The following is a 57671-nucleotide window of genomic DNA, read 5'->3' on the forward strand; positions in this document are numbered from 1 at the left end:
GCAATGGATGATAGCTGCGTGGAGGCGAGGCCTGCGCAACGATGCGCGGCCGGCGCCTGAACCGGCATCGTCCCGATGCCGCCGTCCCGAACTTCGAGGAGCAACGCATCATGAGCCAACTGTTCACCCCGGCCCGCGTGGGCCAACTGTTTACCCCGGCCCGCGTGGGCCGCTACACACTGCAAAACCGCCTCGTCATGGCGCCGATGACGCGCAGCCGCGCGGCCGTCGACGGCACGCCCGGCCAATGGGCCGCCGAATACTACGCGCAGCGCGCGAGCCTGGGCCTGATCGTCACCGAAGGCACGCAGCCTTCCGACGACGGGCAGGGCTATCTCACCACGCCCGGCATCTATACCGACGCGCACGTCGCCGGCTGGAAGACCATCAGCGACGCCGTGCATGCGCGCGGCAGCCGGCTGTTCATCCAGCTGATGCACGTCGGGCGCATGTCGCACCCCGACAATACGCCGCATCACCGGCAGGGTGTCGCGCCCTCAGCGATCGCACCGGGCGTGCAGATTTTCACGGTAAAGGGCATGCAGGACGTCCCCGTGCCGCGCGCGTTGACGACCGAGGAAGTGCGCGCGACCGTCGAGGACTTCCGCATCGCGGCGCGCCGCGCGATCGAGGCCGGCGCCGACGGCGTCGAGATCCACGGTGCGAACGGGTATCTCGTCCAGCAGTTCTTCGCGCCGAATACGAACACGCGCACCGACGCGTATGGCGGCTCGATCGAGAACCGCGCCCGCTTCGCGATCGAGGTCGCGACGGCGATCGCCGACGAGATCGGCGCCGACCGCACCGCGATCCGCCTGTCGCCCGGCGCCAAGCTCGGCGGCGTGGACGAAGGCGAGCAAGGGCCGGACCTGAACCGCTATCTGGCGACCGAACTCGACCGTCTCGGCCTCGCTTACCTGCACGTGATGTATCACGGCAATGAAGCGCTGCTGGCCGACCTGCGCAAGCGCTGGAGCGGCATGCTGATCCTGAACCGGCCGGGCCGCCCGCGCGACGCGATCGGCGACGACCTGAAGTCGGGCCTTGCCGATCTCGAAGCGTACGGCCAGATGGTGCTCGCGAATCCGGATTTCGTGACGCGGCTGAAGACGGGCGCGCCGATGAACGATGCGCGGCACGAGACGTTCTTCGGCGGCGATGCGCGCGGGTATCTGGACTATCCGACGCTGGATGGGGCGGCTGCGGCTTGACGCGACCGATCGGGGCGATCGCTGCGACACGCTGGAACGGGTGCCGCGGCGATCGCCCGCGGAACGCTCGACGTCAAAGCAGCGCGGTGTTCACCTTGGGCACCATCGGCGCGATGCGCAGGCGATGAACCATCAGGCACCCTCTCGCGACACGGTCGGATCGGGCGGCTCGGCCAATTCATGCAGCGCCTTGCGCGCCACGGGCACTTCGCGTTTCGGCACGACGAGCACATTAAGCCCCAGGCCGTCGAGCACCTTGAACAGTTTGTCGACGCCCACTGCCCGGCCGTTTTCGAGACGCGACAGCACGTCCTTGGAGACGCCGAGCATATCGGCCGCGTCATCGATCCGCATCTGGTTCTGCGCCCGCCGGTTGCGGACGAGCGCCCCCAACGCCGCAAGATCCTGTGCAAGCGGATCGGGGGATGCAATCGGGCGGGGCAAGGTACGAGCCATAATTCCGGGATACCAGGAACAAAACGCTGCCAAATACGCACCGGCAGCATTGTTACGGAAATATCGGAGTTATAGGTCAGAACGCCGGAGGCAATCAATTGTTCGCATATCTCAGGAACAAAGATTGTCGTGCTCCCCTTGGATGCATAGTTCGCATATTTCAGGAACTATGCAAACGCGTGAGCCCACCCCCGCGGGCCGACCTCCATCATCCCCGCCAACCGCCTCTTTCCGCATCAAAACTGCCCCGCCGCGCCCGTCCACCTCAAATAATCCCCGCGCGTCCAGTCGAGCGACACGCCGACGCGTTTGGTGCCGGGCCGGATCTTCGGCTTGTACACCGACAGCGTCAGCGACTCGAGCGCCGGCCACTCGCGGAACGACAGCACCGCGAGATCGGCGACGAGCGTCTCGAGCAATCGCGTATGCGGCTTGTGCGACAGGAACGCGGCAACACGCGTGCAATAGCCGTCGTAATCGATCCACTCGCCCTGCTCGCTCGGCTCGCACCGATAGCCGAGCCTTGCATCGATCACGATCGGCTGCGGCGCTTCATGCTCGTGCGCATGAATGCCGATCCGCGCGGGCACCTTCAGTTCGTCGACGAACACGCTCCAGCCGCGCCCGCGCAGGCGCGGCGCGTCGATCGCCACGAACGGTTCGTCGAACGGCTTCATGATGCCAGCGGCGCGGCCGCGTCGAGCATGATGCGCACGAAGTAGTCGGCGAAGCTGCGGCGCAGGACGATCTCGAACGCATCGTCACCGGTCGGGATCAGCACGATCGACGACTTGAAGTAGTGCGACTGCGCGCACTGGCCCGGCTTGAACGCACGCGGATGGAGATCGAGCGGGCAGCCGCGTGCGAGCACGTCGCGCACGCATTCGCCGCTGATCTCGACAACCGTATAGCCGCTACCGACGTCGACGGCCGCCGCATACGAACCCTGCACGGCCTCCGCGAGCTTCGCTTCGAGCACACCGGCCGGCACGGGCCCGTGCGAGCGCACGAGCCACTCGTCGGGGCCGAGCCACAGCACGTCGTACTCGGCGCCGCGCGCAACCGTGTTCGGCGCCGCGGGCGGCCGGCAGCCGACTACGCGCTCGAACGCGCTCACGAACGCCGGATCGCTCAACTCGCCGCGCACGTTGACGAGATCGAGGAACGGCCGCTCGCGCAGCGTGAACTTCTTCGAGGCGCGCGCCTGGTGCGGCTTCAGCACGTCGGCCGCGCCGACGAGCGGCGATTCAAGCGCCACGCCGCCCGCGCCCGCCACCTGCGTCTGGTTTCTGGTTTCATTCCACATGCTGGCGCACCCCTTCGGTATCGTAGAAAACCGGGCTCGAGATCTTCGCGGTGATGCGCTTGCCGTTGGCCAGCGGAATCACGACGCTCTCGCCCATCTTGTTCAGGCCGCCCTTCACGACCGCGAGCGCGATCGAGCGCTTCAGGATCGGGCTGTAGTAGCTCGACGTCACGTGGCCGATCATCGGCGTCGGATCGACCGCCGACACCTGCGTGTCCTTCGCGACGATCTGCGCGCCTTCCGGCAGCACGAACTGTTCGTCCTCGGTCAGCAGGCCGACGAACTGCTTGCGGCCTTCCTTCGCGGTGTCCGAACGCGCGAGCGAACGCTTGCCGAGGAAATCCTTCGACTTCGCGACGAGCCCGCCCATCCCGAGGTCGTACGGCGTGACCGAGCCGTCGGTATCCTGGCCGACGATGATGTAGCCCTTCTCCGCGCGCAGCACGTGCATCGTCTCGGTGCCGTACGGCGTGATGTCGAACTCGGCGCCGGCCGCCATCAACGCTTCCCATACCGCGCGGCCCGCGTTCGCCGGCACGTTCACTTCATAGGCGAGCTCGCCCGAGAAGCTGATCCGCATCACGCGCGCCTTCGCACCCGCGACGGTGCCGTTCCGGTAGCTCATGAACGGGAACGCCTCGTTGCCGAAGTCGATGTCCTGGCACACCTTCTGCACGACCTTGCGGCTCTTCGGGCCGACCACCGCGAACGTTGCCCAGTGATCGGTAACCGACGACAGCCGCACCTTCATGTCGGGCCATTCGGTCTGCAACCAGCGCTCGAGCCACGTCAGCACGCGCGCCGCGCCGCCCGTCGTGGTCGTCATCATGAAATGCTGGTCGGCGAGGCGCACCGTCACGCCGTCGTCGAACACCATCCCGTTCTCGTCGAGCATGAGCCCGTAGCGGCACTTGCCCACTTCGAGCTTGTTCCACGGATTCGTGTACATCCAGTTCAGCAGCTTCACTGCGTCCGGGCCCTGGATGTCGATCTTGCCGAGCGTCGACGCGTCGAGGATGCCGACGCTGTTGCGCACCGCGAGGCATTCGCGCTTCACGGCCGCATGGAGATCCTCGCCGTTCTTCGGGAAGTACCACGGCCGCTTCCAGTTGCCGACGTCCTCGAACAGCGCGCCGTGCTCGACGTGCCACTCGTGCACGCAGGTCTTGCGGATCGGATCGAGGAAATCGCCGAGCTCGCGGCCCGCGAACGTGCCGAATGACACCGGCGTGTAGTTCGGGCGGAACGTCGTCGTGCCCGTTTCCGGAATCGTCTTGCCGAGCGCCCCCGCGAGGATCGCCATCCCGTTGATGTTGCCGAGCTTGCCCTGGTCGGTGCCGAAGCCCATCGCCGTGTAGCGCTTCACGTGCTCGACCGACTCGAAGCCTTCGCGCGCGGCCAGCAGGATGTCCGCGGCCGACACGTCGTTCTGGAAGTCGACGAACTGCTTCGGGCCGCGCGCCGCGGCTTCGCGGCTGCCGACGAGCCACAGCGGCTGCAGAGCGCCTTCGACGGTTTCCGCGACCTGCGGCGCAACCGCGCGCTGCGCAGCCGTAAAGCCCGCCGCCTTCGCGGCTTCCACGCCCGCATCGACCGCGAGCCGCAGCGCACGCGCCAGGCCGAATTCGCCGGCCGCCGCGCCGATGCTCGCCTCCGCCTGCACGGGCTTGCCCGGCAGGAAGCACGCCTTCTCGTCGCTCCAGCAGGCCTTGCCGCCCGATTGCGCGAACAGGTGCAGCACCGGGCTGAAGCCGCCCGACATCGCGACGAGGTCGCACGGCAGCGTCTGCAGCTTGCCGCCCACCTGGCCGTTCGAGAGCGACGCGACGTCGACCGACGAGACGCGCCACTTGCCCGATGCGCTCGTCACGACCGCGCCGCTCATCACCGTCACGCCCTGCCGCTTCGCGGCGGCCGGCAGCGCGCCGTTCGACGATGCGCGCGAATCGACGACCGTCACCTTCGCGCCGCACGCCTTCAGGTCGAGCGCGGCCTGGTAAGCACGATCGTTGTTCGTGAACACGACCGCGTTGCGGCCCGGCAGCACGCCGAAGCGATGCACGTAGGTGGACACCGCGCCGGCGAGCATCACGCCGGGCAGGTCGTTGTTGCCGAACACGATCGGACGCTCGTGCGCGCCGGTCGCGAGGATCACGCGCTTCGCGCGGACCTTCCACAGCAGCTCGCGCGTCCCCTTGCGCATCGATACCGGCAGATGATCGGTCAAACGCTGCGTAACCGTCACGAGGTTGTGGTCCTGGTAGCCGAACGCGGTGCTGCGTGACAGGATCGTCACGTCGGGCAGCTTGCGCAGCTCGGCCTCGATCTTCTCGACCCACTGCAGCGCGGGCTTCGCGTCGATCTCCGCACGGCACGACAGCAGGCTGCCGCCGAGCTCGCGCTGGTCGTCGACGAGAATCACGCGCGCGCCGGCCGTGGCCGCCGCATGCGCGGCCGCGAGGCCCGACGGGCCGCCGCCGACCACGAGTACGTCGCAGTGCGCGTAGCACTTGTCGTAGCGATCGGCGTCGAGCGCTTCCGGCGCCTTGCCGAGGCCGGCTGCTTCGCGGATCTTCTCTTCGTACTTCGGCCACATCTTGCGCGGCCACATGAACGTCTTGTAGTAGAAGCCGGCCGGCAGGAAGCGCGAGAGCTTCTGGTTGATCGCGTACTTGTCGTTCTCGAGCGTCGGCTCGGCGTTCACGCTGGACGCGACGAGCCCCTGGTACAGCTCGATCTCGGTCGCGCGTGCGTTCGGCACCGTGTACGGGCCCGATTCGAGCTGCACGACGGCGTTCGGTTCCGCGACGTCGGCCGTCACGATCCCGCGCGGACGGTGGTACTTGAAGCTGCGCGCGACGAAGTGCACGCCGTTCGCGAGCAGCGCGGACGCGAGCGTGTCGCCCTGGAAGCCCTGATACGTGCGGCCGTTGAACGTGAACGTCAACGGGATCGCGCGATTGATGCGGCCACCGGTGCCGAGGCGGTCTTTCTGGCTCATTTGCTCGTGCCCTCTTCGTGTGCGTTGGCGGCAGCTTCACCGCCGAACTTTTCGTAGCCCTTGATATCGTAGGTCACCGTGTCGCGCGTGGCCTTGAACCAGCGGCGGCAGCCCTGCGCATGCAGCCATTGCTCCTTGTGCAGCCCGCGCTTGTTCTCGCGCATGAACACGTACTCGCCCCATTCGCGGTCGGTCATGTTCTCGTTGTTCACCGGGCGCACGATGTCGGCTTCACCGCCGCACGAGAACTCGGATTCGGCGCGCGGCCCGCACCACGGACATTCGATCAGCAACATGTTTTTCTCCTCGTTCAGTGCGCGACGGCGGCAGCGCCGTGCTCGTCGATCAGGTGGCCCGTGTAGAAACGGTCGAGCGCGAACGGCGCGTTCAGCGGATGCGGTTCGTCGCGGGCGATCGTGTGCGCGAACACCCAGCCCGAGCCGGGCGTCGCCTTGAAGCCGCCGGTGCCCCAGCCGCAGTTGAAGTAGAGGCCCTTCACGTCGGTCTTGGTGATGATCGGGCACGCGTCCGGCGACACGTCGACGATGCCGCCCCACTGGCGGTTCATCCGCACGCGCGAGAACACCGGGAACATCTCGACGATCGCCTGCAGCGTGCTTTCGATGATGTGGAAGCTGCCGCGCTGGCCGAAGCCCGTGTACTGGTCGATGCCTGCGCCGATCACGAGGTCGCCCTTGTCGGACTGGCTGATGTACGCGTGCACCGCGTTCGACATGATCACCGAGTTGACCACCGGCTTGATCGGCTCGGACACCAGCGCCTGCAGCGGGTGGCTTTCGATCGGCAGGCGCACGCCGGCCATGTCGGCGAGCGTCGTCGTGTTGCCGGCTGCCACTACCGCGACCTTCTTCGCCTTGATGAAACCCTTCACCGTATCGACGCCGACCACCGCGCCGCCTTCGCGGCGAATGCCCGTGACCTGGCAGTTCTGGATGATGTCGACACCCGCGCGGTCCGCGCCGCGCGCGAAGCCCCAGGCCACCGCGTCGTGGCGTGCAACGCCCGCGCGGCGCTGGATCGATGCGCCGAGCACCGGGTAGCGGCTGTTCAGGTTGATGGTCGGCTCGATTTCCTTGATCTGCGCGGGCGTCAGGAATTCGGCGTCGACGCCGTTGAGCCGGTTCGCGTTCACGCGGCGCTCGGTGTCACGCACGTCCTGAAGCGTATGGGCCAGGTTCATCACGCCGCGCTGGCTGAACATCACGTTGTAGTTCAGGTCCTGCGACAGCCCTTCCCACAGCTTCATCGCCTTCTCGTACAGCGCGGCCGATTCGTCCCACAGATAGTTCGAGCGCACGATCGTCGTGTTGCGCGCGGTGTTGCCGCCGCCGATCCAGCCCTTCTCGAGGATCGCGACGTTCGTGATCCCGTGCTCCTTCGCGAGGTAGTACGCGGTCGCGAGGCCGTGGCCGCCGCCGCCGACGATCACGACGTCGTATTCCTTCTTCGGTTCCGGGCTCTTCCACTGCTTTTCCCAGTTCTCGTGATACGAGAGGCCGTTGCGGAACAGGCTGAATATCGAGTAGCGGCTCATGTTGGTGATCCTTCGTTTAGCATTCGATGACGTTCACGGCCAGTCCGCCGCGCGACGTTTCCTTGTATTTCGTCTTCATGTCGGCGCCCGTCTCGCGCATCGTCTTGATGACCGAATCGAGCGACACGTAGTGCTGGCCGTTGCCCTTGAGCGCCATGCGCGATGCGTTCAGCGCCTTGATCGCGCCCATCGCGTTGCGCTCGATGCACGGGATCTGCACGAGCCCGCCGACCGGGTCGCAGGTCATCCCGAGGTTGTGCTCCATGCCGATCTCGGCCGCGTTCTCGACCTGGTCGGGCGTGCCGCCCATCACCGCGGCAAGCGCGGCGGCGGCCATCGAGCACGCGACGCCCACTTCGCCCTGGCAACCGACTTCCGCACCGGAGATCGACGCGGTTTCCTTGTAGATGATCCCGATCGCCGCGGCCGTCATCAGGAATTCGACGATGCCGGCTTCGTTCGAGCCCGGTACGAACTTCACGTAGTAGTGCAGCACCGCGGGAATCACGCCGGCCGCGCCGTTGGTCGGCGCAGTGACGACACGGCCGCCCGCCGCGTTCTCCTCGTTGACGGCCATCGCGTACAGGTTGACCCAGTCGAGCATCGACAGCGGGTCGCGCAACGACTCTTCCGAGCGCGCACGCAGGCGGGCATTCAGCTCGGCCGCGCGGCGCTTCACGCGCATCGGGCCCGGCAGGTCGCCCTCGACCTTGCAGCCGCGCTCGACGCACGCCGCCATCGTGCGCCAGATCGCAAGCAGCCCGGCGCGCACTTCGTCGGCGGGGCGCAGTGCGGATTCGTTGCGCATCATCAGCTCGGCGATCGACAGCCCGTGTTCGCGGCACTGGCGCATCAGGTCGTCGCCGGTGCGGAACGGATACGGCACCTCGACCGCCGCGCGCACGCCGTTCACGCGATCGCCGTCGCGGTTCACGACGAAGCCGCCGCCGACCGAGTAATACTCTTTCTCGACGAGCAACTGGCCGTGCTCGTCGAAGGCCTGGAAGCGCATGCCGTTCGGGTGCACGATGCTCGTGCCGCTCATCAGCTTGCGATAGAAGCCGATGTGCTCCTTTTCCTCGAAGCGGACGGTCTGCTTGCCGAGCAGCGACAGCGATTTCTCCGCGCGGATCGCGGCGAGCCGCGGCTCGATCAGGTCGGGATCGATCGTGTCGGGCAGGTGGCCCTCGAGACCGAGCAGCACGGCCTTGTCGGTGCCGTGGCCCTTGCCGGTCGCGCCGAGCGAGCCGTACAGCTCGACGCGCACGCGGCGCACGAAGCCGAGCAGGTTCGCGTCCTCCACGTGCGACGCGAAGCGACACGCGGCGATCATCGGGCCGACCGTATGCGAACTGGACGGGCCGATGCCGATCTTGAACAGGTCGAACGCGCTGACGTTCATCTGGCTTCCTCTGGGTGGGACACACGTGAAATGACGTTGGCGCCAGTACATCAAAGCGTAAAATCGGCCGATAGAACAAAAACGGCATCGGCGTGGGATACCGCCGCCAAGCGCCGCTTCGGCGGCCCCGAAAATGCGTTTTGGCGATGGTTCGCGACGGAAAACCACAAGTCCGGCCGAAGCCGATCGGCGACGCTGGCTACATCCGCGCCGCCCCGGCAGCCGTACCCGCAACCCGAGTGAAACGAGTGAGACCGCCTGCCCGGCGTGACGAGATTGGCCGCGATGACACCCGACGTACCCGCTTCCCCCCTCGCAGAACCCGCGCCGCGGCGCATCCGCTTCGGCATCGTGCTGCTGCCGAACTTCACGTTGACGGCCTTCTCGGGCTTCGTCGACATGCTGCGGCTGTCGGCCGACGACGGCGACTACAGCAAGCCCGTGCGCTGCGCGTGGAGCGTGATCGGCGAGACCCTCGCGCCGGTGCGCGCGAGTTGCGGGATCCAGATCACGCCGTGGGAGACGTTCGACGCGGCCGAGCCGTTCGACTACGTGGTGGTGGTCGGCGGGCTGCTGCATTCGGGGCCGCAAGCCGGCCCCGAAACGCTCGACTTCATCCGCCGCACGGCGACGGGCGGCGCGACGGTCGTCGGGATCTGCACCGGCGTGTTTACGCTGATGCGCGCCGGCGTGCTCGACGGCTACCGCACCTGCGTGAGCTGGTTCCACTACTGGGATTTCATCGAACGCTTTCCGAACGCCGATCCCGACCTCCTGATCGCCGACCGGCTGTTCGTGATCGACCGCCGCCGGATTACCTGTTCGGGCGGCCGCGCGTCGATCGACGTCGCTGCCGCGATCCTGCTGCGCCATTTCGATCATGCAACCGTGCAGAAGGCGCTGCGCATCCTGCTGGTCGGCGAGATGCAGAAGGGCAACGCGCCGCAGCCGCATCCGCCGGGGCTCGAGCCGGCGACGCATCCGAAGGTCAAGCGCGCGATTCTCCTGATGGAACAGCATGTCGGGCGTGCGCTGTCGCTCGACGAGCTCGCGAGCAAGCTCGACCTGTCGACGCGGCAGCTCGAGCGGCTATTCAAGGCGGAAACGGGCAAGAGCCCGCAGGTGTTCGCGAAGCAGGTACGACTGCGCACCGCCGCGTGGCTGCTGACGAGTTCGGACCGCACGGTGGCCGATATCGCGTCGAGCTGCGGGTTCGCCGATGCGTCGCACCTCGGGCGCGAGTTCCGCAAGCAGTTCGGCGTGCCGCCGGCGACTTATCGGGAACGTGGGGGTGAGGTGGCGGAGGCCGCCGGGGCGCCGGATGCGGCGGTCGACCCCGTCGAGGACATCGCCGATTGACGGCCGAAGGCACCCGCACTTCACTTTCCAAGCCAGCCGACAAACTGCAAAGCGACACCCGCTCGCGGCGGTTTCAATCCGATTGGAACCGGTTTCAGTCAACTTGACCGACGTTGAACGACATTGATCGAGGGTTATCCCGGATGCTGCGTTTCACTCAAATTTGTATGATGACCACATAACCTGACAAACCAGAGCACCATGTTCGAGAAAGTTCCCGCCCGCGCGATGAGCGACCATGTCGCGCAGCAACTGCTCAAGCAGATCGAAGCCGGCAGTTTCTCCGCCACCGGCAAGCTGCCGACGGAGGCCGTGCTCGCGCAGGAATTCGGCGTGAGCCGTACCGTGATTCGCGAGGCGATCTCGCGGCTGAAGAACGAAGGCGTGGTCGAGCCGCGCCAGGGCAGCGGCGTGTTCGTGAACCAGCACGGCGCGATCCGGCCGCTGCGGATCGACTACGCGGAGGCAGTCGAAGCCACCTCGCTGCCGCACCTGCTCGCGGTGCGCCGCGCGATCGAGGCCGAGGTCGCGGCCGAAGCCGCGTTGAATCACACCGATGAAGACATGGCCGACATCGACGATGCGCTGCGCAAGATCGACGATGCGGTGGCCGAAGGGCGCGACGGCGTCGCGGAAGACGTCGCGTTCCACCGCACGATCGCGGCCGTCACCGGCAACCCGTATTTCCTGAAGACGCTGCAGTTCCTGAACCAGTACCTCGAAGCCGGCGTGAAGGTCACGCGGCGCAACGAAGCGACGCGCGAGGACTTTTCGCGCCAGGTACGCGAGGAACACGCGGCGATCGCCGACGCGATCCGCGCGCGCGACCCGATGGCCGCACGCAACGCGGCGCGCACGCACATGTACAACGCCGCCCGCCGTCTCGCGGAAGCCGGCATCTGCTGAAGCCGGCGGCGCCTGCCGCCGTCGTTGTCCCGAACCTCTCCCGAATCGATCAAGGTTGACCATGTCACGAAATGTTGGAGTCATCGGCCTCGGCGCGATGGGCCTCGGCGTCGCCCGCTCGCTGCTGCGCGCCGGCCTGCGCGTGCACGCCTGCGACGTGCGCGACACCGTGCTGCAGGCATTCGCGGCCGAAGGCGGCATTGCCTGCGCGACGCCGGCCGAACTCGGCGCGCAGTGCGACGTCGTCGTCACGCTCGTCGTCAATGCCGCGCAGACCGAAACGGTGCTGTTCGGCGAGCACGGCGCGGTCGCGGCGATGAAGCCCGGCAGCGTCGTGATCGCGAGCGCGACCGTCGCACCCGAATTCGCGGTCGCGCTCGGCGCGCGCATCGAGGCCGCCGGCCTGCAAATGCTCGATGCGCCCGTGTCGGGTGGCGCCGCGCGCGCGGCCTCCGGCGAGATGACGATGATGACGTCGGGCCCGGCCGCCGCGTACGCGGGCTGCGAGGACGTGCTCGCGGCGATCGCCGGCAAGGTCTACCGCCTCGGCGACGCGCACGGCATCGGCTCGAAAGTGAAGATCATCAACCAGTTGCTGGCCGGCGTGCACATCGCGGCAGCGGCCGAGGCGATGGCGCTCGGCCTGCGCGAAGGCGTCGATGCCGATGCGCTGTACGACGTGATCACGCACAGCGCCGGCAATTCATGGATGTTCGAGAACCGCGTGCCGCACATCCTGAACGGCGACTACACGCCGCTGTCGGCGGTCGACATCTTCGTGAAGGATCTCGGCCTCGTGCTCGATACCGCACGCCGCAGCAAGTTCCCGCTGCCGCTGTCGGCCACCGCGCACCAGATGTTCATGAGCGCGTCGAGCGCCGGCCACGGCGGCGAGGACGATTCCGCCGTGATCAAGACGTTCCCCGGCATCACGCTGCCGCCCGCCCGCTGATTCGTACGACACCCCTGCCATGACTGCTTCCGCTTCCCGTCCCCTGCTCGGCTGCATCGCCGACGATTTCACCGGCGCGACCGATCTCGCGAACATGCTCGTCAAGAGCGGCATGCGCACCGTGCAGACGATCGGCGTGCCTGCCGACGGCACCGCAGACACCACGCTCGACGCCGACGCGATCGTCGTCGCGCTGAAGTCGCGCACGATCCCCGCGGCCGACGCCGTCGCGCAATCGCTCGCCGCGTACGCATGGCTGCGCGCACAAGGCTGCCGGCAGTTCTTCTTCAAGTACTGCTCGACCTTCGACTCGACCGACGCGGGCAACATCGGGCCCGTCGCCGATGCGCTGCTCGACGCGACCGGCGGCGGCTTCACGATCGCATGCCCGGCGTTCCCCGAGAACGGCCGCACGATCTATCGCGGCCACCTGTTCGTCGGCGACGCGCTGCTGAACGAATCGGGGATGGAAAACCATCCGCTCACGCCGATGAAGGACGCGAACCTCGTGCGCGTGCTGCAGCGGCAGACGAACTCGCCGGTCGGCCTGATCCGCTACGACACGATCGCGCTGGGCGCGGCCGCCGTGCGCACGCGGATCGAGCAACTGCGCGCGGAAGGCGTGCGCTTCGCAATCGCCGATGCGCTGTCCGACCGCGACCTGTACGTGCTCGGCGAAGCATGCGCGGGCCTGCCGCTCGTCACCGGCGGCTCGGGCATCGCGCTCGGCCTGCCCGCGAATTTTCGTCGCGCGGAGCAACTGCCCGAGCGCGACAACGCGGCGTCGCTGCCGCGCATCGACGGGCTGTCGGCCGTGCTCGCCGGCAGTGCATCAAAAGCAACCAACGCGCAGGTCGCCGCGTGGCGCGCGACGCGGCCGAGCTTCCGCGTCGATCCGCTCGCGGCTTCGCGCGGCGAGCCTGTCGTCGAAGAAGCGCTCGCCTTCGCGCGTGCACACCTGCCACAGCCGGTGCTGATCTACGCGACCGCGACGCCCGACGAAGTGAAGGCCGTGCAGCAGGCGCTCGGCGTCGACGCGGCCGGCCAGCTCGTCGAAGCCACGCTCGCGGCGATCGCGCGCGGCCTGCGTGATCTCGGCGTGCGCAAGTTCGTCGTCGCCGGTGGCGAAACGTCCGGCGCGGTCGTGCAGGCGCTCGGCGTGAAATCGCTGCAGATCGGCGCGCAGATCGATCCGGGCGTGCCGGCGACAGCCACCATCGACGCGCAGCCGCTTGGCCTCGCGCTGAAGTCCGGCAACTTCGGCGCCACGGACTTTTTCGACAAGGCGCTGCGCGCGCTGGACGGAGCCGCATGATGAGCGATGAAGCGAAACTGCGCGAAGAGATCTGCGTCGTCGGCGCGAGCCTCTACGCACGCGGCCACGCGGTCGGCAGCGCCGGCAACATCAGCGCGCGCCTGCCCGACGGCTGGCTGATCACGCCGACCGATGCGTGCCTCGGCCGGCTCGACCCGAACGACATCGCGAAAGTGGGCCTCGACGGCCAGCCCGTATCGGGCGGCAAGCCGTCGAAGACGCTCGCGCTGCATCGCGGCATCTACGCGCGCAATGCCGAAGCGAACGGCGTCGTCCACACGCATTCGACGCACCTCGTCGCGCTGACGCTCGCGGGCGTGTGGCGCGACACCGACGTGCTGCCGCCGATCACGCCGTACTACGTGATGAAGGTAGGCCACATTCCGCTGATCCGTTACCGCCGCCCCGGCGATCCGGCCGTCGCGGCCGAAGTCGCGGCGCTCGCCGACCAGGTGCGCGGCGTGTTGCTCGACCGGCTCGGCCCGGTGATGTGGGGGCCGTCGGTGTCGCACGCGTCGTATGCGCTCGAAGAGCTCGAGGAAACCGCGCGGCTGTGGCTGATGACGCACCCGAAGCCCGAGCCGCTTTCCGACGCGGCACTCGACGAACTGCGCGAGACCTTCGGCGCACGCTGGTAACGCGGCGCGTCACGTACCGATTCCCCTGCCCGCCGTGTGCGCGGGCCTTCCGTCAGCACACACAAACGATCCGGCGGCGGTCGCGTTGCCGGCACACGATATAGGAGACGACGATGACTGCTCTCGACGCGGCCGCTGGCCGCTCGCCCGCCGCGCCCGCCCATGCCGCGGAACTCGACCGCACCTACAGGAAAGTGTTCTGGCGCATCGTGCCGTTCCTGATGCTCTGCTACGTGGTCGCATATCTCGACCGCGTGAACGTCGGCTTTGCGAAGCTGCAGATGTCGCAGGATCTCGCGTTCAGCGAAACCGTGTTCGGGCTCGGCGCCGGCATTTTCTTTCTTGGCTATTTTCTGTTCGAACTGCCAAGCAACCTGCTGATGCACCGCATCGGCGCGCGAATCTGGATCGCGCGGATCATGATCACGTGGGGCCTGCTGTCCGCGCTGTTCGCGTTCGTGCAGACGCCGACGCAGTTCTACGTGCTGCGCTTCCTGCTCGGCCTCGCGGAAGCCGGCTTCTATCCCGGCGTGATCCTGTACCTCACCTACTGGTTCCCGTCGCATCGCCGCGCGAAGATCATCGCGGTGTTCATGTCCGCGATTCCCGTGTCGGGCATCTTCGGCAACCCGCTGTCGGGCTGGATCATGGAGCGCTTCCACGGCGGCTCGGGCTTTCACGGGTGGCAATGGATGTTCATGATCGAAGCCGTGCCGGCCGTGCTCGTCGGCATCGCGACGATCCTGTATCTCGACAACGGCATCCGCGGCGCGAAGTGGCTCGACGAGCGCGAGAAGCAGTTGCTGGAGGACGAGATCGCCGCGCAGCCGCAGGAACGGCAGCAGCACGGCCATTCGCTGAAGGCCGTGTTCTCGGACCCGCGCATGTGGTGGATGTCGCTGATCTACTTCGCGTTCGTCACGGGCCAGTACGGCCTCACGTTCTGGATGCCGACGCTCGTCAAATCGACCGGCATCACCGATACGCTGCAGATCGGCCTGCTGTCGGCGATTCCGTTCCTCGTCGCGATCGTCGTGATGAACCTGTTCGGCCACAGCTCGGACAAGCGCCGCGAACGCCGCTGGCACCTGATCGTGCCGGCGCTGATGGGCGCGCTCGGGTTTGCGGTCGCCGCGTCGTACTCGCACAATACGGCGGTGTCGATCATGTTCCTGTCGCTCGCGGCCGGCGGCGTGCTGACCTGCGCACCGCTGTTCTGGTCGCTGCCGACCGCGTTCCTCGCGGGCTCCGCGGCCGCGGCCGGGATCGCGATCATCAACTCGGTCGGCAACCTCGCCGGTTTCGCGAGCCCGTACGTGATCGGTTACCTGAAGGACGTCACGCACAGCACGGCGTCCGGCATGTACGTGCTGGCGGCCATGCTCGTGCTCGGTGCGATCGCCGTGTGGCTCACGCCCGCGAAACTCGTGAACCGCTGAGCCGCCAAAGGAACGACCCGGCCGCCATTCGACGCGGGGCGCCGCATGCCCCGCCCCATTCATTCACAGGACCCGCTGCCATGCCACGCTTCGCCGCCAACCTCTCGATGATGTATACCGAGCACGCGTTCCTCGAACGCTTCGCCGCTGCCGCCTACGACGGCTTCAAGGCCGTCGAGTACCTGTTCCCGTACGACTTCGCCGCCGAGGATATCCGCGCGCGCCTCGACACGCACAACCTCGAACAGGCGCTGTTCAACGCGCCGCCGGGAGACTGGGCCGCGGGCGAACGCGGCATCGCGTCGCTGCCGGGCCGCGAGGACGAGTTCCGGCGCGGTGTCGACCAGGCGCTCGACTATGCGCGCGTGCTCGGCAACACGAAGCTGCACGTGATGGCCGGCATGGTCGCGCCGGGCGCCGACCGCGCGCGCCATCGCGACACCTACCTGGCGAACCTGCGGCATGCGACGCAAGCCGCCGCCGCACGCGGCGTCACGATCCTGATCGAGCCGATCAACCAGCGCGACATGCCGGGCTATTTCCTGAGCCGCCAGGACGACGCGCAGGCGATCTGCGCGGAACTCGGCGCGCCGAACCTGAAGGTGCAGTTCGACTGCTACCACTGCCAGATCGTCGAAGGCGATCTGGCGATGAAGCTCAAGCGCGATTTCGCGGGCATCGGCCATATCCAGATCGCGGGCGTGCCCGAGCGCCACGAGCCGGATATCGGCGAACTCAACTACCCGTACCTGTTCGAGCTGATCGACGCGCTCGGCTACGACGGCTGGATCGGCTGCGAATACCGCCCGAAGGCCGGCACGTCGGCCGGCCTCGGCTGGCTCAAGCCGTACCTGTGATTCCTGCATTCCCACGAGGATAAAGAACATGAAAGTACTGATCACCGGCGGCGCCGGCTTTCTCGGCCAGCGTCTCGCGCGCAAGCTGCTCGAGCGCGGCGAACTGGCCGGCCCCGACGGCCGCCGCGAGAAGATCGACGAGCTGGTGCTGCTCGACGTCGTCGCAGGCAGCGATTTCCGCGACGCACGCGTGACGTCGATCGTCGGCGACATCGCCGACCGCGCGGTGCTCGAAAGCGCGATCGACACGCACACCGGCGCGATCTTCCACCTCGCGGCGATCGTCAGCGGGCAGGCCGAAGCCGATTTCGATCTCGGCATGCGGATCAACCTCGACGCGTCGCGCACGCTGCTCGAAGTGTGCCGCGCGCGCGGCCACCAGCCGCGCGTCGTGTTCACGAGCTCCGTCGCGGTCTATGGCGGCACGCTGCCGGACATCGTGCAGGACGACACCGCGCTGAACCCGCAATCGTCGTACGGCGCCGAGAAGGCGATCGCCGAACTGCTGCTGTGCGACTACGCGCGGCGCGGCTTCGTCGATGGCCGCGTGCTGCGGTTGCCGACGATCAGCGTGCGGCCGGGCCGCCCGAACGCGGCTGCGTCGTCGTTCGCGAGCGGCATCATCCGCGAGCCGCTGAACGGTGAGGAAAGCGTGTGCCCGGTGCCGGGTTCGACGCGGCTGTGGCTGCTGTCGCCGCGCGGCGCGATCGAGGCGCTCGTCGCGGGCTGCGAGATCGACGGCGCGAAGCTCGGCAACAAACGCGTGATCAACCTGCCCGGCCTGTCGGTATCGGTCGACGAAATGATCGCGGCCCTGCGCGAAGTCGCGGGCGACGAAGTCGTGAAGCTGATCCGCCATGTGCCGGACGAGCGCGTCGAGAAGATCGTCGGCAGCTGGCCGGGCCGCTGGGATACGTCGCGTGCGGAAGCGCTCGGGCTGACGGGCGATACGTCGTTCGCGGACGTGATCCGCAGCCATCTCGCCGACGAACGGCGCTGATGCCCGCGCCGCCGGCCGCGCGGGCACCGGCGCCCCGGTCGCATCAACGCGGCCGGGCGGATTCCCCGATGGGCAACGGCGCGTGTTGCGTTCCGCCCGACCGGTTCGCCGAACCGGCCGCCCACTGCCACGCCAGCAGGCCCGGCAGATAAAACAGCAGGTCGCGCACGCGGCGGGCGCCGGCCAGCGCGAGACAGGTCGGCGGGTCGAACCCGAGCAGCCCGCCTATCAGCACGAACCCGCCCTCCTGCACGCCGAGGCCGCCCGGCATCAGGAACGCGATGCTGCTCACGAGCTGGATCAGCGCCTCGATCGCGAGCGCCTGCGCAAAGGTCGGCTGCGCGCCGAGGAAATACAGTGCCAGCCAGATTTCCAGCGCGTAGCCCACGAACTGCAGCGTCTGCCAGATCGCGAGATAGCGCACGACGATGCCGGTCCTTCTCCAGATCATCCGGATCGACTGATCGGTGCGCGCCGATTCCCCGACCAGCGCCACCACCTTGCCGCTCGTGACGCGGTTGAGCACGCGCATCGCGCGTTCGAACGGCCGCGCATGCTGCACCAGCGCGAACAGCAGCAGCACCGGCACCAGCGCGGCCATGCCGATCGCGAGATTCGCGGCCACCCGCGCCGCGTCGGACGACACATGCTCGAGCACGTAGCCGATCGCGACCAGCGCGAACACCAGCTGGCTGATCAGCGTCAACTGCATGTCGGCGACGAGGCTGGCGACGGCGGTTGCCGGCCGCACGCCCGCCTGCCGCAGCAGGCCGAACGACACGATCTCGCCGCCGATCCGCGCGACCGGCAACAAGCCGTTGATCGATTCGCGAATCCATACGAGCTTCAGCATCGTCGCGAACGACGGTCGGCGCGGGCCGCGGATCAGCATCCGCCAGTCCCACGCATTCGCCAGCATCGGCAGGATGTGGGCCAGTGCCGCGAGCAGCAGCCCCGCGCCGGCGGCCTGCAGGCGATGCAGGATTGCCAGCGGATGCTCGTGCCAGATCAGCCATACGGCGAGCGCGAGCCCGCCCAGCGCCGCCACCTGCCCCACATGGCGCAGGCGGGCGTCGCCTCGCGCGGCGTTTCGCTCCGCAGCATCCACGCCGGGGTTCGTCCGTGCCGTCATGATTCGCTCGCGGGCGACAGCAGGCCTTCCCGGTCGACGCGAAAGCGCGTGCCGCGCCACACGACATGCGACGAGAAAAAGCTCGACACGAACACGAAGAACTGCAGGAGATCGACGAACGGCAGCCACAGCGCACCGCGCAGGCCCGCGCCGGTCGCCCGGCTCGTTTTCAGCATCAGCAGCGTCCGCGCGCCAAGCGCCGAGGCCATCAGCCCGCACGCGGCGGTCGTGCCGCCGGAGAACATCAGCGCCAGCAAAGCAAGCGGCACCGGGTGCATCAACACCGAGCCGGCGTGACCGAGCCGGTCCGCCGCGCGGATCGTGCAGCTCCAGCGCAACTCGTGTGCGTACAACTGCGCGAACGTCTCCTCGACGCACGCATGCCCGACGACGAACGGCGGAACGACGACCTGCGCGCCCACCTGCCGCACCGCCTCGCCCAGCGCATGATCCTCGGCAAGGTGATGCGCGAAGCGCGTGAGCCCGCCGATGCGTTCGAGCGTCGCGCGCGTGATCGCAATCGTCTGGCCAAAGCAGGGCCGTGCGCGCCCGATGAAGAGTCCGGTAATGACGCCCGGCAGGAAATGGTAGTTCGTCATCGCGACGGCGACACCGGGCCAGAAGCCCGGCGATGCGATGCCGCGATACACGCTCGTCACGATGCCGACATCCGGCTGCTGCAGCGCGCCGACGACGGCGCGCAAATAATCGCGCTCGACCAGCACGTCGCTGTCGGCGAGACAGAGCACCGAATACTCCGCGTGTTCGAGCATGTTCACGAGATTGGCGACCTTGCGGTTCGGCCCGTACAGCCGCGCATCGGCGACGACCTTGATGTTCGCGTCAGGGTAGCGCGCACGCAGCGTCTCCACGGCCGCGAGGGCCTTGTCGTTCGCATCGTGCACGCCGAACAGGTGCTGGACCGGCGCCGGATAAGTCTGCACGAAGAAGCTTTCGAGATGCTGTACGAGCTGCCACTCGTCGCCGTGCAGCGGCTTCGCGACGGTGACGCCCGGATAATCGCGCGGCTCGGCCGCCGCCCGGGAAAAGAACCGGCCGACCAGCACGCTGGCCGTGATCGTGTATGCAATGCCCAGTAATACGCCCAGCCCGCAGACGATCGACATTGCCCCGGCCAGCGCGCTCAGCACATGCAGCAAAACCATGCTTCTCCCCAGTGGTGACCCATACGACCATGGCACCCGGAAGCCGCCGCGCGCACGCGGGTTCACCCGTGCGCGCCGCCGTATCGATTCCCGTGGAGCCGGATGTGAAGGACGACCAAGCGACGGTACGCGCAATCAGATGACACAACTACCGTGCGGCGATCGATTCCTGTCACGCGCACGTAGCCGCATGCGAGCGCGGCCCGGAACGCGACGTCGGCAAGCTTGCGGGCCAAAAGTATCGCGGTGGCGACCGCGATGACGACCCAGATGCGAAACGTCATCGTCGTGAAAAATGCTTCGGGTATGCGCCAGGCAAGCCACGACACCAGCACGAAACACTGAATGAACAGGCCGGCCGGCGCGGCGATCAGCAGGTGGGCGCGCCATCGCTCGATCGTCGAAGGTGCCATGGTGAAAGAATCTCCCGTGCGGGCGACCGATACAGATCTGAACGATTCAAAGGGGCGCGCGGGTCGGGATCAGGAAAAGCCGAAATCCAGCGGAGAACGATTGTGGCGACGCCTGCTTGACGTTTCGTCAAGAACGCGGCCGTAGAATCCACCCGACCCATACCGTCCCCGTCGTACGCCAGGCGTCTTCATGTCCACGCCCGCCCGATATGCTCGACTATCGCATGCGGCTGACGAGATGATCGCGGCGCCGCGCGAAGCGGCGCGCGATGACGGGCAGCGCAGCCGGTGCCCTTTTTCCACGTCGAGCGGCACGAACGGCTGCCGTACTGCCGTTCCGAGAACACGACGGCCTGAAGTCGCACAAGACCATATCGACACCTAGTTGCTGGTCTGCGCCGGCGTATCGGCGGCCGGTGCATGCGCTGCGGCAGCCGCCATCCGGGACCGGTCCTGCTCGGCAAGCTTCGCTTGCGCCGCCTGGATGTCCGCCGGATACTCGCCTTCGTCACCCTTCGCCGGGTCGTACCCGGCTGCTTCCAGACGCATCAATTCGTCGCGCACCTGCGCGCGCGTCAGCGGCGCGGCCGATTGCGCGAAGGTCGACTGACCGACGATCGCGCCAATTATCGTCAGTACTGCGATATAGGTTTTCATCATGAACTCCTTCAATGTTCCGTATCGATCAACCTGGTTGAATGCCTGACCTGCAAACGCAGGCGGCTGCGTCAGCTTCCGAAATAGATCGTGCAGAAGCTCGCGGGGCCAACGCATGCGGCAGAACCTTGACGCGGCGACATCGTCGCCGGCTTGCCCGCTTCGGATGACGCGGCCGGATCGCTGCCGACCGCCGTGCCGGCCTGATGCTGCGGCATCTGATCGACCTGCCGCTGGAACAGCGGGCTCACGTGCGGATACGACGTATCGGTCACGAAGCGCAGCCCGTTGTTTTCGGCATCGATCAGTTCCTGCCTGACCTGCGCGCGTGTCAATTCCTGTGCGGATGCTTGCGTCGCGATACCCGCGAGGGAAATCGCCGCCACCGCGGCGGCCACCAGCCAATGCGTGTTCATGTTCCACTCCTTGAGAAGTCAACGAGACGATGTGCTACACCCGTATGACGACGGAGCGCGTGCGTTTATTCCCGCGCGTCGCGCAGCCCGGATCACTCGGATCACTCGGCTTCTCCCGCGCCGGGAAGGCCCGGGACGGACGTTCATGAAACTGTCATTCTTTCGTCAGCCGGCGTAACCTGACGTAACGCAGCACCCGCTGCGCTTCGGGCAGACTGACGTCGCCCCCTACGGATCGCCCTTCGATCGACCATGTCCGTCGCTTACGACTATGCAGCCAGCCTGCTGCGCACGCTGTACGACCGCCATATCGACGGCGGCGCGGTGCTCGACACGGCCGCGTTTCCCGATGCCGAGCGTTTCGTCCGAGCCTGGACCGACATCCAGGCAGAGGCATTCGCCGTGGCGCGCGACATGCCGCGCATCCCGCGCTTTCACGAGATCATGCGCGAGCAGTACGACATCTCGGCCAACGACGCACGCGACTGGCGGATGTTCATCATGCAGGCGTACGGCCAACCGTTCCCGCGCAACCTGTCGCGCTGCCCGACCATTGCATCGATCATTGCGGCGTCGCCTGACGTGCTGTCCGCATCGCTGTCGTTCCTCGCGCCCGGCAAGCACGTTCCACCGCATCGCGGGCCGTTTCGCGGCATCCTGCGCGGCTATCTCGTGCTGTCGATGCCCAAGCGCGCGGACGGCACGCCGGCCGCCGTGCTGAAAATCGACGGCCACGAATACCGGCTCGAGGAAGGACGTTTCCTGCTGTGGGACGACACATTCATGCACGAGGTGTGGAACGACAGCGACGCCGTGCGGATCGTGCTGCTGCTCGATATCCGCCGGCGCGGGATGCCGCGCCTGCTCACGTGGCTGTCGAATGCGGTGATCGGCGTCGTGCGGCTCGGAATCAGGATTCGCGGGCGGTCGATTCCGGTCTAGTGCGTGTGACCGCCACGGATGCCCGTCACGCCATGCGCGGCGAATCGTCCTGCGCCAGCTCCGTCAGAATCGACGTCAGCGCGCGAATCCTGGGTTGCGTCGCGCGCGGCGACGGGTACACGAGAAAATAACCGAGACCGTTGTCCACGACATCGCCGAAGGGAGCAACCAGCGTCCCGGCCGCGAGCCGGTCCCGGGCCATGCGCGGGTCGCCGATCGCCACGCCGTGCCCCTGCTCGGCGGCAGTGAGCGTCAACTCGAGCGTGTCCAGTACGAGCCCGGTTTCCGGATCGACCGCCGTCGCGCCGACGGCAGCGAGCCAGGAGCGCCACTCTTCATGCCCGCGGGCGGGATGCAGCAAGGTGGCCTGCGCAAGGTCGGCGATCGATTTCAACGAAGCGGCCAGCGTGCCCGTACACATCGGCGTCAGCCGCTCTGCAAACAGCGGAACCGACACCATGCCGGCCCAGTGCCCGGCCCCGCGCACGACGATCGCGTCGACGTCGGTTCCGGCGAAATCCGGCGTGTCGTCCGCCGACGTCTGGATACGCAGTTCGGTCCGCGGGAGCGCGCGATTGATCGCCGGGAGACGCGGCAGCAGCCAGCGGATCGCGAAGGTCGACGGCAACCGCAGCGTGAGAACCGGCGCGACGCCGCCATGAGCCTCCGCGTGACGTGCCAGTCGCGTCAGGACGTCGACGGCCACCGTCAGCAGCGCGCCGCCTTCCGCGGTGAGCGCCAGCCCCGACGCTTGTCGCACGAACAGCGCGCACTTGTAATGCGCTTCCAGTTGCTGCACCTGACGGCTCACCGCACCCTGTGTCCTGCACAGGTGATCGGCGGCCCGGCTGAAACTGCCCAGTTCGGCGGCGGCGACGAATGCCTGGAACGCCGTCAACGGCGGCAGCGCCCGCGTGAGTTCGGCAAGCGGGTATGCACGGGCCGCATGCCCGGGTTGCGGATTTTTCGATTGTTCGGACATCGCTGCATCGCTATCGTGGTTGCGCCCGGTACGCATCGCCTGTCGCGGCCCGGCTCGTCAACAATCAGCGGAGAAAGAGAATGGTCTCGTCGTCGAAGGCACTATACACGCAGCAGGTCGACACCTACCTGAAGGCGCTCGAGCGCGGCGACGTCGAGTCGATCTGCGCGCTGTTCACGCCGGAAGCACGGATTTTTTCTCCGTTTCTCGGCTGGATGCAGCCGAAGCCGTTCTTCGAAAAGGTCGTTGCGGCATCCGGACAAAGCCGGATCACGGCGATCGACATCTGCGTCAGCGCGACCGGTGCACGACGGGCAACCGGTTACTTCGTCTACGACTGGGGGCTGAAGGACGGCACCGCCGTGCAATTCGAATGCGTCGACGTGTTCGAGTTCGACATCAACGGGCTCGTCGAGCGCATGGTCATCGTGTACGACACGCATCCGATCAGGGAGACGGTTGGCGACAAATATGCGTAGTACAACTGCCCGATAGCGGCGTGACACACCTGAGCGTCGGCTCCGTCGTTCCCGCAAGGGGACGCGGTGTCACGACACATGACACTGCGCGACATCCAGCCGATAGACGCCGCGTTTCGCCGCGCACCGGAACGGCGGGTCGATCGCCCGTATGTTCGTCAACTCCCAGCACACGTATCCGGCACGCCATTGCTTGCCTTGCGAGCGTGCTTCGTCGGGTGTCCAGTCGTGCACGCCCACGACGTCGACCAACGCGAGCGCAACGCCGTCCGGATCTTCCTGCCTGTCCTCGCGCGGATAGATCGTGTTCTGCACCAGCACGAGGTCGGTCAACGGGATGGCCGGTGGCGCCCAGGAGCGGATTTCGACCTGCTTGCGTCCCGCGAGAATGTCGTCGACGGCGGGCGTGACGATCGACAGGGCCAGTCGTGGCATGACGGATATTTCCTGCAGTCACTTTGCATTCGTCGCGTGGCCGTCAGGCGACCTCTCGGTCAGGACAGGCGTGCAGCCACGGTCGGGGCACGATTGTTGCGGATTTGCCGAATCCTGTCGACCGGGCACGGCGACAGCATTGTCCGGGTCGATGTCTTTCGACCCCGTTATGTCGCGGACGGCCTGCCGCCGGCATTTGGCGGCCCCGAAACGCCCGGCGGATCGCCTAAACTACAGACCGTCCCTTCGCCTATCGTCTGCCCCCGGTCATGGCGCACCTCTTCTTCGCCGCGTCGATCCAGCGGCATATCGAAACGCCCGAGCGCGACGTCGATGCCCGCACGGTCGGCGAGGCATTCGACATCGTTTTCAGCGAGCTGCCGCGCCTGCGCGGCTATATCCTCGACGACCAGGGTTCGCTGCGAAAGCACCTGTCGGTCTTCATCGACGGCCAGCCGATACGCGACCGGCAACGTCTGTCCGACCCGCTTGGAGACGCCAGCCGCGTTTATGTCGTGCAGGCGCTTTCCGGCGGGTAGGAAAGACGGATCCGCATTCGGGTTTTGCATGGCACCGCCAAGGACACGAGACATGAGCGATCGATTGCTAGTTGCCACCCGCAAGGGACTGTTCGTTCTGCAGCACGATGGCCACGGCGGCTGGTCGCTCGACGCGCCGCACTTCCCCGGCGAGCCGGTCAGCATGACGCTGGCCGATCCGCGCGACGGCACGCTGTACGCCGCGCTCAATCTCGGCCATTTCGGCGTGAAGCTGCATCGCCGGCGGGCGGGCGCGTCCGACTGGGAAGAGTGCGCCGTGCCCGTCTACCCGCCGCAACCGGCCGACGACGCGCCAGGGCGCAACGATACCGACGCGGCCACGAACGACGAGGACGATGCGCCGCCCGCGCCGCCGCGCGCCCCGTGGTCGCTTCAGCAGATCTGGTCGCTCGAAACCGGCGGCGCCGACGAGCCGGGCGTGCTGTGGGCCGGCACCATTCCCGGCGGGCTGTTCCGCTCCGACGACGGCGGCAGTTCCTGGGCGCTCAACCGGGCATTGTGGGATCGCCCGGAGCGCGCCGAATGGGGCGGCGGCGGATACGATGCGCCGGGCATCCATTCGGTGATGGTCGATCCGCGCGACAGCCGGCACGTGACGATCGGCATCTCGTGCGGCGGCGTCTGGCAGACCGCCGACGGCGGCGCGACATGGCGCGTGACCGCCGACGGCATGGAAGCCGACTACATGCCGCCCGAGCGGCGCGGCGAACCGAACATGCAGGACCCGCATCGCGTCGTGCAGTGCGCGGCCAGCCCGGACGTGCTGTGGACTCAGCATCACTGCGCGATCTTCCGCTCGACCGACGGCGCCGAGCACTGGAGGCGGATCGACGCGCAACCGTCGAGCTTCGGCTTCGCGGTAGCGGTACACCCGCACGAACCGGACACCGCGTGGTTCGTGCCCGCCGTAAAGGACGCGTGCCGGATTCCGGTGGACGGGCGATTCGTCGTCACGCGCACGCGCGACGGCGGACGCAGCTTCGAGCAATTCGCGAACGGGTTGCCGAGCGCGCCGGCGTACGATCTCGTGTATCGGCACGGGCTCGCGATCGATGACACCGGCACGCGCCTCGCGATGGGATCGACCACTGGCGGGTTATGGACGTCCGGTGACGGCGGCGAAAACTGGCGGTTGGTGTCGGCGCATTTGCCACCGGTTTATTGCGTCAGGTTCGGGTGACGGTGGGTGGGCGGACGGGTCGACGGCCCACTTCGGGGCGTCGAAGCCGATTCAGAGTGCAGTGGCCCGCTCGTCGGGGAACGGCGCATCCACAAGCAGCCCGACGTTGACGGGAGACGTACATGACAGCCACGCGCCGCTCCCTGGCGACGAAGCCCCCGCGAAACGCGCACACCTGCAAGCTGCCCGGCGCATGGCGCAGCCCGGCCGTCGCGCAGGTCGCGACGATACGCGACCGAAGCTGGCATTGCGACGCGACGCTCGCGAAGCCGATACGCATCGTGAAATGACCGGTGCGGCACCCGCCTGCGCCTGATGAGCGGTGCAAGCTTGCGTTCCCGCTCAGCCCCCTCCCCCCATCCGCCCCACCGCCTCCCGCGTCTGCGCAATCTCCGCCTCGAGCCAGTCCAGAAACGACCTGACCTGCGGCTCGCGCTCCCGCCCGGGCCGGCACAGCGCGACAAAACGCGCGCCCGCCATCCGCACCGACGGCTCGATCGGCGCCAATGCCCCATGCGCGACATGCTCGGCAGCCAGCACGGAGCTGAGCAGCGCGATGCCCTGCCCATGCAGTACCGCCTGCAACGCGTAGTGCTCGTCGTCGTAGTGGCGAAACACCGCGCGCTCGAGCCACGCTTCGCGTCCAGCCGCGCGACACCACGACGCCCAGTCGACCGACACCGGCAGCGGCGTATCCCACACGGTCTCGATCAGGTCGAGCGGCTCGTCCGTGCGATGCGCGTCGAACCCGGCCGCCGCATACGCGCCGAAATACTCGTCGATCAGCGCAATCTCGTGCAGCGCCGGAAACGTGCGCGACGTTGCGCGAATCGCGAGATCGATCCGCGCATCGCGTTCGAGATCCGCGAGCGTGTTGCCGGTTTCGACCTTGATGTGCAGGTGCGGATCGACACGACGAAACCGGCCGAGACGCGGAATCAGCCACATCGCGGCGAACGCGGGCGTGGTGGTCAGCACGAGCGTGCGCTCACCGGTCGCCTCGGGGCGCACCGCGTCGAGCCCGCGGCTCAATGCGAGCAGTGCCTCGTGACTCGCGCGAAACAGGCACTCGCCTTCGTCCGTGAGTCGCACACCGCTCGCACCGCGCTCGAACAGCAGCACGCCGAGCCGGCTTTCGAGCGACTTGATCTGGTGCGACACGGCGGCCGGCGTCACGGACAGTTCGTCCGCGGCGGCCTTGAATGTACCGAGCCGCGCCGACGACTCGAATACACGCAATGCAGTCAGGGGGATTTTCGAGAACACGGGGCCTCGCGGGCCGGATCGGGCCGGGTTGAATTCAATTGAATCGGGGTGAGATTAGGTGAATTGAAGCGGGCGTGCAACGCGAATAGCCTTGCGGGACGTCGCGGCACGGTGCCGCGGCGAGTGGCGTCCAACCGGAGCAACAACGTGCAAGGCCTACCGCGCAGGATCACGCAGGCGGTGCTCTACGAAGCGATCGCGATTTTCTGCATCTCGCCCGTGATCGCGGCGATCTTCAAGCAGGACCTCGTCTATTCGGGGGCGCTGTCGGCGACGATGTCGGCGATTGCGATGCTGTGGAACATGATCTTCAACGCACTGTTCGAGCGCTGGGAAGCGTCGCGCCGGCAGCCGTCACGCACGCTCGGGCGGCGGATCCTGCACGCGACCGGATTCGAAGGCGGTCTGATCTTCATCCTGGTGCCCGTCGTGTCGTGGTGGCTCGGCATCTCGTGGCTCGACGCGTTCGTCTTCGACATCGGGTTGTTCGCGTTCTTCTTCTGTTACGCGTTCGTATTCCAGTGGATGTTCGATCGGGTGTTCGACGTACCGGCGGCGACGAAGGGGCAATGAGCAACACGGCTCATATTGCGAGGAAAGGGCCTGGATATGCGCTGCCGCGCCACGAAACGCATCACCTGTTGATACAACAGTGGTTGGGACAGCCAGGGAGCAATGTTATCTCGGCACGTTTTGCGTTCTCATTGTCCTGAATACTCATGCGTTGATAGACATAACCATGAACGGCGTAGCGTTCCTGTTTCAATCCAAAATGCACCAGCAACCGTTGAGCGGACTCGGCTCGTCTGACAGACAGTTCGTCGGGTTCGATTTCGGCAGACTCGGCTACGCCGCTCACGGCTACCCCTTCTCGAATGGGAAACTGCGACAGCATTTTCGATACCCAGCTTTCCAGTCTCTTCACTTGCTCTACACTCACCGCTGCAGAATTCTGCCCGAACATAAGATCGAAATTTTGTCCTGGCAAGCTCTCAACCCCATCGCAAGCATACGAAGGTCCAGCCACAAACAATAAGAATGCTCCGCTAATCAAGCCAGATAACATATGCCGAGATGCTGTCTGCATTTTCAATTGCCATATCCGGGTTATTTTGGCCCCATTCGGGCAGAAAGCGCGTGATTCCGTACTTTGGGTCGCCTGCCCCGAACGTATCCGTGAAGTGAGTACACTCGTGGATGAGTGTCGACAACTTGGAAGTCGCTACCCGGCTTCGGTCACGAATCGTGCAAAATTCTTCGTGGATGCTGATTGTGCGCGTTGCAGTGTCTGGACCACATACGTGTGCAACGGTGCCAACATTCTTGTTGGTCGGCAAGCACCCAAGCGATCGATCCAGATCGGGGTGAGCCCTCAGAAAGTTTCCCGGACCTAGCGACCGCATAACTGCAAGGGTAGCCGTCAATCCCGTGACAAGACGGTGGCGAATCCCGTGGTCGCTCGCGCCGAACCACGTCCAGACGCGCCTACGCTCTTCCGGCGACCACTCGGCCAACCGCTCGAGCCGCTCCTTCACCAGGTCGGCGCCCTCGTCGCGCAGTTGCATCATCAGCCTTCTGAATTCCGCGTCGGTCATGGCCGGACAGATTGGCGGACCGTTGAGCGTCAGGAAAACCTTAAGCTTCGAACCCTGCACGGTGTTCGTCACAGCAGAATCGTGAACGCAAACGTATTCGTTACCGGGCATTGTCATTGTTCTCCATGACCTCGAGCCTCAGTTTTTCGGCGCGGCGCGTAGCTATACGCTGGGTGTTTCCCTCGAAATCCGTGACACCGCTGAAGACCCGACCCGAGGTTGTGTATATGCGGTACTGAACATGTACAAGCGGCCTACCGCTTCGCTCATCACACAAGACATACTGCTCGTCGTGCTCGTCGTTGGTCGCGAACGCTGATTCAGGGTGATTTCGGATCGGTTCAGTCAATGCATCCACCTGCCCTGCCGTGAATATCATCTTCATGCCGCGCTCGGCATAAAAGACGGGCGGCGGGTTGCATCCACAAACGTTGACGTCGCCACTCAACGCCCACGGTTTGCCGTTCGGCCCGGTTCCAGGCCATCGCGGCCCTTTCGACGCGATAAATCCGTTCTGCCCGCAAGCGGTACAGTAGGTTTTCATGCCCAGCGTAGCGATATGCACGCGCGGCGGCGGGTTGGAACAGGTGACGGTCGGCAGGCCTTCCGTGATCGTCGCACTGCCACCTCGGTCACCTTGGGCGAGGAAGTAGCGGATCATGCGCGATCCCGCCGTTCAATGCATGCGATTGCAAGCACGACGACCATCAGGCAACTGATGGTCTCGTTGCCCGGCCCGCCGCACCGGGCAGGTGAGCCGACGACAGTCGATGAATGCGCAAGTATTTTCTGCTTGTGCTGCATCCGGATTCCCCTTCGTGAAACTGATGCAATTGACTCCCACTAAAATGCACGATTCGGAAGGGGTTTTCAATCATACGAGTTCGAAATTCGGATAACTAATTTTCTTATACTTTCATCGCTCAATTTAAGCTCTGTTCGAACGGAGCACCGGGCCAGCATACGAAGAGCCCTGAACACGAGGAAAACGCGCGTTCGTATGTGCCGGCGACGGCGAAGGAGTCGTACGCTCACGCACCAGTGGCGATTTTTGGCAATTGCCAGCCGAAGCGCACCGCCGCCATCCGCACCGCAAAGCATGCAACACCGCCCAGCACGGCCGCGACGATCGGCGGACAACCGAGCCGCCTGCACGACACGACGCACACCGCGCCGAGCAGCGCCGCGCTCGCATAAATATCCGTGACCAGGACGACCGGCACCCGCGCGAGCAGGACATCGCGAACGACCCCGCCGCCACAGCCGGTCACGGCGCCCATCAGCGTCGCGATGAACGGGTGAACCCGGAATTCGAGCGCCTTCACCGCGCCCGCGACCGCGAACAACGCGAGGCCGGCCGCATCGAGCGTCGTGAGCAGCGATGGAGAAAACGCGGCGACCCGCTCATGAAACACGAACGCGAACAGACCTGAAGCGAACGCGAGCGCCGGATAGCGCCAGTCGCTCACAGCGCTCGGCGGCCGTGCGCCGATCAGCAGATCGCGGATTACGCCGCCGCCGAGTGCGACGACGAGCGACAACACCATGACCCCGAACAGGTCGAGTCCGGCACCGATCGCCGCATTGGCGCCCTCGATCGCGAACACCACCGTGCCCGCGAGATCGGCGGCAAGCACCACTTGCTCGATACGCTTCATGCGAAAGCGCCGTCGGGGTGCTGCGTCGTCCGGTGGCGGCCTGTGTCGACACAAGCGGACGTGCCGTTCAGCCGCCTGCCGTCTTTCTCTCGCCATCCGGATACATCACGCGTGTTGCGGATCATGGCCGTCTCCTCGATCGGGATCGAGCAGTCTAGCGCATCGGCCTCTTACCGACGGGTCGCGCGTGAAGCCAAACGCAAAAAGCCGGCGGAAACAGGATGCGCACCCTGCTTCCGCCGGCTCGAACGCTCGCCGGGCTTCCGGTCAGGACCGTGAAGCCCGGCGCACCTCGCTCAATGCACGCCGAGATAAGCCTTCACCGCCGGCAGGCCCGGCTTGCCGTCGAGCGTCGTCACGCCCGCGAGCCACTTGTCGAGCGCCTGCGGGTTCGCCTTCAGCCACTCGGCCGCCGCCTTGTTCGGATCTTCCTTGTTCATGATCGGCACCATCACATGGTTCTCGATCGACGTCGTGAACTGCAGGTTCGACACGAACTTCGCGACGTTCGGGCAGCGCTGCGAGTAGTCGGGCGGCGTCGCCGTCAGCACCTTCGCTTCGCCATAGTTCGGGCCGAACACGTCGTCGCCGCCGGTCAGGTAGTCGATCTTCATCTGCACGTTCATCGGATGCGGCTCCCAGCCCAGGAACACGATCCACTGCTTGTTGCGGATCGCGCGATTCACCTCGACCAGCATCCCGGCCTCGCTCGACTCGACCAGCTTGAACTTGCCGAGGCCGAACTGGTTGCCGTCGATCATCTTCTTGATCAGCGCATTGCCGTCGTTACCCGGTTCGATCCCGTAGAGCTTGCCGTTCAGCTTGTCCGCGTACTTTTGAATATCCGCGAACGACTTCAGGCCGCCCTGGTACACGTAGTCAGGCACCGCGAGCGTGTATTTCGCGCCGGTCAGGTTCGGCGTCGAGAGCACCTTGATCGTGCCGGCCTTCGTGAACGGCTGGATGATCGGGTCCATCGTCGGCGACCAGTAGCCGAGGAACACGTCGATCTGCTTGCTCTTGATGCCGGCGAACGTGATCGGCACCGAGGCGATCGTCTTCGTCGGGCTGTAGCCGAGCCCCTCCAGCATCGTCGACGCGAGGCCCGTGGTCGCCGCGATGTCGGACCAGCCGACGTCCGCGAAGCGCACGTTCTTGCACACGGGCGGATCGGCCGCATACACGGCCGACATCGGCGCGGTTACCCCGATCCCGCACACGGCTGCGATCAATAGGCGCTTCATCTTGCTTCTCCTCAAAGTGATGTCGTTTGCTTGAATGCGGGATCGTTTATTGAAGCCGCGCGCCGCGATCCCGGCGGCGGCGCGGACCATCGATTCGGTCAGCGCCCCGGCAACCGGCGCTCGTAGCTCGGCGCGTGGCCGAACTGCGCACGGTAGGCCTTGCTGAAATGGCATGGCGAATGAAAACCGCAGACCGTCGTCACGCGCGCGATCGACGCGTCGGTCGTGCGCAGCAGGTCGCGCGCGCGCTTCAAGCGCAGCGTCAGGTAATAGTGGGTGGGCGACACGTTCAGGTACACCTTGAACATGCGCTGCAGATGCCGCTGCGACAACCGCACGAGCCGCGCGAGCTCCTCGAGCGACAGCGGCTCCTCGATGTTCGCCTCCATCAACCGCACGACCTCGATCAGCTCCGCCCGCGAGAAGCCGACGCGCGCATCGACCGGAATCGGCTGCGTATCGGTCGAGCTGCGGATGCGCTCAAGGATGAACTGCTCGGAAACCTGCGCGGCCAGCTGCTGGCCGAACCGCGTGCCGACGAGGTTCAGCATCAGGTCGAGCGGCGCGGTGCCGCCGGTGCAGGTCAGCCGGTCGCGGTCGACGACGAACAATTCGTCGGCGAAACCAACGTGCGGAAACTCGGCATGCAACGCGGACAGGTTCTCCCAGTGCACGGTGCAGCGATAGCCGTCGAGCAACCCGCTCGACATCAGCGCATACGCGCCCGTGCAGATGCCGCCGAGCGGCAGGCCGCGTTCGGCGAGCGCCGCGAGCGTATCGCGCGCACCCTCGTCGACCACGTCGCGGATGTGGATGCCGCCGCACACGATCATCACGTCGGGCAGGTTCGTGTAGTCGAGCGCTTGCGTAGGCCGTACCGCGATGCCGTTGCTGGCGTGCACCGGGCGGCCGTCGAGCGAGTAGATCGACCACTGGTAGTGATCGGCGCGCCCGACGTAGTTCGCCATCCGAAGCACTTCGACGGCGCTCGAGAACGCGATCATCGAGAAGTTCGGCAGCGTCAGGAAGCCGAAATGGGCGAGGGACGAAACCGGTGAAACGCAGGCGGCGGGCGCGGCAGCGACGGCGGACGTCACATCGGTCTCCTGGCGAGGAGGTTGCAGGGGGCCAGCCCCGCGGCATATGCCGCGGAAGCCGTTGTTCATTTTTGGGTGAGCGGCCGGGGGCGCCGGCCGCCGGAGGTCAGGCCTGTGCGGGGGCGGCCTTCACGCGAAACAGCTGCTTGAGGCCCGAGAACAGCGGCGCCTTCACGGTGCCCGGGGCACGGCCGAAGCTTTCGGTGATGCGGTCGAGAATGATCGCGAGCAGCACGACCGACAAACCGCTTTCGAAACCGAGGCCGATGTCGAGGCGCTGGATACTGGCGAGCACGTCATTGCCGAGGCCGCCCGCGCCAACCATCGACGCGATGATCACCATCGACAGCGCCATCATGATCGTCTGGTTCACGCCCTGCATGATCGATGGCAGCGCATTCGGGAACTGCACCTTGTACAGCAACTGCCACGGCGTGCAGCCGAAGGCCTGGCCGGCTTCGACGATCTCGCGGTTCACGTGGCGGATACCGAGGCTCGTCAGTCGCACCGCAGGCGGCATCGCGAAGATCACCGTCGACAGGATCCCCGGCACGCGGCCGAGACCGAACAGCATGGCAGCCGGAATCAGGTAGACGAACGCGGGCATCGTCTGCATCAGGTCGAGGATCGGGCGCACGGTCGCGGCGACCCACTTGCTCTTCGCGGCCCAGATGCCCAGCGGGATGCCGAGCACGAGGCTGATGATCGTCGACGACAGCGTGAGGCCGAGCGTGATGACGGTCTGGTCCCAGAAGCCGGTCGCGAAGATCAGCAGCAGCGATGCGGTGGTGAACAGCGCGAAGCGCCAGCCCACCCGCCACAACCCGACGCCGATGAAGATGGCCATCATCATCCACATCGGGATCGCCTGCAGGCCGTGCTCGACGAATGCCGCGAGCCCCTCGATCGCCTGGCCGATCGTGTCGAACGTCTTGGCGTCGTGGTCGAGCAGATAGTGAACGGACTGGTCGACCCAGGTACCGAGCGGAATCATTTCAGACATGGGAACCTCGCGAACGCGTGATGGCCTTCAGGATGAGCGCACGATCGACCGAGCCGCAGTAGCAGCCGTCGTCGTCGACGACCGGCAGTGCATTCGGGCTCGCGACCACACGCGCGACGACATGTTCGAGCGACGCATCGCGCCGGATGCTTTCGATCGGCCGCACGGACGGCGTGGCCTGACCGATCGCATCGCGCGTGACGAAGCCGCGGATCTTGCGTTCGCCGTCGAGCACGAACGCGTATTCGGCACTGCCGTTCAGCGATGCCGCGACGTTCGCGGCATCGCACTTCGACATGGTCGGCACGGCGCCCGTCTGCATCAGGTCGCCGGCCGTCAGGTAGCGGCTGGTGTCGATGCCGTCGAAGAACGCGCGCACGTAATCGTCGGCCGGGTTCGCGATGATGTCCTGCGGCGTGCCGACCTGCACGAGACGGCCGCCCTCCATGATCGCGATGCGGTTGCCGATGCGCAGCGCTTCCTCCAGATCGTGCGACACGAACATGATCGTGCGGCGCTGTTCCTTCTGCAGTTGCAGCAGCACATCCTGCATTTCCCGGCGCTTGAGCGGATCGAGTGCGGAGAACGCCTCGTCCATGATCATCAGCGACGGGTTCACGGCCAGCGCGCGGGCGAGGCCGACGCGCTGCTGCATGCCGCCCGACAGCTCGGACGGCAGCTTCTGCGAAAACGGCGCGAGGCCGACCTGCTCGAGCACTTCCATCGCGCGGCGCTCGCGTTCCTTCCTGCTGACGCCCGCGACTTCCAGGCCGAACGCGGCATTCGACACCACGGAGCGGTGCGGCATCAGCGCGAACGACTGGAACACCATGCTCATGTCCTTGCGGCGCAGCGCGGTGAGCGCCGAGCGGCGCGCCGACGCAACGTCGAGCCCGTCGATCATCACTTTGCCCGCGCTCGGGTCGACGAGGCGGTTCACGAGGCGGATCAGCGTGGATTTGCCGGAGCCGGACAGGCCCATCAGCACGAAAATTTCGCCTTCCTGCACATCGAAGGAAACGTTGTGCACGCCGACGACCTGGCCGGTGCGCTTGAGCACGTCATCCTTCGTCGCACCGGCGGCGAGCATGTCGAGCGCCTGCTGCGGGTTACTTCCAAATACCTTGCACAGACCTTCGACTACGACCTTGGGGGCATCCATCGAAACCTTCTCCTCGTGTAGCGGGGACTCACGCGTGTCACTCAACGTGCCTACATAGTTGCCAGAAAAAACCCCGACCTGCCGACGAATTACGACAAACGCTTGCGCAAATACGACACGGCCTCCAGCCCCGCCGGGCGGCCCGCAGCACGCGGCGGCACCCGATTGCGGCGGCGCAATACGCGCAAGGCCAGCAACGACGGGCATCGCGCGCCTGACTTGTGCGCAGCAGCGCGGCGCATATCGCGTCGCGCCTTGCGCCAATTCGCATCGGGCACGCGTCGCTTTACGACAATTTCACGTCCGATCGCGCGCCGATCTGCTCAAACGAAAGCGCATCGCCTCCACCCGTAAAAAGCATGACCGTGCAAAAAGCCGCGCGACGACACCGGACGGCGCATGCCACGATACCGCGTCAACCCGGAAAATCCGCGACGACCGCTGTGATACATTCCCCGCCAACAGGCTGATCGCGACGCAGGCCGCCACGCGGCCACCATGGTCAGCAGCGCATGCCGGTTCGCCTGCCGGCCATGCCGATACCGCCTCGATCGGCACACATCCGATCGCAGGCCGATAACGATACGAGAGAGGGAGCAAGGCGAAATGAACTGGGCTTTTACCGCAATCGGCTTCATCGTGGGCGGGATTGCCGCATTGATCGGGAATTTCTCCGCCGTCTACGGCGCACTGCTCGGCGCCGCGATCGGGTTCTGCCTCGACAACACACGGCAGCAGCGCAAGCGCAAGGCCAAGGGCGCGACACCCGACACGTTCGCGATGCAGCCGCCGCCCGCCCAGCCGCCGGTTCCACTGGCCGAGCGCGTCGCGCGCCTTGAAGCGACCGTCGAGACGCTGACGCGCGAAGTCGCGTCGCTGCGCGGCCAGCTCGCCGGCGCGAAGGCCGGTTCGGCCACGACTGACGCGGCAGTGCACACACCCACCGGCACGGCCGCTGCATCTGTCCCGCCATCCGCACCCGCCACGCCTGCGGCCGCCCTGCCGCCGCGCGCGCCTGCCCAGCCGGCCGCCGCACCGGCGACCGCATCGGCGCCGGTTCCCGCGCCGGTTCGCGCCGCCACGCCTGCGCCGACACCGGCCGCCGCGATCCGCGCGAGCGAAATGCCGGCCGCCCCGGCTCCCGCACCGTCGGCGCCCCCCGCACCGCCCAAGCCGCGCGAACCCGACATCGCCGAGCGCGCATTCCGCGCCGCGCGCGACTGGCTACTCGGCGGCAACACGGTCGTGCGCGTCGGGATCATCGTGCTGTTCTTCGGCGTCGCGTTCCTGCTCAAGTACGCGGCCGACAACAACATGCTGCCGATCGAATTCCGCCTCGCGGGGACCGCGCTTGCCGCGGCCGCGCTGCTCGCGATCGGCTGGCGCGTGCGTGCGCGCCGCGCGGCGTACGGGCTCGTGCTGCAGGGCGGCGGTGTCGGCATCCTGTACCTGACGATCTTCGCCGCGACCAAGCTGTACGCGCTGCTGCCCGTCGGCGCCGCGTTCCCGCTGATGGTCGCGGTGTGCGCGCTGAGCGCGTTCCTCGCGGTGCGGCAGAACGCGCTGCCGCTCGCGTTCATGGGCACCGCGGGCGGCTTTCTCGCGCCGGTGCTGCTGTCGACCGGCCAGGGGAACCATGTCGCGCTGTTCAGCTACTACGCGCTGCTGAACGCGGGCATCTTCGCGATCGCCTGGTTCAAGGCGTGGCGTCCGCTGAACCTGCTCGGTTTCGTGTTCACGTTCACGATCGGCTCGGCGTGGGGCGTGACGGCCTACCGCCCCGCGCTGTTCGCGAGCACCGAGCCGTTCCTCATCCTGTTCTTCCTGATGTATGTCGGCATCGCGCTGCTGTATGCGGTGAAGCGCGAACTCGCGCTGCGGCACTACGTGGACGGCACGCTCGTGTTCGGCACGCCGATCGTCGCGACCGCGCTGCAGGCATCGCTCGTGAAGGACATGCCGTTCGGGCTCGCGTGGAGCGCCATCGCGCTGTCGGCGTTCTACGTCGCGGTCACCGCGTGGCTCGCGCGGCGCCGCGACCGCCTCGCGCTGCTGTTCGAATCCACGCTCGCGCTCGCGGTGATCTTCGCGACGCTGGCCGTGCCGCTCGCGTTCTCGGGCCCGACGACCAGCGCGGCGTGGGCGATCGAAGGCGCGGCCGTCGTCTGGCTCGGCGTGCGCGAGAAGCGCATGCTGCGGTTCGGCTTCGGCCTGCTGATGCAGGTTGCCGCGGCCGGCGCGTTCTTCACGAGCCTGCTCGGGCCGGCCGACGCCGCCGCGCTGCCGGTGCTCAACAGCCCGTACATCGCGATGCTGCTGATCGCGCTCGCCGGCCTGTTCACCGGCTGGTGGCTGCACGGGCGCGGCGAAGCGCGCGCGTGGCGTGCATGGATGCCCGAGATCGGTGCCGCCGCCGCCGCGTGGGGGCTGCTGTGGTGGGTGAGCGGCGGCCTGCACGAGATCCTCGTGTACGCGAGCCGTCACGTCGACCTGCATGCCGACCGCTTCGTCGTCGATACGACTGCGCTGTTCGCGGCCGGCACCGCGTGGCTCGCGCATGTCGCGCGCCGCCGGCTCGCGTGGCCGCTCGCCGAATGGCCCGCACTCGCGCTGACGCCGGTACTGGCGCTGCTCGCGCTGCGTGCGTTCGATGCACACGAAGCGCCGCTGTCGGGGATGGGCGCGTTCGCATGGCCGGTCGCCGTCGGCGCGGGCCTTGCGCTGCTGTGGCGCCAGTCGCGCGGCACGGCAGGCGCCGATGCCGTGAAAGGCGCGGCGCCCGGCGTCGCGCAATCCATTTCGGCAGGCATCGTCGCGCCGCTGCATACGCTGATGTTCTGGACCGTGTGCGGGCTGCTGTCGCTCGAAGGCTTCTGGCGCCTGCGCGCGTACGTGCCCGAAGGCGCGTGGAGCTGGAGCGCGTGGGCCTACGGCTTCGGTGCGCTGCTCCTGCTGGTGTCGGGCCCCGGCTCGCGGCTGCGCTGGCCCGTCGCGGCGTTTCCGCGTGCGTACCAGGTGTGGGGCGCGGCACCGCTCGCCGCGCTGCTGTGGCTGTGGAGCCTCGCCAGCGTGATCAGCGACGGCAATGCGGCGCCGCTCTTCTGGCTGCCGCTGCTCAACCCGCTCGACATCGCGCAGTGCCTGGTGTTCGTCGCGTTCGCCGTGTGGCTGCGCCGGCTGCGGACGCTCGGCATCGCGTGGCATCCGCGCGTCGTCGACTACGCGGCCATCGCCACCGTGTTCCTGTGGTTCAACGCACTGATGCTGCGCACGCTGCATCAGCGCTTCCACCTGGTCTACGACATCGATACCGTGCTGTCGTCGTTCGGCATCCAGCAGGTGTTCATGGTCGGCTGGAGCCTGTTTGCGTTCGCCGGGATGTGGCTGACGCGTCGCGACGGCATCGCCCGCGTGTGCGCGCTTGCATCGCTGCCGCTCATCGTCGTGATGTGGGTGTGGACCTTCTACGCGAACTTCACGCAGGACGGCGGAAGCTGGGCGCGCGTGCCGCTCTTCAACCCGCTCGACCTCGTGCTCGTGGTGGTCTACGCACTCGCCGCGTCGTGGTTCGTGCGCGCAAGCAAGCTCGGCTGGTCGTTCGGCAAATATCGCGTCGAGCTGCTGAGTGCGGCCGGTGCGACCGCGTTCCTGTGGCTGAACGCGATCCTGCTGCGCACGCTGCATCACTGGGCCGGCGTCCCTTATGAACTCGGCGCGATGGCGGAATCGACGCTCGTGCAGGCGTCGGTGTCCGTGTACTGGACGCTCTGCGCGCTCGCGATCACGATCTGGGCCACACGCCGCGGGCTGCGTCCGCTGTGGTTCGTCGGCGCCGCGCTGCTCGCGCTCACGGTCGTCAAGCTGTTCCTGTTCGACTTGTCGCACGTCACCGGCATCGAGCGCATCGTGTCGTTCATCGGCATCGGCGTGCTGCTGCTGTTGATCGGCTATTTCTCGCCGCTGCCGCCGAAGGCCGCCGCGCAGCAGGACGACAACGCATGAAACGACTCGCCGCCCTGCTCGGATTGAGCCTGCTCGCGTCGTTCGCGGCCGCCGACGGCACGCCGGGCGCCGGGCACGTCGCGCAGCGCTTCTCGCTCGACCTCGACGGCGCCGCCGCTTATTACCAGCTCACCGTGCCGCAGCCCGTCTACGCGGCGAGCCGGCGCGACGATCTCGGCGACGTGCGTATCTTCAACGGCGCGGGCGAACCGGTGCCGTATTCGCTCGACGCACCCGCGGCCGCCGCGCCCGCCGTCCCGCCGAAACGCACGCCGGTGCACTGGTTTCCGTTGCCGCCCGCCCGCACCGACAACGGCAACGCGCCGCTCGGCGTGACGGTCGGCCCGGACGGCGCGCTGCGCGCAGGCGTCGCCGCACCGGTGCGCGCGAAGCACGGCGCGGATCTCGTCGACCTGTCGCGTGCGGACGGCGACATCGACGCGCTGCTGGTGCACGTGGGCGACGACAGCTACCAGGGGCGTGTCGCCGTCGAAGCCAGCGACGACCTGCGTAGCTGGCGATCGCTCGGCAGCACGCAGTTGCTGAAGGTCGGCCACGGCGACACCATGCTGGTGCAGGAACGCATCGCACTCGAAGGCGCGGCGCCGCGCTACCTGCGGCTCGACTGGCTCGACGGCGCGCCCGCGGTGACGTCGATCGACGTCGAGACGCACCCTAGCGATGCGCGCGGGACCGACACCGCGTCCGTCCCGCGCCAATGGCGCGACGCCGTGCGGGTGCGGGCCGGCGGCTCGCCCGGCGAGTACCTGTTCGACACCGATGGCGCGTATCCGGTCGACCGCGTGCGGATCGACCTGCCGCAGCCGAACACCGTCGCGCGGGCGACACTGCAGAGCCGCGCCGACGCGCAGGCGCCGTGGCGCGACGTTGCGGGCGCCGTGCTGTTCCGGCTGCAGGGCAAGGCCGGCGAGCAGCGCAATCCGCCGCTCGAATTCGTGGCGAATACGGATCGCGCGTGGCGGATCGTCGTCGACATGCGCAACGGCGGATTCGGCGGTGGCCAGCCGGCCGTCGCGATCGGCTGGCATCCGGCCTCGCTGACGTTCGTCGCGCGCGGCACGCCGCCGTTTACGCTCGGCGTCGGTGACGCGTCGCTCGCATCGTCGGCCGTGAGCCGCGACGCGTTGCTGGTCGGCATGGCGCCCGAAGTACGGCCGGCGCGCGTCGGCCCGGCGTTGCCGGTATCGGCGGTCGCGCCGGCGCCGGCGGCCGATACGGACGCACCGCGCCGCTACGTGCTGTGGGGCGCGCTGGTCGTCGCGGTCGGCGTGCTCGGCACGATTGCATGGCGCCTCGCGAAAGGCGGTGGCGATGCACGCGGCCGCGACGAGTAACGACGCGCGGTCATGCGCGCCCCCGTCGCCCGTCTTTACGCGCCGTTTATCCCGCGTGCCGGATTCTTTCGACGGTCGCAATGCATAACTGCGTACAGTCGTCGCATCGCAACCACGATGCGACGACATGCAGGAAACCTATCCATCGTATGACCCGCCGGCACCGCGCCTGCGCGCGGCCCGGCCGCTGAAGCGGCTTCTGCTGCTATGCCCGATCGCACTGTCGCTGTCGATCGCCGTGCCCGCCCATGCCGACGACACGCCGGCGGCACCCGTCGCCGCCACCAACCCCACCGAAGCGTCGCTCCCTCCCACCCTCGACACGATCGTCACGGCGCTGCGCAACCGCTTTCACGTCGCGTATGCCGACGCGCGCACGATCGCGCGCGCAGTGCAGACCGAATCGGATCGCTACGGGCTTGCACCGGCGCTGCTGCTCGCAATCATCGCGGTCGAGTCGGGCTTCGATCGCCACGCGGTCAGTGTCGCCGGCGCGCGCGGGTTGATGCAGGTGCTGCCCACCGCCCATCGCGATCTCGTCGCGCACGTCAAGGACCTGTCAGATCCGGCCACCAACGTGCGAATCGGCGCGGCCATCTTCCGCGGCTATCTCGACGATGCGGACGGCGACGTCGAAACCGCGCTCGTGCGCTACAACGGCGGCACGACGCGCTATGCACGGCGCGTCGCGCTGCGCGTGCAGCAATTCGATGCGCAGCTGCGCCGTTCGAACGACATGGCGAGCAACGAACCGCGGACGGACACTCACCCCTGAGCGCGTCGCGACTGCACGCCGGCCAGCCGGTAGCCGACGCCTGGCTCCGTCACGATGTACGCGGGCCGCCTCGGATCCGGCTCCAGCTTGCGCCGCAGGTGGCCGACATACACGCGCAGGTAGTGCGGATCCTTGCCATGCGTCGCGCCCCACACCTCGTTCAGCAGGCGCTCGTGCGTGAGCGGCTGGCTCGCATGATGCGCGAGCACGGCCAGCAAGCGGAATTCGATCGGGCTGAGATGCACGCGCGCCCCGCCACGCAACACCTGGCGATCGCCGAGATCGACGGTCACGTCGCCGAAACGCACGCGGACCGCATCGAGGCGCCCGCCGCCGGCCTGCCGCCGCAGGTGCGCGCGAATTCGCGCGATCAATTCGGCCGCGCCGAACGGCTTCGTCAGATAGTCATCCGCGCCCGCGTCGAGCGCGGCCACCTTGACGCTTTCCGCACTCAACGCCGACAGCACGATCAGCGGCGCGGCCGAGCACGCGCGCAGCGCACGGATCAGCGCGGTGCCGCCGATGTCGCGCAGGTTCGTGTCCGCGACGATCAGGTCGGGGCGGCGCGCGCCGACCACCGTCACGCCCGCCGCACCGGTCGCGGCCTCGCACACATGCATGTGTTCGGCCTTCAGCGCGACACGGACGAAATGCCGGATGAACCTGTCTTCGTCGACGATCGCGATGACGACGGTCGGTTCGCTCATCCGGCAGCGCCTTCGTCCGGCGCGTCATGCGCGCTCGCGCACGCCGCACGGTGCGCGTCCATGCTCAGGCCCATCCGCATGCCACCAGCACCACGTCGATCAGCTTGATGAACGGGAACGGCAGCAGCACGCCGCCCAGGCCGTACAGCAACAGGTTCCTGCGCAGCAGCGGCGCGGCGCCGAGCGGGCGATAGCGCACGCCCTTCAACGCGAGCGGGATCAGCGCGACGATGATCAGCGCGTTGAAGATCACCGCCGACAGGATCGCCGACGCCGGCGACGCGAGATGCATCACGTCGAGCACACGCAGTTGCGGATAGGTCGTCGCGAACGCGGCCGGGATGATCGCGAAATACTTCGCGATGTCGTTCGCGATCGAGAACGTCGTCAGCGAACCGCGCGTCATCAGCATCTGCTTGCCGATCTCGACGATCTCGATCAGCTTCGTCGGGTTCGAGTCGAGGTCGACCATGTTGCCGGCTTCCTTTGCCGCCTGCGTCCCGGTGTTCATCGCGACCGCCACGTCGGCCTGCGCGAGCGCCGGCGCGTCGTTGGTGCCGTCGCCCGTCATCGCGACGAGACGCCCGGCCGCCTGGTGCTCGCGGATCGTCGCGAGCTTGGTTTCCGGCGTCGCTTCCGCGAGGAAATCGTCGACCCCTGCTTCCGCCGCGATCGCCGCCGCCGTCAGCCGGTTGTCGCCCGTCACCATCACGGTCTTGATGCCCATCTTGCGCAGTTCCGCGAAGCGCTCCTTGATCCCGCCCTTCACGATGTCCTTCAGCTCGATCACGCCGAGCACGCGAGCGACACCGTCGACGCACTCCGCCACCGCGAGCGGCGTGCTGCCGCGACGCGCGATGTCGGTCACGACCGCGTCGACTTCGCGCGTGACGCGGCCACCGTGAGACTCGACGTAATGCCGGATCGCATCGGCCGCACCCTTGCGGATCTCGCGGCCGGGCAAGTCGACGCCGCTCATCCGCGTCTGCGCGCTGAACGACAGGAACACCGGATGCAGCGCCTGCAAGTCGCGCTCGCGCAGGTTGAAACGCTGCTTCGCAAGCACGACGATGCTGCGGCCTTCCGGTGTTTCATCGGCGAGCGACGACAGCTGCGCGGCATCGGCCAGCGCTTCCTCGGTCACGAACGGCGCGGGCACGAACGTCGATGCCTGGCGGTTGCCGAGCGTGATCGTGCCGGTCTTGTCGAGCAGCAGCACGTCGACGTCGCCGGCCGCTTCGACCGCACGGCCCGACGTCGCGATCACGTTCGCCTGCATCATCCGGCTCATCCCGGCCACGCCGATCGCGGACAGGAGGCCGCCGATCGTCGTCGGGATCAGGCACACGAGCAGTGCAACCAGTGCGGTGATCGTCACCACGTGGCCGGCCTTCACCGCGTCGACCGCGAACGTCGAGAACGGCAGCAAGGTGGCGGTCGCGAGCAGCATCACGATCGTCAACGCGACGAGCAGGATCGTCAGCGCGATTTCGTTCGGCGTCTTCTTGCGCTTCGCGCCCTCGACCATCGCGATCATCCGGTCGAGGAACGCCTCGCCCGGGTTCGCGGTGACCTTGACGACGATCCAGTCCGACAGCACGCGCGTGCCGCCCGTCACCGACGAGAAATCGCCGCCCGCCTCGCGGATCACCGGCGCGGATTCGCCGGTGATCGCCGATTCGTCGACCGACGCGACACCTTCGATCACGTCACCGTCGGCCGGGATCGTGTCGCCGGTTTCGACGAGCACGACGTCGCCTTTGCGCAGGTCGGTCGATGCCATCACTTCGACGGCCGCCTTCGCACGCGCCGCCGCGAGCTTTTTCGCGACCACGTTGTGTTTCGCACTGCGCAACGACGCGGCCTGCGCCTTCGAGCGCCCTTCCGCGAGCGCTTCGGCGAAGTTCGCGAACAGCACGGTGAACCACAGCCACAGCGCGATCGCGACGATAAAGCCGGCGGGCGCTTCGGCCTGGCCGAACAACGCGGCGATCCACAGGATCGTGGTCAGGATGCTGCCGACGTACACGCAGAACATCACCGGGTTGCGGAACTGCGTGCGCGGCGTGAGCTTGCGGAACGAATCGGCGATCGCCGGACGCACGAGCGCGGGATCGAACATCGAGCGCGCGGGCGTGCGCGCATGGCCCGGATGCTCGGGGCGCGGACCTGTCACGGGCGAGAGAGACATGGCGGGTTTCCTTTACCGCCGCGCATGCTCGCGTGCGGCTTCCGTTTCCACGCAACCATCTTATGAAGGTTCGCGTGAAGATCGCGGCAAAGGATCGCGTCAGGGTATAAAAAGCGCGTAAACGTCCGTTTCGCCGCGGCGCGGCGGAGGTGTCTCAAGGGCCTTACACGAGCGGGAGCGCCACACTCCGCTCATCCGGCGTTTACGCGGCAAAGCAGGAAAACGAACCGGGGGCGTGGCGTTCAGCCGACCGTGTAGCGCCCGTGCTGACGCGGACGCCACGGCGACGAGCGGCAACTCGCGGCGCCGGCCGCGCGTCGTGCCGCCCAGCCTGCGCCACGCCGCCCGTGCAGGTCGCGCCGGGCCAGTGCGGCCACCCGCGCCGGCAACGCATGCGCGAGACGCCGCACGGCCGCCACGCGCGCGGCCATGCGCGACGCCGGCGATGCCGGCGACATGCGGCGCGCGGCCTGTGCGCCGGGCCGCTTGCAGAGGATCGCGCTGTCATAGCGCTTGCCGTCGAAGCGCATCACGTCGACGACGTCGAAACCCTGTGCGCCGTAGAACGCGAGCAGGTGCGAAGCGGGATGCGGCGTATCGAGCGCGAGCAGCGTGTAGCCGCGCAGCGCGGCCCACTGTTCGGCGAACGCCAGCAGCAACGCGCCGATCCCGCGGCTCTGGCAATCGGGGTCCACCGCCACCTGCCGCACGCTCGCAACGCCTTCGCGCCGGTACAGCGAGCACGCCGACGACGGATCGGTCGCATACAGCGTGGCCGTGCCGATCACGCGCCCGCCGCACACGGCCACGTAGCACTCGCCCGCTTCCGCGCGGAGACGCGTGACGTCCTCGCTCTGGTCGACGCACGTGCAGTTGAGTCCCATCGCACCGAGCCGCGCGAACGCGCGATGCAGCATCGGCGTGAGTTGCGCATAGCTGTCGAAGGCCGGATCGAAACGCCGCACGATCACCCGATCGGCGCACACGGAAGGCGGCGCGGCAGGTGTGTGTTCGGCGATCGCGTTCCAGGGTATCGACATTGCCTTGCTCCGTGGTTGGGATGCCCGAAGTCTATGAGCGCGCCGGCCGCCCTCGCAAGAAAAAATGTCGTAAAAGTTCGGGGAAATACGTGCGGGAGAGACGGTCTCGACCGTGCGTGCCACGCCGCCGTGTGCGCCGCGGCGAGCGCATGAAAGCGCACCGATCGTTGTTTGCGCAAGCAATGCGCGCTGCGGCCGGATCACGCTTCGGCGAGCGCCGTTGACACCGGCGGCGGCGCCTTCCAGACTCGAGGATTCCTTCCCTCACCGAGCGCGCTCATGATCACCTGCTTCCTTCGCTACGTCATCGATCCGTACAAGCTCGACCAGTTCGAAGCGTACGGCAAGATGTGGATTCCGCTCGTCGAAAAGTTCGGCGGCACGCATCACGGCTACTTCCTGCCGTCCGAAGGGGCGAACGACATCGCGCTCGCCATGTTCTCGTTCCCGAGCCTCGCCGAATACGAGCGCTACCGCGAACGTTCGATGGACGATCCGGCCTGCCAGGCCGCGTTCCGCTACGCCGAGGAAACACGCTGCATCGTCAGCTACGAACGCAGCTTCTTCCGGCCGGTGTTCGCGTAACCGGCAACGGCCCGGCACATCGCGCCCCTTTTCCTGGCCGGGACGAAAAAAAGCCCCGCCTGCATCCGCGCGGCGGGGCCAACCCATGTCAGTAGAGACATCATGGAGGAGACGGGCCCATCTTATCGACCGCCGCCCGCCGTCCCAACCAAGCATTTCTGCTATCGATCTGGGCGGCCGCGCACACGATTGCCCCTGCTGCCCGGCATATCGATAGAACGAAAAGTCGTTTTCAGAGTGGTGGCGGGGTCGTTACCATCTGGTTTTAAGCCTGTGCTTAGCCGGGCAAGCCATCCCCAAGGAGCGCCCCTTGACTGCATTCGATCAACACCGCCGCCCGTTCGTCGTCGGCATTGGCGGTACCACCCGGGCAGCGTCGTCGACCGAACGCGCGCTGTCGTTCGCGTTGCGCGGCGCGCAGGCGGCCGGCGCACGCACGCGGCTGTTCGACGGCCCGTTCCTGCATACGCTGCCGCACTACGCCCCCGAACACAAAACGCTGACCGACGCGCAGCGCGAACTGATCGACGCCGTGCGCCAGGCCGATGCGATCATCATCGCGACGCCCGGCTATCACGGCGGGGTCTCCGGCCTCGTGAAGAACGCGCTCGACACGCTCGAGGAACTGCGCGCGGACGATCGCCCGTATCTCGACGGCCGTGCGGTCGGCCTGATCGTCACCGCCTACGGCTGGCAGGCGGCCGGCACCGTGCTGACGTCGCTGCGTTCGATCGTGCATGCGCTGCGCGGCTGGCCGACGCCGTTCGGCGCGACCGTGAACACGCTCGAAACGCGCTTCGACAGCGCCGACAGCTGCTCGGATCCGAAGGTCGTCGCGCAGCTCGAGACGGTCGGCACGCAGGCGGCCGAGTTCGCGCTCGCGTTCGCATCGCATCGCGCGGCCTCGCATGCGGCATCGGTCGACGCACTCGCGCCCGTGCTGAAGATCGCCAACCAGTAATCCCCCGCCTTCCACCGCCCGCGCCCGGCCGACCACGATCGCCGGCGCGGGCGGTGCACGTTCGGACGAACGGCCCGGCGCCGTGCACGCCGACGCCTCTCCCCGCCTGCCCTTCCCCGTACCCCGTACCGATAACGATTCGGCTCGCTGCGTGATTTGCATTGGCCGAAAGATTGGTTCACGCCGCGGGCGGGTTTTCGTACGCTGAACCTCCGAACTTTCTCCGCGCACCTCATGAACCGTACGATCCGCTACAAGGGCTACGAAGTCGCCCCCGCTGCCGCCCGGTTGCCGAACGGGCTGTTCGCCGCCAACCTGACGATCGAGAAGGCGAGCGGCGGCCCGTCGCCGCGCGCGGTTTCGTTCGACGCAATCGATTTCTTCTTCGAGGAAGAGCACGCGCTGGCCTACGCGTCCCGCTGGGGCCGCCTCTGGATCGATACGCACGCGTGACGCGCGCCTGGCCGGCGTGCGCATGGCCGCTCGAAAATACGCGATTACGGAAGCTATGCAAGAATCTTTCGATCCGTAATCGCACGACAACAGCCATGAGTGACACGCTGCAGGAAAAGCATGCAGCGGCAGATCACGCAATGCGCAACTGGACCTTCGAGAGGCAAGGTCCGGTCCGGATCGGTTCCGATGCGCACATGCAGATGTTCTGCCGCATGCTGCTCGACACACACAATCCGTACAAGCCGGCGGTGATCGACTGGCCGGCGCTCACACCCGCCGAGCTCAAACGACTCACGTCGCTGCCGATCTGGGACATCGCGGTGCAGACCGAGGGCCGCGCATCGATCCGCGTGGCAACGTATGCGGCGACAATCGACGATCCGCTGCTGCGCCGCGCGCTCGAGATGGACGGCGACGAGGAAGCGCGCCACAAGGTCGTGCTGTCGAAGCTCGTCGACGCATACGGCATCCGGCTCGCCCCCGAGCCGGCCTACCCTGCGCCGAAGGATCCCGAGTGGTGGTGGATCGTCACGGGCTTCAGCGAATGCATCGACAGCTTCTTCGCGTTCGGCCTGTTCCGTTCCGCACAGCGCTCCGGCTATTTCCCGCCCGAACTCGTCGACACCTTCGAGCCGGTGATCCAGGAAGAAGGCCGCCACATCCTGTTCTTCGTGAACTGGTATGCGTGGTACTGGCGCTCACTCCCGTGGTGGCGCCGGCCGTGGTTTTTCGCGCGGGTCGCGGCCGTGTGGGTGCATTTGATCCGGGAGCGCATCGGCATCGCGCGCGGCATCGATTCCGACGGCGTCGCACGTGACGCGAACTTCCCGGCGACCGGCACCGCCGACATCGGCGACGCGCTCAATCCGCGCGAGCTGATCGAACTGTGTCTCGCCGAGAACGACCGGCGGATGGCCGGCTACGACAAGCGTCTGCTGCGCCCGATGTTCGTGCCGCGCATGGCGCGGTTTGCCCTGCGGTTTCTGAAGAAGTAAGGCAACTGCGTCGGGGCAAAAATCCGGTTGCCTGGTTATCCGGTCGGGCAACCGGGTAACGCCCCGCGACGATCGAAACACCGGGCCGGCCTGAATCCCGCACCGACCGGATCGCAGACAATTGCGTCCCCCACATCCGGCCGCGCCGCAAGCGATACGCGTCGATCGACGCATCCGTTCTGTTCGATGGCCCGCGCCCGGGCCGCGTTCGAACTTCGCTACGCGTTCGCCGCGCTTCCGCATCGCCGGGGCTGCCCTGCCCGCCGCCCGCTCGAGATTTCCCCATCGCATGCGGTGTGGAACCTCACCGACTGCCATCGAGCCGCCGAATGCGGCGCACCTGACGCACTTATTCCCGCCCTTTTTTCTTCGGTGCTTTGGCGCGCGCGGACAGATTGTCACACCCGGGATTTGACGATTCCGGAACGTCGTCGCCGACGCCGGACAGCCTCTTTAGCAACCTGTCGCGAACGGGCGCACCGCCGACGCGGGTCACGCCTGCCTGACGGATTCATTCCGTTTTCGTACCCCTTGCGATTAACCACATTGCCGAAATAGTCAATAGGACAAGTTTGAAATATGAATGACGACGGTCCGACCTATCGCCCCGTAGCACTTTTTTACACATTCGGCGGGGCAACCGGCCCGGAATGCCCGCCACGCGCACCATCGCTGCGGACGAGATGCGCAAATCAGCACAGACCGATGCTCGATATTTAAAATTAAATTGATTTACGGATAATCATTAAAATCAATAGAAAATCAGTACTCAAATTCATAATTAACAAATTAACAAGGCAGCAACAACATTATCCATTAGCACCTCGGCCAATATTACGCGAGTGAAAGGATTGCTCATCTCGCAAACGTTTGCTATTTCATTAGTCTTACGAATAAGGGCTCCAGATGTGTAGGCCACCGCACAAAACTCCCGCAACCATATGATTTTTATGAAGAAATATGCGATGAGCCAGGGGACCACAAACCATACATCAAACATTCTTACAACCTTCAAATGCATTCTGAGTCAATGCGTCAGAAGTCGACGCATTAACCATTCTTTAACTTTCAAAACCCACCATTTATCACTTTTTATCAATCACAAAAACCCTCCTCCAATAAACTCCGCCCATCAATTTTGAGATTCACGCGGGCGCACGGAGTATTCCTCTAACGAAAGAGACCGGTGTGTGGCGTGCATATTTGGAGGTAGCTGGACATGAACCGCACATACCGCTCTATCTGGAACGAATCCCTCGGCGCGTGGGTCGCCGCATCGGAACACGACTCGGCACGGGGCAAGCCGAACAAGTCGGCCGTCGCCATCGCCGTTCTGGCCGTTCTGGCAGCGCTGCCTTCGCTCGCGAGCGCCTCTACGCTGATTCCAGGTACAACGAACGGCACACAATTCACCGTGTCGTCGTGTACGTCGGTTGGCGGCAGCGGTACTCCCGGGCGGACGACGATGCCCAATACCAATGCCTATCCTGTCGACGGATCCGGCACCTACTCCACCGTCGCAGGCTGTAACGCCTCCGGCAACAACGTTCTCGCAGCCACGGTGTATGGCGCGTTCGCCCAGGTGACCGGTAACGGCGGCACGGCCATGGGTTTCCTGTCGTCCGCTGCGCTTTGGGGCACTTCCGCCGGCCTCGAATCGACTGCCAGCGGCACGGCGGCGACCGCGCTCGGCTTCGGTGCAACCGCCAACGCGTTGAATTCGGTTGCGATCGGCGGGGCGGGCGGCAACGGCACGACGCCGCTTTCGTACGCAAACTCGACCATCGCATCGGGCGCCGGCGCGATTGCGATCGGTAGCAATGCAACGAAAGGCGCACAAGCCGCCGCCTCCGACAGCATCGCGCTCGGCGGCCAGTCGTCGGTCACCTCCTCCGCAACGTCCGGCATCGCGATCGGCCGCGGTGCCACGGTGAACGGCGCATACGGCATCGCACAGGGCGATGGCGTGACGACCGGCGCAACCGGCTACAACGTCGCAATCGGCTCGTCGGGCACGACCGCCAACAGCGGTTCCGCGAATGGCGGCGCCGTGGCGATCGGTCGCTCGCAGACCGCCAGCGGCGACGGCGCGGTCGCGCTCGGCACCAGCAACTCGGCAAGCGGCACCGGCGCTGTCACGCTCGGCAACGGCAACTCGGCGAACGGTACGGGCGCGGTTGCGCTGGGCAGCGCCAACAGCGTGACGGGTGCGGGTTCGGTCGGTATCGGCAGCAGCGCCACGGCGGCTTACGCAGGTTCGACCGCGATCGGCGCTTCGTCGTATGCGGGCGGCGCGTCGGCGCCTGCTTCCGCTTACGGCAACGGCAGTTCCGCGACGGCGAACTATGCGACCGCGATCGGCGTCAATGCCAGCGCTGCTGGCGGGGGCAGCGTGGCGCTCGGCGTGGCCACGGCAAGTGCGCTCCAGAGCGTGGCGATCGGCCAGCAATCCACGGCTTCCCAGGCAGGAAACATTTCGATCGGTTCGTTCGCGACGGCCAGCGGCAACGGCAATGCGGTCGCGATGGGCTATCAATCGACCGCTTCGGCCGGCAACGCGATGGCGCTCGGCTATCTGTCGACGGCCAACGTGGCAAATTCCGTCGCCCTTGGCAACAACTCGGCGACAACCGGTACGGCGAACACGGCGACCGGCGGCACCGGTTCGGTCAGCTCCGCCACGATCGGTGGCCAGACGTTCGGCAACTTTGCCGGCGCGAGCGCGGCCAACGGCGTCGTCAGCGTCGGTACGGCTGGCAACGAGCGTCGCATCCAGAACGTTGCCGCGGGTCTCGTCACGGCGACCAGCACCGATGCGATCAACGGCAGCCAGCTCTACTCGGTCGCAAGCACGACGACGTCGAGCATCACGAGCCTGTCGACGTCGGCTTCGACCGGTTTGTCGTCGGCGAACAGCTCGATCTCGTCGCTGTCGACTTCGACGTCGACGGGTCTGTCGTCGGCCACCAGCTCGATCGGCTCGCTGTCGACCGGACTCTCGTCGACCAATAGCTCGGTCACTTCGCTGTCGACCGGCCTCTCGTCGACGAACAGTTCGGTCAAGTCGTTGTCGACGGGTCTCTCGTCGACCAATAGCTCGGTTACTTCGCTGTCGACGGGGCTTTCGTCGACGAACAGCTCGGTTACGTCGCTCTCGACGGGTCTCTCGTCGACCAATAGCTCGGTTACTTCGCTTTCGACCGGTCTCTCGTCGACCAATAGCTCGGTTACGTCGCTGTCGACGGGTCTCTCGTCGACGAACAGCTCGGTTACGTCGCTGTCGACGGGTCTTTCGTCGACCAACAGCTCGGTCACTTCGCTGTCGACTTCGACGTCGACCGGTCTGTCGTCGGCCACCAGCTCGATCGGCTCGCTCTCGACCGGCCTTTCGTCGACCAACAGCTCGGTCACTTCGCTGTCGACGTCCACGTCGACCGGTTTGTCGTCGGCCACCAGCTCGATCGGCTCGCTCTCGACCGGCCTTTCGTCGACCAACAGCTCGGTGACGTCGCTGTCGACCTCCACGTCGACCGGTTTGTCGTCGGCCACCAGCTCGATCGGCTCGCTCTCGACCGGCCTTTCGTCGACCAACAGCTCGGTCACTTCGCTGTCGACGTCCACGTCGACGGGCCTGTCGTCGGCCACCAGCTCGATCGGCTCGCTCTCGACCGGCCTCTCCTCGACCAACAGCTCGGTCACTTCGCTGTCGACTTCCACGTCGACGGGTTTGTCGTCAGCCACCAGCTCGATCGGCTCGCTCTCGACCGGCCTTTCGTCGACCAACAGCTCGGTCACCTCGCTGTCAACCTCCACGTCGACCGGCCTGTCGTCGGCTAACAGTTCGATCACGTCGCTGTCCACGTCGACTTCGACCGGTATCAACTCGCTGTCCACCGGCATCAGCTCGACCAACAGCTCGGTCACCTCGCTGTCGACCTCCACGTCGACCGGCCTGTCGTCGGCTAACAGTTCGATCACGTCGCTGTCCACGTCGACCTCGACCGGTATCAACTCGCTGTCCACCGGCATCAGCTCGACCAACAGCTCGGTCACCTCGCTGTCGACCTCCACGTCGACCGGCCTGTCGTCCGCCAATAGCTCGATCACGTCGCTGTCCACGTCGACTTCGACGGGCATCAATTCGCTGTCCACCGGCATCAGCTCGACCAACAGCTCAGTCACGTCGCTGTCCACGTCGACTTCGACGGGCATCAACTCGCTGTCCACCGGCATCAGCTCGGCCAACAGCTCGATCCTGTCGCTGTCCACGTCGACTTCGACCGGCATCGGCTCGCTGTCCACCGGACTGAGTAGCACGAACAGCTCGGTAACCTCGCTGTCCACGTCAACCTCGACCGCGATCAACGCCGCGAAGACGCACTACTACAGCGTCAACGACGGCGGCACGCAGCAAGCCAACTACAACGACGACGGCGCAACGGGCGTCAACTCGCTCGCCGCCGGCGTAGCCGCAACTGCCGCGGGCGCAAGCAGCGTCGCCGTCGGCAACGGCGCGAACGCGGCAGGCGCAAGCGGCGTCGCCGTCGGCAGCAGCGCAAGCGCGGGCGCAAGCAGCGCGGTCGCGATCGGCTCGAACGCCGTCGCGAACAACGTCGGCAGCGTCGCCCTGGGCAGCGGCTCCGTCACGGCAGCGGCCAACCCGACGCCCACCGGTACCATCGGCGGCGTAACCGCCACGTTCGCGGGCGGGAATCCGACGAGCGTGGTCAGCGTCGGTAGCGCCGGTGCCGAGCGTCAAATCACGAACGTTGCGGCCGGCGAGATCTCCGCAACCAGTACCGACGCCATCAACGGCTCGCAGCTCTTTGCAACCAATTCGGTCGTGAATTCGCTGTCGACGACGGTATCGTCGTCCAGCAGCGCAATCTCGTCGCTGTCGACCGGTATTAGCTCGTTGTCGACCGGCCTGAGTTCAACCAACAGCTCGGTCACCTCGCTGTCGACTTCAACGTCGACCGGCATCAACTCGCTGTCCACCGGCCTGAGCTCAACCAACAGCTCGGTCACCTCGCTGTCGACCTCCACGTCGACCGGCCTCTCGTCGGCCAACAGCTCGATCACCTCGCTGTCCACCTCGACCTCGACCGGCATCAACTCGCTGTCGACCGGCCTGAGCTCGACCGATAGCTCGGTGACCTCGCTTTCGACTTCCACGTCGACCGGCCTCTCGTCGGCTAACAGCTCGATCACGTCGCTGTCCACGTCGACTTCGACGGGCATCAACTCGCTGTCGACCGGCCTGAGTTCGACCGATAGCTCGGTCACCTCGCTCTCGACTTCCACGTCGACGGGTCTGTCGTCGGCCAACAGCTCGATCACCTCGCTGTCCACGTCGACTTCGACGGGCATCAACTCGCTGTCGACCGGCCTGAGCTCGACCGATAGCTCGGTCACCTCGCTCTCGACTTCCACGTCGACGGGTCTGTCGTCGGCCAACAGCTCGATCACCTCGCTGTCCACGTCGACCTCGACCGGCATCAACTCGCTGTCCACGGGCCTGAGCTCGACCGATAGCTCGGTCACGTCGCTCTCGACTTCCACGTCGACGGGTCTGTCGTCGGCCAACAGCTCGATCACCTCGCTGTCCACGTCGACTTCGACCGGCATCAACTCGCTGTCCACCGGCCTGAGCTCGACCGATAGCTCGGTCACGTCGCTCTCGACTTCCACGTCGACGGGTCTGTCGTCGGCCAACAGCTCGATCACGTCGTTGTCCACGTCGACCTCGACCGGCATCAACTCGCTGTCCACCGGCCTGAGCTCGACCGATAGCTCGGTCACGTCGCTCTCGACTTCCACGTCGACGGGTCTGTCGTCGGCTAACAGTTCGATCACCTCGTTGTCGACGTCGACCTCGACGGGGATCAATTCGCTGTCCACCGGCCTGAGCTCGACCGACAGCTCGGTGACCTCGTTGTCGACCTCCACGTCGACCGGTCTGTCGTCGGCTAACAGCTCGATCACGTCGCTGTCGACCTCGACCTCGACAGGGATCAACTCGCTGTCCACGGGCCTGAGCTCGACCGACAGTTCGGTGACCTCGCTGTCGACCTCCACGTCGACGGGCCTCTCGTCGGCTAACAGCTCAATCACGTCACTGTCGACGTCGACCTCGACGGGGATCAATTCGCTGTCGACCGGCCTGAGCTCGACCGATAGCTCGGTCACCTCGTTGTCGACCTCCACGTCGACCGGTCTGTCGTCGGCCAACAGCTCGATCACCTCGTTGTCCACGTCGACCTCGACGGGCATCAACTCGCTGTCGACCGGCCTGAGTTCGACCGATAGCTCGGTCACCTCGCTGTCGACCTCCACGTCGACCGGCCTCTCGTCGGCCAACAGCTCGATCACTTCGCTGTCCACGTCGACTTCGACGGGCATCAACTCGCTGTCGACCGGCCTGAGCTCGACCGACAGCTCGGTGACCTCGCTGTCGACCTCCACGTCGACGGGTCTGTCGTCGGCCAACAGCTCGATCACGTCACTGTCAACCTCGACCTCGACGGGGATCAATTCGTTGTCCACCGGCCTGAGCTCGACCGACAGCTCGGTGACCTCGCTGTCGACCTCCACGTCGACCGGCCTGTCGTCGGCTAACAGCTCGATCACGTCACTGTCGACCTCGACCTCGACCGGCATCAGTTCGCTGTCCACGGGTCTCAGCTCGACCGATAGCTCGGTGACCTCGCTGTCGACCTCCACGTCGACCGGCCTGTCGTCGGCCACCAGTTCGATCACGTCACTGTCGACGTCGACTTCGACGGGGATCAATTCGCTGTCCACCGGCCTGAGCTCGACCGATAGCTCGGTGACCTCGCTGTCGACTTCCACATCGACGGGCCTCTCGTCGGCGAATAGCTCGATCACCTCGCTGTCGACGTCGACCTCGACCGGAATCAATTCACTGTCCACGGGCCTGAGCTCGACCGATAGCTCGGTGACCTCGCTGTCGACTTCCACGTCGACCGGCCTGTCGTCGGCCAACAGCTCGATCACGTCGCTGTCGACCTCGACCTCGACCGGCATCAGTTCGCTGTCCACGGGCCTGAGCTCGACCGACAGCTCGGTGACCTCGCTGTCGACCTCCACGTCGACCGGTCTCTCGTCGGCGACCAGCTCGATCACGTCGCTGTCGACCTCGACCTCGACGGGGATCAATTCGCTGTCCACGGGCCTCAGCTCGACCGACAGCTCAGTGACCTCGCTGTCGACCTCCACGTCGACGGGCCTCTCGTCGGCCACCAGCTCGATCACCTCGCTGTCGACCTCGACTTCGACGGGGATCAACTCGCTGTCCACGGGCCTGAGCTCGACCGATAGCACGGTGACGTCGTTGTCGACTTCCACATCGACGGGCCTCTCGTCGGCGAATAGCTCGATCACCTCGCTGTCGACCTCGACCTCGACGGGCCTGTCGTCGGCCAACAGCTCGATCACGTCGCTGTCCACGTCGACCTCGACCGGCCTGTCCTCGGCTAACAGCTCGATCACCTCGCTGTCGACTTCGACCTCGACCGGCCTGTCCTCGGCCACCAGCTCGATCACGTCGCTGTCGACTTCGACCTCGACCGGCCTCTCTTCGGCGAACAGCTCGATCAGCTCGTTGTCGACCTCGACCTCGACCGGCCTCTCGTCGGCGAACAGCTCGATCACCTCGCTGTCGACCTCGACCTCGACCGGCATCAACTCGCTGTCCACCGGCCTGAGCAGCACGAACAGCACGATCCTGTCGCTGTCCACGTCGACCTCGACCGGCATCGGCTCGCTGTCCACCGGCCTGAGCAGCACGAACAGCTCGGTGACGTCGCTGTCGACCTCGACCTCGACCGCAATCAACGCCGCGAAGACGCACTACTACAGCGTCAACGACAACGGCGTGCAGCAAGGCAACTACGCCAACGACGGCGCAACGGGCACCAATGCCCTCGCGGCCGGCGTGAACGCCAGCGCGGCAGGCGCCAGCAGCGTCGCGGTCGGCGACGGCTCGAACGCGCAGTCGGCAGGCGCGGTCGCCATCGGCCAGAACGCATCGGCAACGGGCGGCAAGGCCGTGTCGATCGGCTCCGGCAACACGGCAAGCGGCGACGGCGCGGTCGCGATCGGCGACCCGAGCATCGCAACGGGTACCGGCGCGGTGGCGATGGGTGCGAACGACACGGCGACCGGCAACGGCGCAGTGGCGCTCGGCAACGCGAACACGGCAAACGGCGCCAGCGCACTCGCCCTCGGCAGTTCGAACCAGGCCACCGCGGACAACACGATCGCGCTGGGCAACCAGTCCACGGCCAGCGCAGTCGGCGCACAGGCCTACGGCTCGAGTGCAACGGCAAGCGCCGCCAACTCGCTCGCGTTCGGTACGAACGCGCTGGCCAACGTCGCCAACTCGATCGCCCTGGGCGCGAACTCGGTCACGAGCAACGCGAACCCGACGTCGAGCGCCACGATCGGCGGTGTCACGTACTTCTTCGCGGGCAGCTCGCCGGTCGGTGTGGTGAGCGTCGGCGCACCGGGCCAGGAACGCCAGATCACGAACGTCGCTGCCGGCCAGATCTCGGCCACGAGCACGGACGCGATCAACGGCAGCCAGCTCAACGCGACGAACAACGCGGTGAATGCGCTGTCGACGTCGACCGCGTCGAACGTCGCGTCGCTGTCGACGGGCATCAACTCGCTGTCCACGGGTCTCAGCTCAACGAACAGCAACCTCACGTCGCTGTCCACGTCGACCTCGACCGCGATCAACTCGCTGTCGACCGGCCTGAGCACGACGAACAGCAACGTCAATTCGCTGTCGACGTCGACCTCGACCGGCATCGGCTCGCTGTCCACCGGCCTGAGCACGACGAACAGCAACGTGGCGTCGCTGTCGACCGGCGTAACCAACATCAACAACCAGTTGAACCAGTTGTCGACGACGATCAACAACAACACGACGCGCACCGCCAACAACAACGGCATCGCGGCCGACATGAACGGCACGGGCAGCGATCACCCGACCGTCACCGCGGGTTCGAACTCGGTGGCGATCGGCGCGAATTCGACGGACGGCGGCCGCTCGAACGTGGTGTCGGTCGGCAGCGACACGCAGCAGCGCCAGATCACGAACGTCGCGCCGGGTACGCAAGGCACCGACGCGGTGAACGTGAACCAGCTGACGCAGGTGCAGACGACGCTGTCCACGGCACTGTCGGGCCAGCAGGCGCAGATCAACTCGCTGGGTTCGCAACTGCAGCAGACCGACCAGATGGCGAAGCAGGGTATCGCGGCCGTCGGCGCGATGGCGTCGATCCCGCAGATCGATCGCGACGCCAACTTCGGGATGGGCGTGGGCACGTCGACCTTCCTCGGCCAGAAGGCGATGGCGGTCAACATGCAGGCTCGCATCACGGAGAACCTGAAGGCGTCGATCAACGGCGGTTTCAGCGGCGGTCAGAAGGTGATCGGCGCCGGCATGCTGTACCAGTGGAAGTAACGCGTCGCGCCGCCAGGCCGCCCGGCTCGCCAGCCGGCCGGCCCGCGGCGGCCTCGACGGCCGGACGGGCCCGCCGCGCCACCCGTGGCGGGCTTCAGTCAACCCAAGCATTGAGGATGTAACCGTGAACAAACTCGCTCTTGCGCTCGCACTCTCCGCAACGGCCCTCGCCGCGTGCTCGACCGCATCCGGCCCGACCTTCAGCGCCTCCGAACTGCAACCGCGCGACGGCGTGCGTACCTTCCAGGTGGACTGCCACGGCCTCCTGTCGGGCCCGCAGACCTGCATGAAGGCCGCCCGCAAGATTTGCGGCGAAGAGCCGGTGCG

The 57671-nt window shown here is 66.6% G+C and carries 49 protein-coding genes and 1 pseudogene (1 of these 50 running past the window's edge); 24 read left to right on the forward strand and 26 right to left on the reverse strand.

The window, feature by feature from the left end:
• The first annotated feature begins 137 nt into the window (after positions 1-137).
• Positions 138-1211 carry an alkene reductase gene (locus tag LGN17_RS09765; protein ID WP_226196463.1) on the forward strand — a complete coding sequence of 358 codons (1074 nt, stop codon included), beginning with the start codon at positions 138-140 and terminating at the stop codon, positions 1209-1211.
• Between the two features lie 132 nt (positions 1212-1343).
• Here LGN17_RS09765 and LGN17_RS09770 read toward each other — a convergent pair whose 3' ends face one another.
• The 7 genes from LGN17_RS09770 to LGN17_RS09800 form a co-directional block, all read right to left on the reverse strand.
• Complete coding sequence (locus LGN17_RS09770) at positions 1344-1667, reverse strand: helix-turn-helix domain-containing protein (RefSeq protein ID WP_226196251.1); 324 nt, start codon at positions 1665-1667, stop codon at positions 1344-1346.
• A 236-nt stretch (positions 1668-1903) separates the two neighbouring features.
• Positions 1904-2344 (reverse strand): dihydroneopterin aldolase, encoded by a 441-nt coding sequence (locus LGN17_RS09775; protein ID WP_226196262.1) that lies wholly within the window; start codon positions 2342-2344, stop codon positions 1904-1906.
• Positions 2341-2973, reverse strand: a complete 633-nt coding sequence (locus tag LGN17_RS09780; RefSeq protein WP_226196264.1) for a sarcosine oxidase subunit gamma — start codon at positions 2971-2973, stop codon at positions 2341-2343. Before LGN17_RS09780 ends, LGN17_RS09775 begins: the two co-directional genes overlap by 4 nt.
• Positions 2963-5974: a sarcosine oxidase subunit alpha family protein gene (locus LGN17_RS09785; RefSeq protein ID WP_226196267.1), complete on the reverse strand. Its 3012-nt coding sequence runs from the start codon at positions 5972-5974 to the stop codon at positions 2963-2965. Before LGN17_RS09785 ends, LGN17_RS09780 begins: the two co-directional genes overlap by 11 nt.
• A complete protein-coding gene (locus LGN17_RS09790) occupies positions 5971-6270 on the reverse strand; it encodes a sarcosine oxidase subunit delta (protein ID WP_069260676.1) in 300 nt (99 codons plus the stop codon). Before LGN17_RS09790 ends, LGN17_RS09785 begins: the two co-directional genes overlap by 4 nt.
• Before the next feature lie 14 nt (positions 6271-6284).
• Positions 6285-7529, reverse strand: coding sequence for a sarcosine oxidase subunit beta family protein (locus LGN17_RS09795; RefSeq protein ID WP_006480591.1), 1245 nt, complete (start codon positions 7527-7529; stop codon positions 6285-6287).
• Between the two features lie 16 nt (positions 7530-7545).
• On the reverse strand, positions 7546-8931 hold the full coding sequence (locus LGN17_RS09800; protein ID WP_175954692.1) for an L-serine ammonia-lyase: 1386 nt from the start codon (positions 8929-8931) through the stop codon (positions 7546-7548).
• 285 nt (positions 8932-9216) lie between these two features.
• Between LGN17_RS09800 and LGN17_RS09805 the strand changes: the two genes are divergently transcribed.
• The 8 genes from LGN17_RS09805 (at position 9217) to denD (ending at position 17397) form a co-directional block, all read left to right on the forward strand.
• Positions 9217-10290, forward strand: coding sequence for a GlxA family transcriptional regulator (locus LGN17_RS09805; protein ID WP_175954694.1), 1074 nt, complete (start codon positions 9217-9219; stop codon positions 10288-10290).
• 201 nt (positions 10291-10491) lie between these two features.
• The gene (locus tag LGN17_RS09810; protein ID WP_226196270.1) at positions 10492-11196 is read left to right on the forward strand and encodes a FadR/GntR family transcriptional regulator; all 705 of its coding nucleotides are present in this window, start codon (positions 10492-10494) and stop codon (positions 11194-11196) included.
• Between the two features lie 61 nt (positions 11197-11257).
• Complete coding sequence (gene ltnD, locus LGN17_RS09815; RefSeq protein ID WP_059732557.1) at positions 11258-12148, forward strand: L-threonate dehydrogenase; 891 nt, start codon at positions 11258-11260, stop codon at positions 12146-12148.
• 19 nt (positions 12149-12167) lie between these two features.
• On the forward strand, positions 12168-13463 hold the full coding sequence (otnK, locus tag LGN17_RS09820) for a 3-oxo-tetronate kinase (RefSeq protein ID WP_226196272.1): 1296 nt from the start codon (positions 12168-12170) through the stop codon (positions 13461-13463).
• Positions 13460-14101 carry an aldolase gene (locus tag LGN17_RS09825; protein WP_413227016.1) on the forward strand — a complete coding sequence of 214 codons (642 nt, stop codon included), beginning with the start codon at positions 13460-13462 and terminating at the stop codon, positions 14099-14101. Before otnK ends, LGN17_RS09825 begins: the two co-directional genes overlap by 4 nt.
• 113 nt (positions 14102-14214) lie before the next feature.
• Positions 14215-15540: an MFS transporter gene (locus tag LGN17_RS09830; RefSeq protein WP_226196276.1), complete on the forward strand. Its 1326-nt coding sequence runs from the start codon at positions 14215-14217 to the stop codon at positions 15538-15540.
• A gap of 80 nt (positions 15541-15620) precedes the next feature.
• A complete protein-coding gene (otnI, locus tag LGN17_RS09835; protein WP_226196277.1) occupies positions 15621-16397 on the forward strand; it encodes a 2-oxo-tetronate isomerase in 777 nt (258 codons plus the stop codon).
• 28 nt (positions 16398-16425) lie between these two features.
• The gene (denD, locus tag LGN17_RS09840; RefSeq protein ID WP_226196279.1) at positions 16426-17397 is read left to right on the forward strand and encodes a D-erythronate dehydrogenase; all 972 of its coding nucleotides are present in this window, start codon (positions 16426-16428) and stop codon (positions 17395-17397) included.
• 43 nt (positions 17398-17440) lie between these two features.
• Here the strand turns inward: denD and LGN17_RS09845 are convergent, their stop codons facing one another.
• From LGN17_RS09845 to LGN17_RS09865, 5 genes are all read right to left on the reverse strand, one after another.
• The gene (locus LGN17_RS09845; RefSeq protein WP_226196281.1) at positions 17441-18529 is read right to left on the reverse strand and encodes a lysylphosphatidylglycerol synthase domain-containing protein; all 1089 of its coding nucleotides are present in this window, start codon (positions 18527-18529) and stop codon (positions 17441-17443) included.
• Entirely contained in the window at positions 18526-19695 is a 1170-nt protein-coding gene (gene hpnI / locus LGN17_RS09850) for a bacteriohopanetetrol glucosamine biosynthesis glycosyltransferase HpnI (protein ID WP_226196283.1), read from the reverse strand. Before hpnI ends, LGN17_RS09845 begins: the two co-directional genes overlap by 4 nt.
• Positions 19696-19757: 62 nt before the next feature.
• Positions 19758-20108, reverse strand: coding sequence for a hypothetical protein (locus LGN17_RS09855; protein ID WP_226196284.1), 351 nt, complete (start codon positions 20106-20108; stop codon positions 19758-19760).
• Positions 20109-20489: 381 nt separating this feature from the next.
• On the reverse strand, positions 20490-20765 hold the full coding sequence (locus LGN17_RS09860; protein WP_226196285.1) for a DUF4148 domain-containing protein: 276 nt from the start codon (positions 20763-20765) through the stop codon (positions 20490-20492).
• Positions 20766-20836: 71 nt separating this feature from the next.
• Positions 20837-21181, reverse strand: a complete 345-nt coding sequence (locus LGN17_RS09865; protein WP_226196287.1) for a DUF4148 domain-containing protein — start codon at positions 21179-21181, stop codon at positions 20837-20839.
• Positions 21182-21433: 252 nt separating this feature from the next.
• Here LGN17_RS09865 and LGN17_RS09870 point away from each other — a divergent pair, with 252 nt between their 5' ends.
• Positions 21434-22123 carry an aspartyl/asparaginyl beta-hydroxylase domain-containing protein gene (locus LGN17_RS09870; RefSeq protein WP_226196289.1) on the forward strand — a complete coding sequence of 230 codons (690 nt, stop codon included), beginning with the start codon at positions 21434-21436 and terminating at the stop codon, positions 22121-22123.
• A gap of 25 nt (positions 22124-22148) precedes the next feature.
• Here the strand turns inward: LGN17_RS09870 and LGN17_RS09875 are convergent, their stop codons facing one another.
• Positions 22149-23105, reverse strand: coding sequence for a LysR substrate-binding domain-containing protein (locus LGN17_RS09875; protein ID WP_226196292.1), 957 nt, complete (start codon positions 23103-23105; stop codon positions 22149-22151).
• A gap of 80 nt (positions 23106-23185) precedes the next feature.
• On the opposite strand from LGN17_RS09875, the gene LGN17_RS09880 reads away from it, so the two are divergent.
• Positions 23186-23584 (forward strand): nuclear transport factor 2 family protein, encoded by a 399-nt coding sequence (locus tag LGN17_RS09880; protein WP_226196295.1) that lies wholly within the window; start codon positions 23186-23188, stop codon positions 23582-23584.
• A 69-nt stretch (positions 23585-23653) separates the two neighbouring features.
• Here LGN17_RS09880 and LGN17_RS09885 read toward each other — a convergent pair whose 3' ends face one another.
• Positions 23654-24019 carry an ASCH domain-containing protein gene (locus LGN17_RS09885; RefSeq protein WP_226196296.1) on the reverse strand — a complete coding sequence of 122 codons (366 nt, stop codon included), beginning with the start codon at positions 24017-24019 and terminating at the stop codon, positions 23654-23656.
• A gap of 269 nt (positions 24020-24288) precedes the next feature.
• On the opposite strand from LGN17_RS09885, the gene LGN17_RS09890 reads away from it, so the two are divergent.
• The 3 genes from LGN17_RS09890 to LGN17_RS09900 all read left to right on the forward strand — a co-directional run bounded on the left by LGN17_RS09890 (position 24289) and on the right by LGN17_RS09900 (position 26049).
• Positions 24289-24558: a MoaD/ThiS family protein gene (locus LGN17_RS09890; RefSeq protein ID WP_226196300.1), complete on the forward strand. Its 270-nt coding sequence runs from the start codon at positions 24289-24291 to the stop codon at positions 24556-24558.
• Between the two features lie 52 nt (positions 24559-24610).
• Complete coding sequence (locus LGN17_RS09895) at positions 24611-25759, forward strand: WD40/YVTN/BNR-like repeat-containing protein (RefSeq protein WP_226196303.1); 1149 nt, start codon at positions 24611-24613, stop codon at positions 25757-25759.
• A gap of 122 nt (positions 25760-25881) precedes the next feature.
• Entirely contained in the window at positions 25882-26049 is a 168-nt protein-coding gene (locus LGN17_RS09900; RefSeq protein WP_226196305.1) for a hypothetical protein, read from the forward strand.
• Positions 26050-26101: 52 nt separating this feature from the next.
• On the opposite strand, the gene LGN17_RS09905 is transcribed toward LGN17_RS09900, so the two are convergent.
• On the reverse strand, positions 26102-27025 hold the full coding sequence (locus LGN17_RS09905; RefSeq protein WP_226196307.1) for a LysR substrate-binding domain-containing protein: 924 nt from the start codon (positions 27023-27025) through the stop codon (positions 26102-26104).
• Between the two features lie 147 nt (positions 27026-27172).
• On the opposite strand from LGN17_RS09905, the gene LGN17_RS09910 reads away from it, so the two are divergent.
• Positions 27173-27598 carry a PACE efflux transporter gene (locus tag LGN17_RS09910; protein WP_226196310.1) on the forward strand — a complete coding sequence of 142 codons (426 nt, stop codon included), beginning with the start codon at positions 27173-27175 and terminating at the stop codon, positions 27596-27598.
• A 61-nt stretch (positions 27599-27659) separates the two neighbouring features.
• Here LGN17_RS09910 and LGN17_RS09915 read toward each other — a convergent pair whose 3' ends face one another.
• From LGN17_RS09915 to LGN17_RS09950, 8 genes and pseudogenes are all read right to left on the reverse strand, one after another.
• Positions 27660-28118, reverse strand: a complete 459-nt coding sequence (locus LGN17_RS09915) for an OmpA family protein (protein WP_226196313.1) — start codon at positions 28116-28118, stop codon at positions 27660-27662.
• Entirely contained in the window at positions 28072-28692 is a 621-nt protein-coding gene (locus LGN17_RS09920) for a M35 family metallo-endopeptidase (RefSeq protein ID WP_226196316.1), read from the reverse strand. Before LGN17_RS09920 ends, LGN17_RS09915 begins: the two co-directional genes overlap by 47 nt.
• Positions 28693-28720: 28 nt before the next feature.
• On the reverse strand, positions 28721-29281 hold the full coding sequence (locus LGN17_RS09925; RefSeq protein WP_226196318.1) for a PAAR domain-containing protein: 561 nt from the start codon (positions 29279-29281) through the stop codon (positions 28721-28723).
• 370 nt (positions 29282-29651) lie between these two features.
• Positions 29652-30278 carry a trimeric intracellular cation channel family protein gene (locus LGN17_RS09930; protein ID WP_226196320.1) on the reverse strand — a complete coding sequence of 209 codons (627 nt, stop codon included), beginning with the start codon at positions 30276-30278 and terminating at the stop codon, positions 29652-29654.
• 296 nt (positions 30279-30574) lie between these two features.
• Positions 30575-31522: a choline ABC transporter substrate-binding protein gene (locus LGN17_RS09935; protein WP_175954746.1), complete on the reverse strand. Its 948-nt coding sequence runs from the start codon at positions 31520-31522 to the stop codon at positions 30575-30577.
• A gap of 98 nt (positions 31523-31620) precedes the next feature.
• Entirely contained in the window at positions 31621-32619 is a 999-nt protein-coding gene (locus LGN17_RS09940; protein ID WP_226196322.1) for a GlxA family transcriptional regulator, read from the reverse strand.
• A 106-nt stretch (positions 32620-32725) separates the two neighbouring features.
• Positions 32726-33622, reverse strand: a complete 897-nt coding sequence (choW, locus tag LGN17_RS09945; protein WP_175954750.1) for a choline ABC transporter permease subunit — start codon at positions 33620-33622, stop codon at positions 32726-32728.
• A pseudogene (locus tag LGN17_RS09950) lies at positions 33615-35068 on the reverse strand (quaternary amine ABC transporter ATP-binding protein); the annotation flags it as partial. The pseudogene LGN17_RS09950 and the gene choW, both read right to left, overlap by 8 nt.
• A 322-nt stretch (positions 35069-35390) precedes the next feature.
• On the opposite strand from LGN17_RS09950, the gene LGN17_RS09955 reads away from it, so the two are divergent.
• The 3 genes from LGN17_RS09955 to LGN17_RS09965 all read left to right on the forward strand — a co-directional run bounded on the left by LGN17_RS09955 (position 35391) and on the right by LGN17_RS09965 (position 40916).
• A complete protein-coding gene (locus LGN17_RS09955) occupies positions 35391-38786 on the forward strand; it encodes a DUF2339 domain-containing protein (RefSeq protein WP_226196323.1) in 3396 nt (1131 codons plus the stop codon).
• Entirely contained in the window at positions 38783-40141 is a 1359-nt protein-coding gene (locus LGN17_RS09960; protein ID WP_226196325.1) for a DUF3999 domain-containing protein, read from the forward strand. The genes LGN17_RS09955 and LGN17_RS09960 overlap by 4 nt, the downstream gene beginning before the upstream one ends.
• A 127-nt stretch (positions 40142-40268) precedes the next feature.
• Positions 40269-40916, forward strand: a complete 648-nt coding sequence (locus LGN17_RS09965) for a lytic transglycosylase domain-containing protein (protein ID WP_226196327.1) — start codon at positions 40269-40271, stop codon at positions 40914-40916.
• Here the strand turns inward: LGN17_RS09965 and LGN17_RS09970 are convergent.
• The 3 genes from LGN17_RS09970 to LGN17_RS09980 all read right to left on the reverse strand — a co-directional run bounded on the left by LGN17_RS09970 (position 40907) and on the right by LGN17_RS09980 (position 44854).
• Positions 40907-41623, reverse strand: a complete 717-nt coding sequence (locus LGN17_RS09970; protein ID WP_226196329.1) for a winged helix-turn-helix domain-containing protein — start codon at positions 41621-41623, stop codon at positions 40907-40909. The two genes, LGN17_RS09965 and LGN17_RS09970, sit on opposite strands and share 10 nt — an antisense overlap.
• A gap of 64 nt (positions 41624-41687) precedes the next feature.
• Positions 41688-43745 (reverse strand): potassium-transporting ATPase subunit KdpB, encoded by a 2058-nt coding sequence (gene kdpB / locus LGN17_RS09975; protein ID WP_226196466.1) that lies wholly within the window; start codon positions 43743-43745, stop codon positions 41688-41690.
• A 311-nt stretch (positions 43746-44056) separates the two neighbouring features.
• Positions 44057-44854, reverse strand: a complete 798-nt coding sequence (locus tag LGN17_RS09980) for a GNAT family N-acetyltransferase (RefSeq protein ID WP_226196332.1) — start codon at positions 44852-44854, stop codon at positions 44057-44059.
• Between the two features lie 279 nt (positions 44855-45133).
• On the opposite strand from LGN17_RS09980, the gene LGN17_RS09985 reads away from it, so the two are divergent.
• The 6 genes from LGN17_RS09985 to LGN17_RS10010 all read left to right on the forward strand — a co-directional run.
• Entirely contained in the window at positions 45134-45439 is a 306-nt protein-coding gene (locus LGN17_RS09985) for an NIPSNAP family protein (RefSeq protein ID WP_226196334.1), read from the forward strand.
• A gap of 310 nt (positions 45440-45749) precedes the next feature.
• A complete protein-coding gene (locus tag LGN17_RS09990; RefSeq protein WP_027790596.1) occupies positions 45750-46400 on the forward strand; it encodes an NADPH-dependent FMN reductase in 651 nt (216 codons plus the stop codon).
• A gap of 234 nt (positions 46401-46634) precedes the next feature.
• Positions 46635-46853, forward strand: coding sequence for a transcriptional regulator (locus tag LGN17_RS09995; protein ID WP_175954765.1), 219 nt, complete (start codon positions 46635-46637; stop codon positions 46851-46853).
• Between the two features lie 95 nt (positions 46854-46948).
• Positions 46949-47851, forward strand: coding sequence for a ferritin-like domain-containing protein (locus tag LGN17_RS10000; RefSeq protein WP_226196336.1), 903 nt, complete (start codon positions 46949-46951; stop codon positions 47849-47851).
• A 1219-nt stretch (positions 47852-49070) separates the two neighbouring features.
• Positions 49071-57344: an ESPR-type extended signal peptide-containing protein gene (locus LGN17_RS10005; protein WP_226196468.1), complete on the forward strand. Its 8274-nt coding sequence runs from the start codon at positions 49071-49073 to the stop codon at positions 57342-57344.
• Between the two features lie 124 nt (positions 57345-57468).
• Positions 57469-57671: the start of an OmpA family protein gene (locus LGN17_RS10010; protein WP_226196337.1), read on the forward strand. It continues 460 nt past the right edge of the window; the window shows 203 of its 663 coding nt (coding positions 1-203); it begins with the start codon at positions 57469-57471; the stop codon falls past the right edge of the window.

Source organism: Burkholderia sp. AU30280 (genome assembly GCF_020420125.1).
Classification (GTDB): domain Bacteria; phylum Pseudomonadota; class Gammaproteobacteria; order Burkholderiales; family Burkholderiaceae; genus Burkholderia.

Coding starts and splice junctions, on each gene's coding strand:
- LGN17_RS09795 (WP_006480591.1), bottom strand. CDS start 7,529: ATGAGCCGCTACTCGATATTCAGCCTGTTCCGCAACGGCCTCTCGTAT.
- ltnD (WP_059732557.1), top strand. CDS start 11,258: ATGTCACGAAATGTTGGAGTCATCGGCCTCGGCGCGATGGGCCTCGGC.
- LGN17_RS09930 (WP_226196320.1), bottom strand. CDS start 30,278: ATGAAGCGTATCGAGCAAGTGGTGCTTGCCGCCGATCTCGCGGGCACG.
- LGN17_RS09770 (WP_226196251.1), bottom strand. CDS start 1,667: ATGGCTCGTACCTTGCCCCGCCCGATTGCATCCCCCGATCCGCTTGCA.
- LGN17_RS09895 (WP_226196303.1), top strand. CDS start 24,611: ATGAGCGATCGATTGCTAGTTGCCACCCGCAAGGGACTGTTCGTTCTG.
- LGN17_RS10005 (WP_226196468.1), top strand. CDS start 49,071: ATGAACCGCACATACCGCTCTATCTGGAACGAATCCCTCGGCGCGTGG.
- LGN17_RS09880 (WP_226196295.1), top strand. CDS start 23,186: ATGGTCTCGTCGTCGAAGGCACTATACACGCAGCAGGTCGACACCTAC.
- LGN17_RS09900 (WP_226196305.1), top strand. CDS start 25,882: ATGACAGCCACGCGCCGCTCCCTGGCGACGAAGCCCCCGCGAAACGCG.
- LGN17_RS09985 (WP_226196334.1), top strand. CDS start 45,134: ATGATCACCTGCTTCCTTCGCTACGTCATCGATCCGTACAAGCTCGAC.
- LGN17_RS09885 (WP_226196296.1), bottom strand. CDS start 24,019: ATGCCACGACTGGCCCTGTCGATCGTCACGCCCGCCGTCGACGACATT.
- LGN17_RS09790 (WP_069260676.1), bottom strand. CDS start 6,270: ATGTTGCTGATCGAATGTCCGTGGTGCGGGCCGCGCGCCGAATCCGAG.
- LGN17_RS09825 (WP_413227016.1), top strand. CDS start 13,460: ATGATGAGCGATGAAGCGAAACTGCGCGAAGAGATCTGCGTCGTCGGC.
- LGN17_RS09995 (WP_175954765.1), top strand. CDS start 46,635: ATGAACCGTACGATCCGCTACAAGGGCTACGAAGTCGCCCCCGCTGCC.
- otnK (WP_226196272.1), top strand. CDS start 12,168: ATGACTGCTTCCGCTTCCCGTCCCCTGCTCGGCTGCATCGCCGACGAT.
- LGN17_RS09775 (WP_226196262.1), bottom strand. CDS start 2,344: ATGAAGCCGTTCGACGAACCGTTCGTGGCGATCGACGCGCCGCGCCTG.
- LGN17_RS09960 (WP_226196325.1), top strand. CDS start 38,783: ATGAAACGACTCGCCGCCCTGCTCGGATTGAGCCTGCTCGCGTCGTTC.
- kdpB (WP_226196466.1), bottom strand. CDS start 43,745: ATGTTCGATCCCGCGCTCGTGCGTCCGGCGATCGCCGATTCGTTCCGC.
- LGN17_RS09805 (WP_175954694.1), top strand. CDS start 9,217: ATGACACCCGACGTACCCGCTTCCCCCCTCGCAGAACCCGCGCCGCGG.
- otnI (WP_226196277.1), top strand. CDS start 15,621: ATGCCACGCTTCGCCGCCAACCTCTCGATGATGTATACCGAGCACGCG.
- LGN17_RS09955 (WP_226196323.1), top strand. CDS start 35,391: ATGAACTGGGCTTTTACCGCAATCGGCTTCATCGTGGGCGGGATTGCC.
- LGN17_RS09890 (WP_226196300.1), top strand. CDS start 24,289: ATGGCGCACCTCTTCTTCGCCGCGTCGATCCAGCGGCATATCGAAACG.
- LGN17_RS09965 (WP_226196327.1), top strand. CDS start 40,269: ATGCAGGAAACCTATCCATCGTATGACCCGCCGGCACCGCGCCTGCGC.
- denD (WP_226196279.1), top strand. CDS start 16,426: ATGAAAGTACTGATCACCGGCGGCGCCGGCTTTCTCGGCCAGCGTCTC.
- LGN17_RS09865 (WP_226196287.1), bottom strand. CDS start 21,181: ATGAACACGCATTGGCTGGTGGCCGCCGCGGTGGCGGCGATTTCCCTC.
- LGN17_RS10000 (WP_226196336.1), top strand. CDS start 46,949: ATGAGTGACACGCTGCAGGAAAAGCATGCAGCGGCAGATCACGCAATG.
- LGN17_RS09935 (WP_175954746.1), bottom strand. CDS start 31,522: ATGAAGCGCCTATTGATCGCAGCCGTGTGCGGGATCGGGGTAACCGCG.
- LGN17_RS09845 (WP_226196281.1), bottom strand. CDS start 18,529: ATGACGGCACGGACGAACCCCGGCGTGGATGCTGCGGAGCGAAACGCC.
- LGN17_RS09855 (WP_226196284.1), bottom strand. CDS start 20,108: ATGGCACCTTCGACGATCGAGCGATGGCGCGCCCACCTGCTGATCGCC.
- LGN17_RS09860 (WP_226196285.1), bottom strand. CDS start 20,765: ATGAAAACCTATATCGCAGTACTGACGATAATTGGCGCGATCGTCGGT.
- LGN17_RS09875 (WP_226196292.1), bottom strand. CDS start 23,105: ATGTCCGAACAATCGAAAAATCCGCAACCCGGGCATGCGGCCCGTGCA.
- hpnI (WP_226196283.1), bottom strand. CDS start 19,695: ATGGTTTTGCTGCATGTGCTGAGCGCGCTGGCCGGGGCAATGTCGATC.
- LGN17_RS09870 (WP_226196289.1), top strand. CDS start 21,434: ATGTCCGTCGCTTACGACTATGCAGCCAGCCTGCTGCGCACGCTGTAC.
- LGN17_RS09780 (WP_226196264.1), bottom strand. CDS start 2,973: ATGTGGAATGAAACCAGAAACCAGACGCAGGTGGCGGGCGCGGGCGGC.
- LGN17_RS09925 (WP_226196318.1), bottom strand. CDS start 29,281: ATGATCCGCTACTTCCTCGCCCAAGGTGACCGAGGTGGCAGTGCGACG.
- LGN17_RS09970 (WP_226196329.1), bottom strand. CDS start 41,623: ATGAGCGAACCGACCGTCGTCATCGCGATCGTCGACGAAGACAGGTTC.
- LGN17_RS09980 (WP_226196332.1), bottom strand. CDS start 44,854: ATGTCGATACCCTGGAACGCGATCGCCGAACACACACCTGCCGCGCCG.
- LGN17_RS09830 (WP_226196276.1), top strand. CDS start 14,215: ATGACTGCTCTCGACGCGGCCGCTGGCCGCTCGCCCGCCGCGCCCGCC.
- LGN17_RS09810 (WP_226196270.1), top strand. CDS start 10,492: ATGTTCGAGAAAGTTCCCGCCCGCGCGATGAGCGACCATGTCGCGCAG.
- LGN17_RS09800 (WP_175954692.1), bottom strand. CDS start 8,931: ATGAACGTCAGCGCGTTCGACCTGTTCAAGATCGGCATCGGCCCGTCC.
- choW (WP_175954750.1), bottom strand. CDS start 33,622: ATGTCTGAAATGATTCCGCTCGGTACCTGGGTCGACCAGTCCGTTCAC.
- LGN17_RS09785 (WP_226196267.1), bottom strand. CDS start 5,974: ATGAGCCAGAAAGACCGCCTCGGCACCGGTGGCCGCATCAATCGCGCG.